Source organism: Pseudomonas sp. zbq_18, from assembly GCF_043102245.1.
Classification (GTDB): domain Bacteria; phylum Pseudomonadota; class Gammaproteobacteria; order Pseudomonadales; family Pseudomonadaceae; genus Aquipseudomonas.
This window is the reverse complement of record NZ_JBICIT010000022.1, coordinates 114,278-167,974: the sequence shown is the minus strand read 5'-3', so window position 1 is coordinate 167,974 and position 53,697 is coordinate 114,278. Positions and strand designations below refer to the sequence as shown.

The window sequence follows — 53,697 nt, the reverse complement described above, 5'->3', positions numbered from 1 at the left end:
ATGTGTCGTTGCAGTATAGCCAGCCCATTGCCGTTACTCGGCAACAGCCTATGAACGGCTTCCGTCCCGGCTGGCTGCCCAGCCTGGTGGTTGTCCTGTTGCTGCCGCTACTGGTCAGCCTGGGCTTCTGGCAGTTGTCGCGGGCCGAGGAGAAACGCGAGCTGCTGGCCGAGTTCGAGGCCCGGCGTCAGGCCGAGCCCATCACCGTGACCGAGCTGGAGCGACGAAGCGATCTGGCTCATCTGCGCATTCGCCTGCACGGCCAGTTCGACGAACGCCATAGTCTGCTGCTGGACAACCGCATGCGCGATGGCCAGGTCGGGGTCGAGTTGCTGCAACCCTTCTACGACCAGGGCAGCGGCCTGTGGCTGCTGGTCAATCGCGGCTGGCTGCCCTGGCCGGATCGACGTACACCCCCGCAGTTCACCACGCCTGAGCAACCGCTGGCGCTGCAGGCGCGGGTCTATGTGCCGCTGGGTAGCGCCTTCCAGCTGCAGGCCGATCCGCACAGCGGCGACTGGCCGCGGCTGATCACCGCCGTGGAGCCGGAACGCCTGTGGCGCCAGCTGGGTCGCGGTGGCCTGGCCTACGAGGTACGCCTGGAGCCTGGCCCGGCGGCTTATCAGGCGCAGTGGCCGCTGGTGGCCATGGGCCCGGAAAAACACAGCGGCTATGCCGTGCAGTGGTTCGCCCTGGCGGCGGCCCTGTTCTGTCTTTACCTCTATCTCGGCTGGCACAACGCCCGCTCGCGAGTCGTTCCTGCAGGAGAGCAGCCATGAACACCACCCTGACTCCAGAACTGCCCACCCAGGCTGTTGTAAAGCGGCGTCGCGGTCGCCTGCAGTTGATCATGCTGCTGTTGCTGGCCATCGGCCCGATGGTGCTTGCCACTTTCATGTACCAGTGGCGTTTCTGGGTGCCGGATGGGCGCAATTACCACGGCACGCTTGTCGGCGATGGCACCCAGCTGGCGGATATCGGCGTGCGGGGCGCCGACGAGGGACGCTGGCAGTTGCTGGTCACCGCGCCCGGCGACTGCGCCGAGGAATGCCGCCAGTTGGTGTATGCCGCCCGGCAGATTCATATCGGCCTCAATCGCGATGTCTCGCGTGCCGCTCATGGTCTGGCGGTGGCTCGGCCTCTGAGCGACGCCTATGAACAGCAATTGCAGCGCGAATATCCGCAGCTCGGGCGTTACAGCCTGGATGACATGGCCTACCGGCAGCAGGTGCCTTCGAGCGAGGGGGCTCAGCTGTGGATCGTCGACCCGCACGGCAACCTGGTGTTGCGTTACGACGCCAAGACCAAGGGCAAGGACATCCTCACCGACCTGCGCCTGTTGCTAAAGCTCTCGCAGATCGGTTGAGAGCCTGTCCATGGTCAACCTGGCCCTGGCTCGCAAGACGGCCCTGCTTTCGGCATAAGAAGAACAAGAGAGGCCCCGGATGAATGAACGCAAGTCTCTGCCCGGCTACCGCCTGGCCCTTTTCGCCATGGCCCTGACGGTTGTCGTGGTGCTGTTAGGCGCCTATACCCGGTTAACCCACGCGGGCCTCGGTTGCCCTGACTGGCCGGGCTGCTACGGTTTCATCGGCGTACCAATGAGCGAGCACAAGCAGGCTATCGCCGAGGCGCGTTTCCCCGAGGCACCTGTGGAAGTGGAGAAAGGCTGGAACGAGATGGTCCACCGCTACTTCGCCGGCAGTCTCGGTCTGGTCATCCTCGGCCTGGCCGTGCACGCCCTGCGCCGCCGCGGGCAAGACGGGCAGCCGCTGAAACTACCGCTGCTGCTGCTTGGCGTGGTGATCGCCCAGGCCGCCTTCGGCATGTGGACGGTGACCCTGCAGCTCTGGCCGCAGGTGGTCACAGCGCACCTGCTCGGCGGCTTCGCCACCCTGTCGTTGTCATTCCTCCTGTGCCTGCGCCTGTCCGCTGCGCTGCCGGCACTGCCAGTGGTACCTCGGCGTTTGCGGGCACTCGCCGGCCTGGCCCTGCTCTTGGTCGTGTGTCAGATCGCCCTGGGCGGTTGGGTCAGCTCCAACTACGCGGCAGTGGCTTGCGTCGATCTGCCGACCTGCCATGGCGAGTGGTGGCCGGCGATGGACTTCGCCAACGGCTTCCATCTGACCCAACACATCGGCCCCAACTACCTCGGCGGCCAGCTGGACAGCGATGCGCGTACCGCCATTCACATGACTCACCGGCTCGGCGCCGTGGGGCTCAGCCTGGTGCTGCTGCTGCTGGCCTGGCGCCTGCGAGTCGCCGGCCTCGGTCGTCTGGCCGGCTTGCTGCTGCTGGCGCTGGCCGTGCAGGTCAGCCTGGGCGTGAGCAACGTGCTGCTGCATCTGCCGCTGGCGGTGGCGGTGGCGCATAACGCCGGTGGCGCCGCGCTGTTGCTGGTGCTGGTACTGATCAACTATCGCCTGCGCAGTACAGGTCAGGTCCGGGTGCCGCAATCGCAGGCATCCGTGCGTGCTCTGGCAGCGGCGGGTAAATAAAAAGAGGAGAGACATCATGGCTACTCTGTCGCGTGTCCATTCCGAGAGCGCCAGCTGGCGCGACTACCTCGAACTGACCAAGCCTCGAGTCGTGCTGCTGATGCTGATCACCTCGCTGGTCGGCATGTTCCTCGCCACCCGCGCCGGTGTGCCCTGGACTGTGTTGCTGTTCGGCAACCTCGGCATCGGCCTGTGCGCCGGCGCGGCGGCGGCGGTTAACCATGTGGTGGACCGGCGCATCGACTCGATCATGGCCCGTACTCACAAGCGCCCGGTCACTGCCGGACGGGTCTCGGTGCCCGCCGCGCTGAGCTTTGCCCTGGCGCTGGCCGTGGCCGGCATGGCCTTGCTGCTGGCCTTCACCAACGAGCTGGCGGCCTGGCTGACCCTCGCCTCGCTGCTCGGTTACGCGGTGCTCTATACCGGCTTTCTCAAGCGCGCCACGCCGCAGAACATCGTCATCGGCGGCCTGGCGGGCGCTGCGCCACCGCTGCTCGGCTGGGTGGCGGTGACCGGCCATGTCAGCGCCGAGCCGCTGCTGCTGGTGCTGATCATCTTCGCCTGGACGCCGCCGCACTTCTGGGCCCTGGCCATTCACCGCAAGGCCGAATATGCCAAGGCCGACATCCCCATGCTGCCGGTCACTCATGGCGAGCACTACACCAAGGTACACATCCTGCTGTACACCGCGGTGATGCTGGCGGTGACCCTGTTGCCCTATGCCATCCACATGAGTGGGCCGCTCTATCTGGCGGCCGCACTGGTGCTGGGCGGGCGCTTCATGTTCTGGGCCTGGGTGCTGTACCGTGACAGCCGGCCGCACGCGGCGATCAATACCTTCAAGTACAGTATCTGGTACCTGTTTCTGCTGTTCATCGCCCTGCTGGCCGATCATTACCTGCTGCTCAACCTGTAGCGCTAGCCCTGTCCAAGAGAGATTGCATGACCCGTACCCAGAAGACCGTTATCGTTCTCGCCGCCTTCGTCGCCCTGGTGCTGGGCCTGACCGTCAACAAGGTGCTCAACAGCAAGGGCGACGGCACCGACAAGGTGGCCATGCTCGATGCCGGCATCGTCCTGCTGCCGCAGAGTCGTACCCTGCCGGCGCTGTCGCTGACCAACCAGGACGGCCAGACGGTGGCGGTGGATAACCTCAAGGACAAGTGGAGCCTGCTGTTCTTCGGCTACACCTTCTGCCCTGACATCTGCCCGGCCACCCTGGCTCAGCTGCGCCAGCTGCAGGGCATGCTGCCGGCAGAGACCCGGGACCGGTTGCGCGTGGTGCTGGTGACGGTCGACCCTCATCGCGACACCCCTGAGCAGCTGAAGAAATACCTGGGCTTCTTCGATGCCGGCTTCCAGGGCCTGACCGGCGCCCAGGACGACATCCAGAAACTGGCCAATGGCGTCAGCATCCCCTTCATCCCGGCCGACACCAGCCAGGAGAACTACACCGTCGACCACAGCGGCAATCTGGTGATCATCGGCCCGGACGGCACCCAGCGCGGTTTCATCCGCGCGCCGCTGAACAACGACAAGCTGGCTTCCCAGTTGCCGAGCCTGTTCAAGCTCGACTGAGCGGCTATTTGGCGAACAGTTGACCGATATCCTTGAACGCCTTGAACTCCAGGGCGTTGCCGCAGGGGTCGAGCAGGAACATGGTGGCCTGCTCGCCGACCTGACCCTGGAAACGCACATAGGGTTCGATCACGAAAGCCGTTTCGCGCTGGCGCAGGCGTTCGGCCAGCGCCTCCCACTCACCCCAGCCCAGCACCACGCCGAAATGCGGCACCGGCACGTCGTGGCCGTCCACCGGGTTACTGTGCGCGGCATCCTGGTGGGCCATTTTCGGCGCCTCGTGGATCACCAGCTGGTGGCCGAAGAAGTCGAAATCCACCCAGCGCTCGCTGCTGCGGCCTTCGGCGCAGCCGAACACCTCGCCGTAGAAATGACGGGCAGCGGGCAGATCGTAGACGGGTATGGCGAGGTGAAAGGGAGCCGGCATCAGGGAATCCTCACGGGTTTTTCAGCATGTTGGCCGCAATGATTTCCATGCAAAAGCGAATATTCTTGCGGTCGAGCTCAAAGGATTTCGATCAATGCTGCGTGAACTGAAAACCTTCGTTGCCGTGGCTCGGCATGGCACCTTCGCCGCCGCCGGCCAGCGGATCGGCCTCACCCAGTCGGCGGTCAGCGCGCAGATGCGCGTGCTGGAACAGGCCCTTGGGCAGCGCCTGTTCGACCGCAGCGGGCGCAGTGCCGTGCTGAATGCCGCCGGCCGTCACGCCCTGCCGCTGGCCGAGCAGATGCTGGCGCTGTATGCCGAGATGGCCAGTCCGGCGGGCGAGCTGCGCGGTGAACTGCGCGTCGGCGCCATTGCCAGCGTACAGACCGGGTTGCTGCCCCAGGTGCTGCCGCGCTTTCGCCAGCAGGCGCCGGCTGTGGAACTGAAGCTGGTGCCTGGCGTCTCGCTGGATCTGCTCAGCCAGGTCGACGCCGGCGAGTTGGATCTGGCCCTGCTGATCAAGCCACCCTTCGAGTTGCCCAAGGAGTTGCAGCAGCTGCCGCTGGCGCGCGAGCCCTTTGTGCTGATCGCGCCGGAGTCGATGAGCGGAGGCGAGCCGCTGCAATTGCTCGCCACGCAGCCCTTCGTGCGCTACGACCGCAGCTCGTTCGGTGGTCGCCAGGTCGAACGCTTCCTCCGCGCGCAGCGGGTGCAGGTCGATGAAGCACTGGAGCTGGACGAGCTGGAAGCGATCGTGCGCATGGTCGAGGCGGGTCTGGGTGTATCGCTGATTCCCCTGGCCGGGCTGTGGCGCGAGCACGGCGCGCGGGTGCGGGTCATCGAACTGGGCGAGCTGACCTTCCACCGCGAGCTGATCGCCCTGGTGCGCCGTGCTCAGCGCCAGCCTGCGTTGGATTGTCTGCTGGAGTGCCTGGGAGCAGAACCCTGTAGCGCTATTGGGACGGCAGCTTCTTATCGATGACGATGGGCTTTTCTAGGAGCGGCTGGGCGGCACTCCGCTTTGGCCGCGAATAACGGGCGCTGGATCTGCTTATCGCGGCTAAAGCCGCTCCCACGGATACAAAAAAGCCGGCATATAGGCCGGCTTCTTCAAGGCGCGGTTGTGGCGATCAGAACGCCGGCACCACGGCGCCCTTGTACTGCTCGACGATGAACTGCTTCACCGCGGTGCTGTTCAGTGCTTGGGCCAGCTTCAGCAGGTCGGCGTTGTCCTTCTTCGCGCTGGTGGTGACCAGGATGTTCACGTACGGCGAGTCGTCGCCCTCGATCACCAGAGCGTCCTTGGTCGGGTTCAGGCCGGCTTCCAGGGCGTAGTTGGTGTTGATCAGGGCCAGATCGACCTGATTCAGCACGCGCGGCAGGGTGGCGGCTTCCAGCTCGCGCACCTTGATGTTCTTCGGGTTCTCGACGATGTCCTTGACGGTGGCGGTAATGCTGGTGGCGTCCTTCAGCTTGATCAGGCCGATTTTCTGCAGCAGCAGCAGGGCGCGGCCACCGTTGGTGGCATCGTTGGGGATCACCACCTGGGCGCCATCGGTCAGCTCGGTCAGGCTCTTGATCTTGCTGGAGTAGGCGCCGAAGGGCTCGACGTGGACGCCGGCGATGCTCACCAGGTCGGTGCCGCGCGAGGCGTTGAATTCGTTCAGGTAGGGCTGGTGCTGGAAGAAGTTGGCGTCCAGGCGGTCTTCGGCGACCTGCACGTTGGGCTGCACGTAGTCGGTGAAGACCTTGATCTTCAGCTCGACGCCTTCTTTGGCCAGGGCCGGTTTGACGAATTCGAGCAATTCCGCGTGCGGCACGGCGGTGGCGGCGACGCTGATTTCGCCGGCCTGGGCGGCAGCGGCGGTGAGGGCGGCCGAGGCGGCCAGGGCAGTCAGCAGTTTTTTCATGTTCAGCTCCTTGTGGGATAGGGCGCAGGGTCCGACGGGTAGCCGGTCGCCCGCTTTTCTAGTTACTTGCGAGAAAAATGTACGACCAGCTTGTCGCCGACCATCTGCAGCACCTGCACCAGGATCAGCAGCAGGATCACGGTGACGGCCATCACGTCCGGCTGGTAGCGCTGGTAGCCGTAGCGTACGGCCAGGTCACCGAGGCCTCCGCCGCCGATCAGGCCGCTCATGGCGGTGTAGGAAACCAGGGTAATGGCAGTCACGGTGGCGGCGGCAATCAAGCCCGGCAGGGCCTCCGGCAGCAGCGCGCGGAAGATGATCTGCATTGTGCTGGCGCCCATGGCCTGGGTCGCCTCGATGATGCCGCGATCGACTTCGCGCAGGGCGGTTTCCACCAGGCGGGCGAAGAACGGCGTGGCGCCCACGACCAACGGCGGGATGGCGCCGGCCACGCCCAGCGAGGTGCCGGTGATCAGCACGGTCAGCGGGATCATCAGGATCAAGAGGATCACGAACGGCACCGAGCGCAGCACATTGACCAGCAGCGACAGCACGGCATACAGCGCCTTCTGTTCGAACATCTGGCGCGGCCCGGTGAGGAACAGCAGCACGCCCAGCGGCAGGCCGAGCAGCACGGTGAACAGGGTAGCGCCACCGAGCATGTTGAGGGTGTCGAGGCTGGCGTAGCCGATTTCCTGCCAGTCGACGTTGGGCAGCAGTTGTTCGAGCATCAGCGCAGTACCTCCAGGTGCACGTCGGCGCCCTGGAAGCGCGCCAGCGCGGCGTCGATGTCGCCGCCGGTCAGGGCCAGGGTCAGCTGGCCGTAGGGGGTGTCCTTGATGCGGTCGATGCGTCCGGCGAGGATGCTGTAGTCGACCCCGGTTTCACGCGCGACGGTACCCAGCAGCGGTGCGTAGGTCGCCTCGCCCTGGAAGGTCAGGCGCAGAATACGGCCTTCGACGTGGGCGAAGTCGTCGCGCTGCTCGTTCTCGTCGATGTGCTCGTCTTCCTGGACGAAGCGCTTGCTGGTCGGGTGCTGCGGATGAAGGAACACCTGGGCCACCGCCCCTTGCTCGACGATCACCCCGCCGTCCATCACTGCCACCTGGTCGCAGACCCGGCGGATCACGTCCATCTCGTGGGTGATCAGCACGATGGTCAGGCCCAGCTCGCGGTTGATCTCGGCCAGCAGTTGCAGCACCTGGCCGGTGGTCTGCGGGTCGAGGGCGCTGGTGGCCTCGTCACAGAGCAGGATTTTCGGGTTGGTCGACAGTGCGCGGGCGATGCCGACGCGCTGCTTCTGCCCGCCGGACAGCTGCGCCGGGTACTTGTTGGCGTGCTCGCTCAGGCCGACACGGGCCAGCAGTTCGGCGACGCGCTGGGCGATTTGCCCACGGCTCAGCTCGCCGGCCAGCTCCAGCGGCATGGCCACGTTGGCGGCAACGGTCTTCGACGACAGCAGGTTGAAGTGCTGGAAGATCATGCCGACCTGGCGGCGGAAACGGCGCAGGCCGTCGGCGTCGAGGGCGGTTACATCTTCGCCGTCGACCACGATACGCCCGCCGCTGGGTTCTTCCAGGCGGTTGATCAGGCGCAGCAATGTGCTCTTGCCGGCGCCGGAGTGGCCGATCAGGCCGAACACCTGGCCGCGCTCGATGCGCAGGTCGGTTGAGCGCAGGGCGGGAATGTCCCGGCCGGCGACCCGGTAGGATTTGTTGACGTGGTGGAACTCGATCACTGCGCGAACCTTGTGGGTACGTGGGAGTTAGTGTCGCAACCCGGTCGGAGGCGACGACTCCATCTAGCCTAGGCGGTTGGCCGAAAGCCGCGCATTTTAACGGTTTTGTTTATGCGCTCTTAGTCTTTATTGGCCTGAATTTAATCCATAAAGCTATAAGCAAGGAGGGCGGGTGCAACCTTCGTTCTATCGAGGTTGCCCCGCCCCTTGTCTCACCGGCTCAACCATTGCTTTGCGGACTCAGCACCAGACGTGGTTCCTGGTCGGGCTTGAGGACCGGGGAGAACTGCGGAGAGAAACCAGGATCAAGCTTCTTGATTCGTGCCGACAGCAAGGCGGCGACAAAGGGGTAATCCTTGGCCTCGCGCACTTCCAGGCGTACTGCACAGTCGAACGCCACCACATCGGCAGCGACCTGATCGAGCAGATCGCGCAGGCTGTCGCGGTCATTGGCGTCGAGCATCGGCATGGGCACGCTGCTGCTGGCTGCCGACGGGTCGATCAGACGGGCGCGTGGCGCGGCTGCGACTGCCGGTTCGGCTACCGGAGCCGGTGCGGCGACGGGCTGTGCCTGCTGCTGGGCACGGGCCTGGCGCTCGGCGGCGGCTTTGGCTTCCGCCAGTTGCTGCTGGCGGGCACGCTCGGCTTCCTGGCGAGCCAGCGCCGCCTTGGCCTTCGCCTCGGCCTCGGCCGCAGCCAGGCGGCTCTCGGCGGTTGCGGCGTCGAGGCTGGACTGGTACTGCTCTTTCAACGCGGGAGACGCCGCGACCAGATGCTGCTCACCCTGAGTGAGGGTGGCGGCCGCCGCAGCGGTGTTACCGCTCGCTAACTGTTGCTGCCCCCGTTGCAGATAGATGTTGGCCAGCTCACGACGGTATTGGCCGATGCGCACATCGCTCGGGTCGATGTTCTGGCTGATGCTGTTCAGCTTGCTTTCGGCAGCCGGCAAGTCGCCCCGCAGGATATGTGCGGAAACGTCATTGAAATTCTTGACCTGCTCATCGACCGTCCAATATTCGGCCTGGGCTGCGTTTGCCAGCAGTCCGAGGGCGAGTCCGGCGAGATAGCGGCTTTTATTGTTGTTCATTTTGTGACTCGTCGGTTCTGTTGTGTTTTGGTTTGGGCAAAAAACGCCCAATCCTAACGAGCCCGACGAGGCAGGGCAAAGCCTATGAGGAAAATCGACGCGGCGGATACCACGATAGAAGGCCCGGCGGGGGTGTCCTGGTACCAGGACAGTGCCAGCCCCCCGCACACGGCGAGCATGCCGAGCAGGCTGGCGCCGATGGCCATCTGCTCTGGAGTGCGCGCGTGGCGCTGGGCGGCGGCGGCCGGGATGATCAACAGCGAGGTGATCAACAGCACGCCGACGATCTTCATGGCGACGGCAATGACCACGGCGATCAGCAGCATCAGCGCCAGGCGCAGGCCGGCCACGTGCAGGCCCTCGACGCGTGCCAGTTCCTCATGCACGGTGATCGCCAGCAGGCGCCGCCACAGCGGCAGCAGCAGGGCCAGGACCAGGGCGCTGCCGCCGAGAATCCAGGCCAGATCAGCACTGCTGACCGCCAGCAGGTCGCCGAACAGATAGGCCATCAGGTCGATGCGTACCTCGTCCATAAAGCTCAGCACCACCAGGCCGAGCGACAGGGTGGTCGGCGCGAGGATGCCGAGCAGGGTGTCCGAGGCCAGCGGCTGGCGCTGTTGCAGGGTCACCAGCAGCACGGCCAGCAGCAGGCAGCCGGCGGTCACCGCCAGGGTCGGACTGAGGTCGAGGAGAAAGCCCAGGGCCACGCCGAGTAGCGCGGCGTGGGACAGGGTGTCGCCAAAATAGGCCATGCGCCGCCACACCACGAAGGAGCCGAGAGGGCCGGCGACCAGCGCCAGGGCCAGGCCGGCGAGCAGGGCGTTGAGCAGAAAATCGGGCATCAATGTTTGCAACCAGGGCCATGAACGTGGGCCGGACCATGGATCGTGAGGCCGGCGCGTTGTTCGACCACTTCGCCATGCAGGTCGTGGCTGTGGTCGTGATGGTGGTGGTAGATGGCCAGGCTCTTGGCATCCTGGCCGAACAGCTCGACGAAGGCCGGGTCGTTGCTGACCTGCTCGGGGTGGCCTGAGCAGCACACGTGGCGGTTGAGGCAGACCACCTGGTCGGTGGCGCTCATCACCAGATGCAGGTCGTGAGACACCATCAGCACGCCACAGCCGTGGCGGTCGCGCAGCTGGGTGATCAGGCGGTACAGCTCGGCCTGGCCGGCGACATCGACGCCCTGTACCGGCTCGTCGAGCACCAGCAGTTCGGGCTCGCGCAGCAGGGCGCGGGCCAGCAGCACACGTTGCAGTTCGCCACCGGAAATGCTCTGCAGCGGGCTGTCGATCACCTGCTCCGCCCCGACTTCGCTCAACGCGGCCTGCGCTGCGGCGCGGTCGACGCCCGGCACCAGGCGCAGGAAGCGCAGCACCGAGAGCGGCAGGGTCGGGTCGACGTGCAGCTTTTGCGGCATGTAGCCAATGCGCAGGCGCGGCTTGCGCCGCACCGTGCCGCTGTCCGGCTTGAGCAGGCCGAGCACGGTGCGTACCAGGGTGGTCTTGCCGGCGCCGTTGGGACCGATCAGGGTCACGATCTCGCCGGCGCGCAGGGCCAGTTGCACCTGCTGCAACACCGGCTGGCCGGAGAAGGCCACACCGACATCCTGCAGTTGGATCAAGGTATCGCTCATGTCGCCTTCCGGCAGCCGGCGCAGAGGCCAATGACCTCGACGGTCTGGCTTTCAACGGCGAAGCCGACGTCCTTGGCGCTGCTGATGATGGCTTGGCTGATGGCTGGCTGTTCCAGTTCGATGGCGGCGTGACAGCTCTTGCAGATGAGGAACTGGCCCTGATGCGCATGTTCCGGGTGGGCGCAGCCAATAAAGGCGTTGAGTGATGCGATGCGATGCACCAGGCCGTTTTCCAGGAGGAAGTCCAGCGCGCGGTAGACCGTGGGCGGCGCGGCGCGGCGGCCGTCTTCTTCGCTCAGCACGCCCAGGATGTCGTAGGCGCCGAGCGGCTTATGGCTGGCCCAGACCAGCTCCAACACACGCTTGCGCAGCGCGGTCAGGCGCGTGCCCTGCCTGGCGCAGATCTGTTCGGCCTCGGTCAGCGCATCAGCGACACAACGCGAATGATCGTGAGGCAGACAGGCGAGGGGCGTGTTATTGGTCAGCGGCTTGAACATGACGAGGACGTCCGGATGCAGAGACGTTATTCTATTACCCTTTTGCCCAGCGAGTCTTGCCGTCGTGTTCCGTTTCGCCGCCGTTGTCGTTTTTTCCCTGCTCAGTCTGGCCGCTCAGGCCGAGGTGCGGGTTCTCACCAGCATCAAGCCGCTTCAGCTGATCGCCGCCGCGGTGCAGGATGGCCTCGGCCAGCCTGCGGTACTGCTGCCGCCCGGCGCCTCGCCGCACCATTTCGCCCTGCGCCCGTCCGACGTGCGCCAGGTTGAGAGCGCCGACTTGCTGTACTGGATCGGCCCGGACATGGAGGGCTTCCTGCCGCGGGTGCTCGACGGCCGCGACAAACCGACAGTTGCCGTGCAGGCGCTGCCGGGCCTGACTCTGCGCCACTTCGGCGAGGGCGCTGAGCATGCCCACGAACATGACCACGACGCGCATGACCATGACCATCGCCCCGGCAGCCTGGACGCGCATCTCTGGTTGCTGCCGGCCAACGCACGAGTGATCGCCACCCGCATGGCGGATGATCTGGTTGCCGCCGATCCAGCCAATGCAGCGCGCTATCAGGCCAACCTGGCGGCATTCGAGCAGCGTCTCGCGCGCCTCGACACCGAACTGAAGGCGCGCCTGGCGCCTTTGGCAAGCAAGCCGTTTTTCGTCTTCCATCAGGCCTTCGATTATTTCGAGAGTGCCTATGGCCTGCAGCATGCCGGCGTGTTCAGTGCCGCCAGCGAGGTGCAGCCCGGTGCGCGGCAGGTGGCCGCGATGCGCGAGCAGTTGCAGGCTGCCGGCCCTGCCTGCGTATTCAGTGAGCCGCCGCTGCGCCCGCGTCTGGCTGAAACCCTCTCAGCCGGCTTGCCGGTCAGGCTGGCCGAGCTGGACGCCCTGGGCACCAAGGCGTTGAGCTACGAGCAACTGCTGCGCGATCTCGCCGGTGGCCTGGCCGGCTGTCTGGAAAGTCTCTAGGCGGGTGTTGCCAGGTCTTTCTGCCCGTCGATAGCCGCTACAGCGCGAACGGCAGTGGCAGGCTGACCTGCTGACGCTGCGCCAGGCGCAGCTGGAATTCACCGGGGTCTTTGACCAGCACGTCGCGGCCCTGGAAGCGCCGGGCAGCGATCAGTCTGGAGAGCCAGAAGCGCAGGCAGGCAATGCGCAGCATGGCCGGCCACAGTTCGGCTTCGGCACGGCTAAAGGGGCGTAGCGCGGCATAGGCGCCGAGCAGCGCCTGGGCGCGCGGCACATCGAGGCGCTGGTCGGCCAGCGAGCACCAGTCATTGAGGGTGATCGCCAGGTCGTAGAGCATCGGCCCGGAGCAGGCGTTGTAGAAGTCGATGACTCCGGTCAGGTGGTTGCCGTCGAACAGGGCGTTGTCGAGGAACAGGTCGGCGTGCAGGTTGGCGCGGGGCAGAGCGAGGATGCGCGCTTTCAGCTCGTCGACTTCCTGCAGGCTGTCGCGCAGCAGTGGCAGCTGTTCATCGTGCAGTTCCAGGGCCAGCACCGGGCCTTCTTCCAGCATCCAGTCGAGACCGCGGTCGCTGCGCCGCTCCAGCGGCTCGTCGCGGGTAGCCAGGTGCAGGCGCGCCAGCCAGGCGCCGATTTCCGCGCAGTGGTGGGTGTTGGGCTGGCTGACGTGCTTGCCGGCCAGGCGCGGTTGCAACAGCGCCGGCTTCTCGGCCAGTTCGCGCAGCACTTCGCCGTCACGGGTGGCGACGCCATAGGGCACCGGCAGGCCGGCCTGGTGCAGGCGTTCGAGCAGGGCGACGAAGAACGGCAGGTCGCCACGCGGGCCGCGCTCGACCAGGGTGAGGACGAACTCGCCGCCTTCCAGGCTGATGAAGAAGTTGCTGTTCTCGCTGCCGGCGGCGATGCCCTGGAAGCCCTTCAGACGGCCGAGCCCGTAGGGCTCCAGGAAGACTTCCAGTTCATGGCGTTCGAGCGGGGTGAATACGGACATCGTGGTTTACCAGCTGAAGATTTCCCAGGCCGGGATGAGCATGTCCGGCTGGTCGGAGCGGATGAAGTTGCCTTCGCTGCCATCGGCGCGCACCAGGAAGTAAGGCTTGCCGTTTTTCGGCGTGACCTTGATGGCGTAGAGGAAGCCGTTCTGGCGGTATTCGGTGATGGTCTTGTCGCCATCCTGGCGGATGGTGACGTCCGGATCGCCGGTGACCTCGTCTTCGGCTAGGGCGAGCATCGGGCTGGCGGCCAGCAGGGCGGCCAGGGTCAGGCGGGTGAGCATGCGCATGGTAACCTTGTCCCTTTCTTCAGGTTGATGCAGCCATTCTAGCGCTCGCACCCGGCAAAAGGTTGATCCCAAGCATGTCCAATGCCCCTCTCGTTCTGGTCGACGGTTCCTCCTACCTGTACCGCGCCTTTCATGCCCTGCCGCCGCTGGCCAACTCCAAAGGCCTGCAGACCGGCGCGGTGAAAGGCGTGCTGAACATGCTCAAGAGCCTGCGCAAGCAGTATCCGGATAGCCCCTTTGCCGTGGTATTCGACGCCAAGGGCGGCACCTTCCGCGATGCCATGTTCGCCGAATACAAGGCCAATCGCCCGCCGATGCCCGAGGAGCTGCGCGGCCAGGTCGAGCCGCTGCACGCCGCCGTGCGCGCCCTCGGCTACCCGCTGCTGTGCGTGGAAGGCGTGGAGGCCGACGACGTGATCGGCACCCTGGCCCGGCAGACTGCCGCGTTGGGCCGCGACGTGGTGATTTCCACCGGCGACAAGGACATGGCCCAGTTGGTCTGCCCGCACGTCACCCTGGTCAACACCATGACCGGCAGCGTTTATGACATCGAGGGCGTGCGCGAGAAGTTCGGTGTCGGCCCGGAGTTGATCATCGACTACCTGGCGCTGATGGGTGACAAGGTCGACAACATCCCCGGCGTGCCGGGCGTCGGCGAGAAGACTGCACTGGGCCTGCTGGTGGGTGTCGGCGGTGGTCTCGACGTGCTCTACGCCAACCTGGACAAGGTCCCCGAACTGCCGATTCGCGGCGCCAAGACCCTGCCGGCCAAGCTGGCCGAGCACAAGGACATGGCCTTCCTTTCCTATCAGCTGGCAACCATCAAGACCGATGTCGAGCTGGACGTCGGCGTCGACGACCTGCACCCCGGCGAGGCTGACCGTGCGGCGCTGGTCGAGTTGTACAGCGAGCTGGAATTCAAGGGCTGGCTGGACGAGCTGCAACGCGAGAAACCCAGGGCGCGCCCGGCCACGGTGCCGGCGCCCACGGGTGGGCTGTTCGATCAGGCAGAGGCCGCCGCGGAAGTCGCGGCCGACGCGCCACTGGCCGAAACGCACTACGAAACCGTGTTGGAGCAGGCGCAGTTTGATGCCTGGCTGGGCAAGTTGCAGGCCGCCGAACTGATCGCCTTCGACACCGAAACCACCAGCCTCGATCCGCAGCGGGCCGAGGTAGTGGGTGTGTCCTTCGCCGTGACCGCTGGCGAGGCGGCCTATGTGCCGCTGGCGCACAGCTACATGGGCGTGCCGGCGCAGCTGGATCGCGACGCAGTGCTCAAGGCGCTCAAGCCGATCCTCGAAGACCCGGCCAAGGCCAAGGTTGGTCAGCACGGCAAGTACGACATGAATGTGCTGGCGCATGCCTCGACGCCCATCGCGGTGCAGGGCCTGGCCTTCGACACCATGCTCGAATCCTATGTGCTGGACTCCACGGCGACCCGCCATGACATGGACAGCCTGGCGATGAAGTACCTTGACCACAGCACCATCCGCTTCGAGGACATCGCCGGCAAGGGCGCCAAGCAGCTGACCTTCGATCAGATTGCCCTCGAGCAGGCCGGCCCTTATGCGGCGGAAGACGCCGATGTGACCCTGCGTTTGCACCAGGCTTTGTGGGCCAAGCTCGAAGCCACGCCTTCGCTGGTCAAGGTGCTCAAGGAGATTGAAATGCCGCTGGTGCCGGTGCTGGCGCGTATCGAGCGCAACGGCGCGCTGGTTGACGCCAAGCTGCTCGGCCAGCACAGCATCGAACTGGGTGAGCGCCTGGTGGCGCTGGAGCGGCAGGCTTTCGAGCTGGCTGGCCAGGAGTTCAATCTCGGCTCGCCCAAACAACTCGGCGCCATCCTCTACGACAAACTCGGCCTGCCGGTGCTGAGCAAGACCGCCACCGGCCAGCCGTCCACCGCCGAAGCGGTGCTGGCCGAACTGGCCGAGCAGGATCACGCCCTGCCCAAGCTGCTGATGGAGTACCGTTCCCTGAGCAAGCTGAAGAGCACCTATACCGACCGGCTGCCGGAGCAGATCAACCCGCGCACCGGGCGCATCCACACCAGCTACCACCAGGCGGTGGCGGCTACCGGGCGCTTGTCGTCGACCGACCCGAACCTGCAGAACATCCCGATCCGCACTGCCGAAGGAAGGCGCATCCGTCAGGCCTTCGTCGCACCCAAGGGCTACAAGCTGCTGGCGGCCGACTACTCGCAGATCGAGCTGCGCATCATGGCGCACCTGGCCAAGGACGAAGGCCTGCTGGACGCCTTCCGCCATGACCGTGACGTGCACAAGGCGACCGCTGCCGAGGTATTCGGTGTGGCGCTGGAGGATGTCACCGGTGACCAGCGCCGCAGCGCCAAGGCCATCAACTTCGGCCTGATCTACGGCATGAGCGCCTTCGGCCTGGCCAAGCAGATTGGTTGCGACCGCAAGCAGGCGCAGGCCTATATCGACACCTACTTTGCCCGCTATCCCGGCGTGCTGGCCTACATGGAGCGCACCCGCGAACAGGCCAGCCAGCAGGGCTACGTCGAGACCTTGTTTGGGCGTCGCCTGTACCTGCCGGACATTCATGCGAAGAACCCGTCCCTGCGCAAGGGGGCCGAGCGCACCGCAATCAACGCGCCGATGCAGGGCACCGCAGCGGACATCATGAAACGCGCGATGATTGCCGTGGATCAGTGGCTACCGCAGTCCGGGCTGGACGTGAAAGTCATCCTGCAGGTGCACGACGAACTGGTGCTGGAGGTGCGCGAGGATCAGGTCGAGGCGCTCAAGGCCGGCCTGCTGCCGCTGATGAGTGGCGCTGCCGAGCTGGATGTGCCGCTGCTGGTCGAGGCCGGGGTGGGCGATAACTGGGACGAGGCGCACTAAGGCCCAGTAAATTCGGGGGTTATGCTGGGGGCGTCAGTAAGTTCTGTTTTTTATCGCAATGCGATTTAAAAAAAACTGAACTCTCCGCCAAGGGTGCCGGTCAGAGTTGATGAATGGCACGACGCCCTTCAATGCTCCTAGCTGTGTTTTAGTGTTGGCAGAACTCTGAACCCCGCCCTAGCGGTTCAGAATTGAACCCCGGTCTTCTCCCTCCCCATACGAAGCCCGGGGTTTTTTTTGTCTGGCGAAAACCCTCTGGGCTGTCGCCAGCGCCGTCGAAAATGCCTCCTGGCAATTTTCTGCTTGCGACTCAGGCTTCTTCGCCTTCCTCTGCCTCGCCTTCGACCAGGCCCAGCCATTGCGCCAGTACCAACTGAGCTTCTTCCACGCCCATTCGTTTCGGCGCCGAGAAGAGCTGGATGCTGGCCGTTTCGTCGCCCCATTGCTTGCGGATTTCCTGGCGTACCTTGAGCAAGGCGTTCTTCGCCGCTCCGAAGGCCAGTTTGTCGGCCTTGGTCAGCAGGATATGCAGCGGCATGCCGCTGGCCTTGGCCCAGTCCAGCATCATGCAGTCGAACTCGGTCAGCGGATGGCGGATGTCCATCATCAGCACCAGGCCACAGAGGCTTTCGCGGCTGCCCAGGTAGGCCTCCAGGTGTTTTTGCCAATGCTGTTTGAGTGGGATCGGCACCTTGGCGTAGCCGTAGCCGGGCAGGTCGACCAGGCGGCGCTCGTCGTCCAGGCGGAAGAAGTTGAGCAACTGGGTGCGCCCCGGGGTCTTCGAGGTGCGCGCCAGGCTGGCGTGGGTCAGGGTGTTCAGCGCGCTGGACTTGCCGGCGTTGGAGCGGCCGGCGAAAGCCACTTCCAGGCCTTGGTCTTCGGGGCACTGTTCGACCTTGGCGGCGCTAATCATGAAGCTGGCCTGCTGGCACAGCCCGAGGATGGGGTTTTTGATTGACATGGGGAATCCGCTTTGGGACAGGGGCTGGAGGCGTTGCGCGCCAGGTGCGGCAAGGGGCCGCGGCATGCTGTCGCTTCCGTTTCAGCGTCGTCAGTATATAATGCCGCAGATTTTGTGTGCGCTTTGTCCTTCTTCTGGGAACGAGTCACAACCACTGCGCGACCAGACGCAGGCCGTTCCCATCCCTGATGAGGTTGGCTATGAAGAGAATGCTGGTCACCAGCGCAATGCTGCTGTGCTTGTCGAGTGCCGTTCAGGCGGCGCAGGATCCGGAAGCGGTGTATGCCAAGGCCTGTGCGGCCTGTCACGACGGTCAATTGCCGATGGCGCCCAAACGTGGCGACAAGGCAGCCTGGGAGCCCAGGCTGGCCAAAGGTATGGATGCACTGGTACAGAGTGTCACCAACGGTTTGAATGCCATGCCACCTCGTGGCTTGTGCATGGACTGCAGTGCCGAGGACTACCAGGCTGTCATCAAGGTGATGAGCGAGTAGTCCCGTAAAAACTCTTAATACACTTAGCCGTTATTGGATTAGCTGATGAACAAAGTACTCGTGAGCCTGCTGTTGACCCTGGGTGTCTCCGCTGCAGCGCATGCCGCCGGCCCGCTCGTCGGTGATGCCGAGGCCGGTCAGGCCAAGACTGCGGTGTGTGGCGCCTGCCACGGTGCGGATGGCAACAGTGCCGCGCCAAACTTCCCGAAGCTGGCTGGTCAGGGCGAGCGTTACTTGCTCAAGCAGCTGCATGACATCAAGGGCGGCAAGCGTACCGTGCTGGAAATGACCGGTATTCTGGATCCGCTCAGCGATCAGGACATGGCCGACATCGCCGCCTACTACGCCAGCCAGAAGATGAGCGTCGGTGCCGCCGATCCGAAGCTGGTCGCGGCCGGCGAGGCTCTGTTCCGTGGTGGCAAGATCGAGGAAGGCATGCCGGCCTGTACCGGCTGCCACTCTCCTGAAGGTGCCGGTAACGCGCCTGCCGGTTACCCGCACCTGGGTGGTCAGCATGCGCAGTACGTGGCCAAGCAGCTGACCGATTTCCGCGAGGGCAACCGCACCAACGATGGCGACAGCATGATCATGCGCGCCATCGCCGCGAAGCTGAGCAACAAGGATATCCAGGCTGTTTCCAGCTACATTCAGGGCCTGCACTGAGTCTTACTGCGCTGAACTAAAAGGGTGGCCATGGCCACCCTTTTTCTTTGGCGCTGCCGCTACAATGCCGGAACCTGCCAGCGCGGCGTCGGTCGAATCGGCGTCCGCCCTGAGCGGTTCCCAATGCCAAGGAGTTTTGCATGCGTAACCTGATTCTCGGCGCTGCCTTTGCCTCTCTCAGTCTGTTTGGTGCTTTCGCCCAGGCCGAAAGTATTGAGGCCGGCCGCCAATACGAAGAGCTCAGCAACCCGGTGCCGGTGTCGCAGCCAGGCAAGATCGAAGTGGTAGAGCTGTTCTGGTATGGCTGCCCGCATTGCTATCAGTTTGAGCCGACGCTCAATCCGTGGGTCGACAAGTTGCCGGAGGACGTGAACTTCGTGCGTGTTCCCGCCATGTTTGGCGGAGTTTGGGATATTCATGGTCAGCTGTTCATCACGCTCGAATCCATGGGGGTTGAGCAGCAGGTGCATGATGCGGTGTTCAAGGCCATTCATCAGGAAAAGCGCAAGCTGGCGACTCCCGAGGAAATGGCGGAGTTCCTCGCCGGCCAGGGCTTGGACAAGGACAAGTTCCTCAGCACCTACAATTCCTTTGCGGTGAAAGGTCAGGTGGCCAAGGCCAAGAAGCTGGCTGTGGCCTACCAGATCAAGGGTGTGCCGGTGCTCATCGTCAACGGTAAATACCGTTTCGATATCGGTAGCTCGGGTGGCCCTGAACAGGCGCTGGATGTGGCTGATTTCCTGATCGACAAAGAACGCAGCGCCAACTGAGTTCATCGCCATGTTGCGCCGCTGGAGCACCAGGCGTGTCGCCGGCCTGCGTCAAACGCAGGTCAACGGCCACTGCCAGGACTCCGGTGTGCGCCAGGATGCTGGGCTGCTGCGTTTACTCAGCTTCAATATCCAGGTTGGTATCAGCACCGCACGCTATCACCATTACCTGACTCGTAGCTGGCAGCACCTTCTGCCGCACAGGGGGCGCAGCGGTAACCTGCAGCGCATCGGCGCGTTGCTTGGCGACTACGATCTGGTGGCCCTGCAGGAGGTCGATGGCGGCAGCCTGCGCTCCGGCTACGTCAACCAGGTCGAGCATCTTGCCGAGCTCGGTGATTTCCCCTACTGGTACCAGCAGCTCAACCGTAATCTCGGTCGCTTCGCCCAGCACAGCAACGGTGTACTCAGCCGCTTGCGCCCAAGCCATCTGGAAGACCATCCGCTCCCCGGCCCTGCCGGTCGTGGTGCGGTGCTGCTGCGGTTTGGCGAGGGCGCTGACGCTCTGCTGGTGATCAACATGCACCTGGCACTGGGCGCGCGGGTGCGTACCCGGCAGCTGGCCTATGTGCGCGAGCTGATCGAGGGGCACCGCCATGTGGTGCTGATGGGGGATATGAATACCCACGCCGTCGACCTGTTGCAGCATTCGCCACTGCGCGACCTCGGCCTGCTCGCCCCGCAGGTTGAGGCGACTTTTCCCAGCTGGCGCCCGCAGCGCTGTCTGGATCATATTCTGCTCAGCCCCGAGCTGGCCCTGGAGCGGGTCGAGGTGCTCAGTCAGCCGATCTCCGATCATCTGCCGGTCGCGGTGGACATTCGTCTGCCGAGTGCTCTGACTCTGCCTATGCTGTAGTGGCTTTGCCACTGGATCGCCACCATGACCGATGAAGCCCAGCGCTGGAAAGCCAAATACCTCAAGAGCCTGGAACAGCAGGAGCAACAGGAGAAGCTGTGGAACCAGCGTCTCGACCTGTTGCGCCGCGGCCTGGTGCGCAGCTCACTGGCGGCCGAAGGCAGCGACAAGGCAGTGGATCAGTGCATGCAGGAGCTGCGCGAGCTGATTCGCGGAGACAAGATGGATGCCGGTCTGGCTGCCCTGATCCCACGCCTGGAGCGTGCCGTGCTGGACTCGGAAACACGTCGCCAGCAACGCGTGGAGCAGAGCGTTGCCGGGTTTACCAGCCTGACCCAGCAACTGCTGGCCATGGAGCCACCACGCGAAGTGCGTCGGGCACTCAAGCAGTTCGCCAAGCGTATCGACGAGCGCGCCAGCCAGTCCCGTGAAGTGCCGGCGTTGCTGGCCGAACTCGGCAGTCTGCAGGAGAAGACCCTGGCGGTGCTCGCTGGTGAAGTGGTGGCGCAACCAGGCCTGTTGCAGCGTCTGTTCGGCAGCCGCGAGCGGACAGAGGAACACCAGGAAAGCCAGCCCGTTCAGCATCAGGCCCCGGCTGTGGCTGTTGTGGATCAGGCTGAGGACGCGTCTGCTCCAGAGACTCCGACTGCCTCGACCACGCAGGAGCCGGCCAGCGAGTCTCTGATCCGCGCAACCACGGCGGCTGCGCAGGCGTCCTTCGTGCAGGTCGCCGCCGTGGCGCCGCTGGCCAAGGCGCCGACACTGGACAGCCTGCCACTGGATGCGCGCATGCTGACCGGCGAGGGCGACCCTGACTTTGCCCTGCCGGACCGGCCAGAGCCCGGCTACAGTGCGGTGGCGCCGCATGTGGCCGAGAGTCTGACGCGGCTGCTCGACGAGCTTGATCTGCCGGCACATCACCAGCCCCAGGGCGATGCCCTGCGTGAGCGGCTGAACGGTGGTCTCAATTGGTATGAGCTGGTGCCCGTGCTGGATGATCTAGCGGTCTTGGTGCTGGCGGTGACCGACAGCGGTCAGCGCGAGTTCGCCGGTTATCTCAAGCTGCTCAATGAGCGCCTGGCGGCATTTATCCACACCCTGAGCGAGGCCCACGAGGGTTATAGCGAGTCGGTGGAAAGTGCCCGCAGCTTCAACCAGGAGCTGCGTGAACAGGTCAGCGACCTGCAGGCCAGCGTACAGGATGCGGTCGATCTGCCCAGTCTCAAGCAGGCGCTCGAGCGGCGTCTGGAAGGTCTGCTCAGCACGGTCACTGAGCACCAGCGCGCCCGAGAGGGTCGTGAGGAGGAAGTGGCCAAACGGTTGCAGGCCCTGGCACAGCGTGTGACCGAGATGGAGCAGGAGGCCCAAGGCTTTCGTGAGCATCTGGAAGAACAAAGGCAGAAAGCCCTTACCGACCCGCTGACCGGTCTGCCCAACCGCGCGGGCTGGAGTGAGCGGCTGGAGCTGGAGCTGGCGCGCTGGCGTCGCTATGGCGGTGATCTGTTGTTGGCGGTGCTGGATATCGACCACTTCAAGCGGATCAACGATGACTATGGTCACCTCGCCGGAGACAAAGTGCTGAAGATCATCGCCGGCGAGCTGAACAAACGGCTGCGCAAGACCGACTTCCTCGCGCGCTATGGTGGCGAGGAGTTCGTCCTGCTGGTGCCGAGCACGCCGCTGGAAGGCGGAGAGCAGCTGCTGGAGACGCTGCGCACAGCCATCGAGGCCTGCCCCTTCCATTTTCGCGGCGAGCCCATGTCCATCACCCTGTCTGCCGGGCTGACTGCCTTTGCCTCCGGCGAGTCCAGCGAGGCGGCTTTCGCCAGGGCTGACCAGGCGCTTTATCGCGCCAAGCGCGAAGGACGCAACCGCATCGTGTTGGGCTAAGCGGCCTCAGGCGGCGCTGGGCAGATAGGGTTTCCAGTGCTCCGGTACCTGCTCCAGGCGCGGGTAGCCCATGGCATCGAGTTGCAGGTGCGACAGCAGGAAAGGCGTGTGCCGCAGGTGCGCGGGTACACCCTGCAGCTCAGGTAGCCAGAGGCTGACGTAAGCACCATCCGGGTCGTATTGGCGGGCCTGGCGCAGGGCATTGAACAGCTCGCGGCCGCGCGGGGCGCTGGCAACGCCGGCGAGGTAGGCCCAGTTCCCCCAGTTACTCGCCGGGTCATAGTCCAGCAGGTGCTCTTCGAACCAGGCGGCGCCATGCCGCCAGTCCTGCTGCAGGTCGCCAACCAGGTAGCTGGCGACCACCTGGCGGCCGCGGTTGGAGATGAAGCCGGTGGTGGCCAGCTCACGCATGTTGGCATCCACCAGCGGCATGCCGGTGCGGCCCTGGCACCAGCGCTCGAAACGCGCATCAAGTTGGTCTGGCGTCCGTGCCGTGGCTTTGAGAGCGTCGCGGCGAAACAGCGCGGCGCCGTGGCGTAGCAGCGTCCAGCGGAAGAAGTCACGCCATAGCAGCTGCCGCCACAGGCTGCGGGTCGAGCCATTGCTGCCGTACTGGGCCTCGTGACGGCGCAGTTCGGCCATCACCCGGCGTGGCGACAGGCTGCCATTGGCCAGCCAGGGTGAGAATTTGGACGAATATTCGCTGCCGATCAGGTCGTTACGTGTGTCCTGATAATGGCGCACATTCTGGGTCTGCCACAGGTAATCGCGCAGGCGCGCCTGCCCGGCCGGTTCGCCGCCGGAGAACGGGAAGGCACTGCCGGCCATGCTTAGCGGCTCGCCCAGGCCGAGTTGGGAGAGGCTGGGCAGGGCGGCGAAATAGGCGTTGGCATTGTCCGGCAGGGCCGCCAGGCGTGCGGGTGCCGGGCGCGGCTGGAAGATCGGCAGGCGCTGCTCGACCAGTGCGCAGAACTGGCTGAACACGCTGGGCAGCTTGTCGGGTGCGCAGGGCAGCTCGCTGGCCTGGAGCAGGTGGTTGGCCGGCAGTGCGCGCAATTTGTCGGCCCCCAGCGTGGCGCGCAGGCTGGCGAGCTGGGCACGCTCCTCGGGGGCGATTTCATCCAGAGTTAGCACTTCGTCCAGATCGAGCTGTTCGACCAGGCGTGGAATCAGCTGTTCGGCGCGACCCTGCAGTACCAGTAGGCCGGAGCCGCGTTGGCGCAATTCGCCGTCGAGGGCTGCCAGGCTTTCCATCAAAAAGCGCGCGCGGTGCACGCCCAGGCGACTGCTGCCCAGCGGGCCCGGTTGCAGTTGTGCCGGGTCGAAGACATAGAGCGGCACGATACGGTCAGCATCCAGGGCGGCCTGTACGGCAGGGTGGTCGTCGAGGCGCAGATCCTGTTTGAACCAGAGCAGCACGCGGCGCATGGCGTCATCCTCGTTGAGCATGTCATCACGATACGCTGCTGTGACCGCAGCGCATGGCCGTTTGTCCCCGGTGGCCGGCCCCGTGTCAGGTAGGGCTGCCCTTGTGTGATCTGTGTCACATGTTTCTTCGGTGTTGCGGCGGACAGACGACAGCGCCGGCGCCGGATAAACTGTGCGCACCTTCCAAGGAGCCCCGCATGGACATCTTCAGCATCGCCGTTCTGGTTTTTCTGGTCACCGACCCGTTCGGCAACATCGCCATCTACCTCGCCGCTCTGAAGAACGTCGCCCCCGAGCGGCGCATGCGCGTGGCGCTGCGCGAGTTGCTGCTGGCGCTGGCGCTGCTGATGATCTTTCTGACCTTCGGCGAGAAGATTCTCAGTGGCCTGGGCCTGTCGCGCGAAGCCACGGCGATTGCCGGCGGCATCATCCTGTTCGTAATTGCCATGCGCCTGATCTTCCCCAAGCCCGAGGGCGTGCTGGGCGACCTGCCGGATGGCGAGCCGCTGCTGGTGCCGCTGGCCACCCCGGCGGTGGCCGGACCCTCGGCTCTGGCCGTGCTGATGACCTTGCGCAGCACCTTCGAAGGGCCGATCTGGGAGCTGTACCTGGCTGTCGGTCTGGCCTGGCTGGCCACCGCCAGTATCCTGTTGCAGGCTTCCTGGCTACAGAAGTTCCTCGGCCCGCGTGGCCTCACCGCCGTGGAGCGGCTGACCGGCATGCTGCTGATCATGCTCAGCGTCGACATGCTGCTGGATAACCTGCAGAGCATCCTGCATATCACCCCTTGAGCCTGTGTACAGATCAATGAGACTTGCCACCCTCACCCTTTGTGCCCTGTTCCTTGCCGGCTGTACCGGCAGCGGTCTGCGCATCGACGACCGCTACCAGGCTCAGGGCCAGAGCAGCCGCGTGCAGTACATCGTGGTGCACTACACCTCTGCCGACCTGCAGCGTTCGCTGCAACTGCTGACCCAGGGCGAGGTCAGTGCCCATTACCTGATCGGCGACTCGCCGGCCACCGTCTACCGCCTGGTGGATGAAAACCGTCGTGCCTGGCACGCCGGCGTCAGCGAGTGGCAGGGGCGTACCTGGCTCAACGCCAGTACCCTCGGCATCGAACTGGTCAACCAGGGCTATTTCGACGGCCCCAGCGGGCGCTACTGGCAGCCCTACAGCGAAGCGCAGATCGAGGCGCTGATCGTGTTGCTCAAGGATCTGGTCAAGCGCCACGATCTGCCGCTCGACAGCATCATCGGCCACAGCGATATCGCCCCGCAGCGCAAGGTCGATCCCGGCCCGCTGTTCCCCTGGAAGCGCCTGGCCGAGGCCGGGCTGATCCGCTGGCCGGAGGCCGCCGCGGTGGCCCGTGAACAGCAGCGCCTGGCCACGGCTCTGCCGGATGCCGCCTGGTTCCAGGCGCAACTGGCGCAGCTCGGCTACCCGACGCCACAGACCGGCGAATGGGACAAGGCCACGCGCCGGGTGCTGGCCGCCTTCCAGATGAAATATCGGCCGGCCCGTTACGACGGCGAGGCGGATGCCGAGAGCGCGGCGATACTCGTGGTGCTCAATAGCGCTTCCTGAGGGCGCGCTGAGCGATACCTGAGGGCGCACTGCTGCTGCCGCGCAGGTGGCGCGGCTTTCGTTCTACAGCGCCCAGGATCCTTTACTCGCCAAGGCGCTTTGTGGCGCGGCAGTTTTGCCCGAGGGTGAGCGGCAATCTCAGGCGGGCGGGGTGGTGCCGATCAGGCGCGAGTCGAACAGGGCTGCGGTGCGATGCACGGTGGCGGCCTGGTACTCGGGGTCGTTGAGCATGCTCAGGAAGGCCTCCGGCGAGGGGTAGCGCACCAGCACCATGTCGTCCCAGGCTTCGCCGGCCGGGGCGATCAGCGCCACCTGTACGGGCGCCAGGATCTCCACCCGGCCACCGACGCCCTGCACCTTGGCGATGGCCGTGCGACTGTAGCGCTTGTAAGCCTCGCGACCGGTGCAGGCAGCGTGTTCGCTGCCGGCCGGATAGCTGGCGGTGGCGTTGTAGCGCAGCAGGTTGAGCATCATGATCGGCTGGCCGGCGGGCATCCGGGCGGCGAACTCGGCGAGTTGTGCGGGGCTGGGATTGAGGCTGGGCATGGCGGTCTCCATGAGGTCAAGCGGCCAGACTGTTGAGCCAGGCCGCGTTGGTCAATCCTCATCCACCAGCCTGATGGCCTGCCATCAGGGCTTGAAGGCGCTGGCGTCCTTTGCCCACACATCCAGCGCGGGTTTCAGGTCGGCCAGGCTCAGCTGGCTGTCGCGGTTTTCCAGGTCGAGGCCGTGGCCTTTGCGCACCACGCGTATCATCGGCTGGCTGGTGCGCCCATCCAGCGCTTCCAGTTCGACGTAGATATCGGTGTTGCGGTCGCGCGTGCCGACGGCGGTGCTGGTGGCCGCGATGACCAGGGCGATGGGAATGACTTCATAGGGCTTGAGGCCTTCGGTCTCCGCCGTTACTGCAGTAATGGCGCTGCGCAGTACCAGGGTATCCGTGTTGGGCGTTTCGACCACGGTCATGCGCTGGGCCAGTTCGCGCTTCATGGCGCTGTGCAGATAGGTAGCGACCTGGTTCAGGGCTTCCTGGCTGACCTGCTCGCTCGGTGTGGGCGCCGGGTAGAACACCGGCTTTTCGACATACACCGAGTTGTAGCGGTCGCCCTGGTAGTCGGGTGATACCCAGCGCAACACAGGTGCGCCGCTGGCGGAGGTGGTGGGCTGTAATTGCGAGTATTCACCCAGGAAGCCGGAATATTGCTCAGGCTGGGTAATGTCACTGGCACAGCCGGTCAGGGCCAGACCGGCAGACATGGTTAAACCAAACAGGAATGAATGCCGCATACTGAAATTTCCTTTGGTAATAGGAAATCTCATCCTAGTTGGCTTATCGCGATCTGCCACATGTATTTTTTCTGACAGTCGCGCGCCGGATAACAAGTGCTGGAACTGCGCCGCCGCCTTGTTTCAGGCACCTGTGCGGTTGTGGTCTAGGCGTTGGCGAGCAGGCCCAGGCAGTCTGCCAGCTGGTTCAGGTCATAGGGTTTTACGATGCTCTCGGTGCGAGCGTCTGGGTGGCTCTGGCGCGCTTCATCGACGATGGCCTGCTCGTTATAGCCGCTGGCGAACAGCACCGGCAGGGTCGGTCGCAATTCGCGGGTGGCCTGCACCAGCTCCCGGCCACTGAGGCCGGGCAGGCCGACGTCGGTCATCAGCAGGTCGACGGGCTCGCCTTGCTGCAACAGCCGCAAGGCACTCGGCGCATCGCTCATGGCCTGCACGCGATAACCGAACTCTTCCAGTATCTCGACCGTGAGCATGCGGACGATGTCGTCGTCTTCGACCAGCAGAACGCATTTGCGGATAGGGGGCTCGTCGGTGGACATCGTGCTCTCAACGTTGAGGTTATGACAGTAAAGCGCGGCTAAGTTTGGCAAACTTTGATTGCATCATGCGGTCAGTTTGCCACGCGCACCCGCCACATTAGCAGTGAGCCAGTCACGAATGGACGTACAAGAATCGAGCAAGGCTGTAATGGACGAGGACGGTTTCCGTCGGATTCTCAACCGCAACGTCAGCATTCCCCTGGGGTTGGGGCTGATCAGTGCGCTGTTCTTTGCCGTGGTGATTGGTTATCTGCTGAATGTGATCAAGTGGGTCGAGCACTCCGATCAGGCGCTCAACCGCGCCAGCGAGATCTATAAATTGAGCCTGGACATGGAAACCGGCATGCGCGGCTTCCTGCTCAGCGGCAACGAAGACTTTCTGGAGCCCTACGACCTGGCGCGTGGCAAGTTCCGCGCGCTGATCGAGGAGCTGGGCACCCAGGTTGCCGATAACCCGGCCCAGGTGCAGCGCACGCAGCGCATACTGGCACTGCAGGAACAGTGGGACGAGTACGCTCAGCAGGTCATTGCGGCGCGCCGAGCGGGTGAAAACTACCTGGAGGCCGTGGCGCGCGGGCAGGGCAAGAACCTGACTGACGGTATCCGCAGCGAGCTGGATGCCTTTATCTCCAGCGAGCGTGACCTGCGGCAGGAGCGCAACCGCGATGCCAACGACATCGCCACCTGGGGTACGGGCGCCTACCTGCTGGTCAGCATCCTGTTCAGCGGCCTGCTGGCGCTGTTTGGTCGCCGCGAGCTGCTCAACCTGTCGACGCTCTACTCGCAGGCCATGGCCAAGCAGGCCCTCTATGCCGACGAGCAACGCCAGCGTGCCTGGTTGCAGGGGGGGCAGACCCAGCTGGCGGAGTGTCTGCTTGGACAGAACCGGGTGCAGGAACTGGCTGACCGCTCACTGGCGTTTATCGCCGACTACCTCGGCTGCGTGGTGGCCGCGTTGTATCTGCGCCAGTCCCAGAGTGGTGATCTGCAGCGCATTGCCGGGTATGGCTTCAGCGCTGCCGATGAGGCGCGGGGGCGTGAGTTCTACAGCCGTGAGGGCCTGGTAGGTCAGGCGGCCCAGAGTCGTCGTCTGGTGCAGCTGGAGCAATTGCCGGCGGACTACCTCAAGGTTGCCTCCGGGCTGGGCGAAGGGCTGCCGGTCAGTGTGATGCTGGTGCCGCTGCAGGCGGATGATCGTGTCAATGGCGTACTGGAACTGGCCTTCATGCGCCCGCTGCAGGCCCGCGATCGCGAGTTCCTCGAAGCCATTGCCGGCAGCCTCGGCATTTCTCTGGAGACTGCCGTGTACCGCCAGCGTCTGCAGGAAGTGCTGGGCGAGACCCAGCAGCTCAACGAGGAGCTGCAGACCCAGCAGGAAGAGCTGCGCGCCGCCAACGAGGAACTGGAGCAGCAGGCGCGGGTGCTCAAGGAGTCGCAGGCACATCTGGAAACCCAGCAGGCCGAGCTGGAGCAGACCAACGAGAAGCTGGCCGAGCAGGCGCAGACGCTGGCTGACCAACGTGACGAACTGGACCAGCGCAATACGTCCCTCGGGCGCATCCAGGTCCAACTGGAGGAACGTGCGCAAGAGCTGCAGCGCGCCAGCAGCTACAAGTCGGAATTCCTTGCCAACATGAGCCATGAGCTGCGCACGCCGCTCAACAGCTCGCTGATCCTGGCCAAGCTGCTGGCCGAAAACCCGCAGGGCAACCTGGATGCCGAGCAGGTGAAGTTCGCTGAATCGATCTATTCGGCCGGCAACGACCTGCTTAACCTGATCAACGACATTCTCGACATTGCCAAGGTCGAAGCCGGCAAGCTGGAGGTGCGCCCCGAGCGCACGCCGCTGAGCAGCCTGCTCGAAGGCCTGCGTGACGTATTTGTGCCGCTGGCCGGCGAGCGTGGTCTGGAGTTTGTCGTCGAGCAGCCTGCCGGGCTGCCGGAGCAGCTGTTCACGGACCGTCAGCGTCTGGAGCAGATACTGCGCAACCTGCTGTCCAACGCCTTCAAGTTTACCGAGCGCGGCAGCGTCAGCCTCAGCGTCGCGCGCCACGACGAGCAGACCCTGGCCTTCACGGTTCGCGATACCGGCATTGGTATCGCCGAGGATCAGCAGGCCGTGATCTTCGAGGCGTTCCGTCAGGCCGACGGCACCAGCAATCGCCGCTACGGCGGTACTGGCCTTGGCCTGTCCATTTCCCGTGACCTGGCCGGGCTGCTCGGCGGTAGCCTCTCGGTGAGCAGCCAGCAGGGCCAGGGCAGCGTTTTCACATTGCTGTTGCCTGAACAGTTCACCGAGGCGCCGACTGCCCGGCCGCTGCCCGTTGCCGCTGCGGCACCCTTGCCGGCAGCGGCGCCGGCTGTACCCGCGCCACGTCCGCTGGCGGCCTTTGCCGATGACCGCGAGCAGCTCGGTGAGCGGGGTGGCCGTTGCGTGCTGGTCGTCGAGGACGAATCGCGTTTCGCCCGCATCCTGTTCGACCTGGCTCACGAGCTGGGCTACGCCTGCCTGGTCGCCGCCAGCGCCGACGAGGGGCTGGAGCTGGCCCGGCAGTTCCGTCCCGACGCCATCCTGCTCGATATGCGCCTGCCGGACGGTTCCGGGCTGGGTGTGTTGCAGCGCCTGAAGGATGAGGCCGTGACCCGGCATATCCCGGTGCATGTGGTGTCCGTGGACGATCACAGCGAAGCGGCCCTGCACCTGGGCGCGGTGGGTTATGCCCTCAAGCCGACCAGTCGCGAGCAGCTCAAGGAGGTATTCGGCAGGCTTGAAGCCAAGCTCAACCAGCAGGTCAAGCGCGTGCTGCTGGTCGAGGATGACCCGCTGCAGCGCGACAGCATCGCCCGTCTGATCGGCGACGACGATGTCGAGATCACCGCCGTCGAGCTGGCCAGCGATGCGCTGGAGAAGCTGCGCACCACCGTGTTCGACTGCATGATCATCGACCTCAAGCTGCCCGACATGCAGGGCAATGAGCTGTTGCGGCGCATGGCCAGGGAGGACATCTGCTCCTTCCCGCCGGTGATCGTCTACACCGGGCGCAACCTGAGTCGCGACGAGGAAGCCGAGCTGCTCAAGTACTCGCGCTCGATCATCATCAAGGGTGCACGCTCGCCGGAGCGCCTGCTCGACGAGGTCACCCTGTTCCTGCACAAGGTCGAGGCGGAGCTGTCCGGCGAGCGTCAGCGCATGCTCAAGACCGCGCGCAGCCGCGACAAGCTGTTCGAGGGGCGCCGCCTGCTGCTGGTGGACGATGACGTGCGCAATATCTTCGCCCTGTCCAGCGCCCTGGAGCAGAAGGGCGCTGTGGTCGAGGTCGCGCGCAACGGTATCGAGGCGCTGGCCAAGCTGCGCGAGGTGGACGACATCGACCTGGTGTTGATGGATGTGATGATGCCGGAGATGGACGGCTACGAGGCGACGCGGCTGATCCGCCAGGAGGCGCGCTGGCAGAACCTGCCGATCATTGCGGTGACCGCCAAGGCGATGAAGGACGATCAGGAGCGCTGCCTGCGGGCGGGCGCCAACGACTACCTGGCCAAGCCCATCGAACTGGATCGGCTGTTCTCGCTGATCCGCGTGTGGATGCCCAAGCTGGAGCGTCTGTGAATGCCTGACCAGATCGAGCTGCGCCTGCTGATCGAGGCCATCTACCTGCGCTACAACTACGACTTCCGCAATTACTCCGGCGCTTCGCTCAAGCGCCGGGTGCGCCAGGCCCAGCAGCAGCTCGATTGCGCGACCATCTCCGCGCTGCAGGAGCGCATCCTGCACGACCCGCAGGCGTTCATGCAGCTGCTGCAGTTCCTCACCATTCCGGTCAGCGAAATGTTTCGTGACCCCGGCTACTTCCTCGCCCTGCGCGAGCAGGTGGTGCCGCTGCTGCACACCTACCCGTCGCTGAAGATCTGGGTGGCCGGTTGCAGCACCGGCGAGGAGGTCTACTCGCTGGCCATCCTGCTGCATGAGGAGGGCTTGCTGGAACGCAGCATGATCTACGCCACCGACATCAACCCGCACTCGCTGGAGAAGGCCGAGCAGGGCATCTTCGCGCTCAGCAACCTGCGTACCTACACCGAGAACTACCAGAAGTCCGGTGGCCAGCGGGCCTTCTCCGACTACTACTCGGCGGCCTACGACCGCGTGCTGTTTGACAAGATGCTGCGGCGCAACGTGGTTTTTGCCGACCATAGCCTGGCCACCGACAGCGTGTTCGCCGAAACCCAGCTGGTGTCCTGTCGCAATGTGCTGATCTATTTCAATCGCGAGCTGCAGGATCGCGCGCTCGGCCTGTTCCACGACTCCCTCTGCCACCGCGGCTTTCTCGGTCTGGGCAGCAAGGAGAGCCTGGATTTCTCCGCCTATGCCCAGCAGTTCGAGCCGCTGGTGCGCCAGGAACGGATTTTTCGCAAACGATGAACGGGTCACGGCGAATCATCGTGCGCGGGCAGGCACGCCCGGCCCCCGAAGCGCTGCTGATCGGGGCATCGGCGGGCGGGGTGGAGGCCCTGTTGCGTTTGCTGGTGGACCTGCCCGGTGACTATGGCTTGCCCATCGTGTGCCTGCTGCATGTGCCGGACAGCCGTGACAGCCTGTTGGCCGAGCTGCTGGCCCGGCGCCTGGCCCTGCCGGCCAAGGAGGCCGAGGACAAGGAGCGGCTGCGAGCCGGCGTGGTCTATGTCGCGCCCGCCGGCTATCACCTGTCGATCGAGCGTGACCACAGCTTTTCCCTGAGCCGGGAAGAGCCGCGGCATTTTTCCCGGCCCTCCATCGATATCCTCTTCGAGTCTGCCGCCGACGCCTATGGCGCAGGTCTGGCGGCTGCCCTGCTCACGGGGGCCAACGAAGACGGCGCCACGGGTCTGCTGGCCGTGCAGCGCGCCGGTGGCCTGACCCTGGTGCAGAGTCCCGCCGAGGCGCAGGTGCCTACCATGCCCGAGGCGGCCCTGGCGCTGCTGCAACCGGATTTTCTCCTGCCCCTGGCTGCCATGCACAGTCTGCTGGCCGAACTGGATGCCCCATCATGCTAAGGAAGATTGAAGCCAAGCTGCTGATCGTCGACGACCGGCCGGAGAACCTGCTGGCCCTGGAGAAGCTGATTCAGGATCAGGAACGCACCGTGTACCAGGCCCGTAGTGGCGATGAGGCGTTGTCGCTGTTGCTCGAACACGAGTTCGCCCTGGCCATTCTGGATGTGCAGATGCCGGGCATGAACGGCTTCGAGCTGGCCGAGCTGATGCGCGGCACGGAAAAGACCAAGCAGATCCCGATCATCTTCGTCAGCGCTGCTGGGCGCGAGCTCAACTACGCCTTCAAGGGCTACGAGAGCGGTGCGGTGGACTTCCTGCACAAGCCACTGTCGCCCCACGAAGTGCGCAGCAAGGTGTCGGTATTCGTCGAGCTGTATCGCCAGCGCAAGGCGCTCAACCGCCAGCTCGATGCGCTGGAGGCGGCGCGCCGTGAACAGGAAGCACTGCTCGACGAGCTGCGTGAAACCCAGGCCGAACTACAGCGAGCGGTACAGATGCGTGACGTGTTCATGTCCGTGGTCTCCCACGAGCTGCGCACGCCGCTCAATGGCCTGACCCTGGAAGTGCAGCTGCGCAAGTTGCGTCTGCAGCAGAACAACAGCGATGCCTTCAGCCCGGACAAGCTGCGCGAGATGACCGAGCGCGACGAGCGGCAGATCCGCAACATGACGCGGCTGATCGACGACATGCTGGATGTCTCGCGTATCCGCACCGGCAAGCTGTCGATCCGTCCCCAGCCCAGCGACCTGGGCGTGCTGGCCGGGCGCGTGGTGGAGAACCTGAGCCCTCAGTTCGCCCATGCCGACAGCCGGGTGGCGCTGAGTGTCGAGGGGCCGGCGCCGGTGCTGATGGACGAGTTTCGCATCGAGCAGGTACTGGCCAACCTGCTGACCAATGCCCTGCGCTATGGCGCGGGCAAGCCGGTGGAGGTCAGCGTTTACTGCCAGGCGCAGGAGGCGCGTGTCGACGTGCGCGATCAGGGGATGGGCATTTCTGCGGCGGATCAGCGGCGCGTGTTCGAGCAGTTCGAGCGGGTCGCTGACAACGGCGCACCCCAGGGGTTGGGGTTGGGCCTGTTCATCAGCGAGCAGATCGTCCAGGCCCACGGCGGGCGCATCGAGCTGAGCAGCCAGCTGGGCGAGGGCTCGTGTTTCAGCGTGATTCTGCCGTGCGATTGCTGATCGTGCATTTTGCAATCATGAAAAATGCACGGTCTTGCAAAATGCATGACCGTTGTCGTGCTTGATGGTTATAAGTTGTTGATTTATATGGATTAAATTGCCTGTTTCAGGTTGGCATGCTCGCTGCAAAAGTCAGGTTGTAAGCCCGACTGACTGCTGATGGAGAAGCGCCATGTACACCGCCCGCCTGAGCCTGTTTTGTGCTGCTGCATTGCTGGTCAGCGGTGCTTACGCCAATGACATTGCCGATACGGCCAAGGTTGGCGGCATGACCGCCGAGCTCACCGTACCCACCCACCCGACGGTCGAGGCGCGCAACTCCATTGCCGTGCAGCCCTTTGCCGAACTGCGTCGCCAGGCTGCCCGTGCCGCACGTCAGGATGGTCGCTGGCAGCGTATCGCCGATGAAGACACCGACACGGCCGTGCGCCAGCCGCAGTCCATCGACCACACACCGCGTTGGGTGTTCTGAGCCAGGAGCCTGCCATGTCCACCAGTGCCGTTTGCATGCTGATTACTACCCTGCTTAGCCTGGCCGTGCTGTGGCTGTATCCGCCATTGGCACCGTTGATCAAATGGGTGGCGGGTATTGCCGCTGTGGCCTTTGTCCTGGCTCTGGCAGCGGGGCGCCGCTACAAGTTCGACCCGATTTTGCGCTGAGCGCAGATCACGTCAAAGCCGCCTGCGGGCGGCTTTTTGCGTTGTGTGTTCGGAGTGTTGAGGCAAGGATGGGGCGCGGGCTACAGGGATAGCAGGTAGGTTGGGTTGAGCGAAGCCCAACTTGTCGCACCGTTGGGCTTCGGCGCTAGCACCTCAACCTACGCGGCCCGACCCAACCTACGTGGCGTAACCCAGTCTGCGCGCCGCAGGTTATCGAGCCCCAGCGCTCTGCTTGCGCCTCATACCGGCAGGCTGAGGTAGAAGTTAGCGCCCTGGCCCGGTCGTGAGTGCACACCGAGCAGGCCGCTGTGCAATTGCACGATCTCCCGCGACAGTGCCAGGCCCAGGCCGACACCACCCTTGCGCGAGCCGACCTGGACAAAGGGCTCGAAGATGCGGGTCTGCTGGCTGAAGGGGATGCCCTGGCCCTGGTCTTGCACGCTGATGATCACGCGCTCACCCTGGCGTTTTGCCTGCAGTTGCACCGCGTCACCCGGTTCGCTGTGGCGCAGGGCGTTGCTGATCAGGTTATCCAGTACCCTGGCGATCTGCCCCGCATCGAGGCTCAGGTGCGGCAGTGGCTGCTCGCTGGCGGCGCTCAGCATCACCTGGCGCTCTGCGGCTTCCAGGGCAAAACGCTCACGGGCCTGTTCAAGCAGCTCGGCCAGGTCGCAAGGCTCGCGCCGCAGGACCTGCAGACCATTCTGGTAGCGCGAGAAATTGAGCAGATCGTCGATCAGCTGCACCAGGCGGCGGATTTCCTCGTCGACCGTGCGCATCAGATCCTGCTCGCGGCCCTCTTCGGGCAGGACGAGCCGCTCACGCAGCAGACTGAACGCCATGTGGATGCCGGTAACCGGCGTGCGCAGCTCATGCGAGGCGCGCAGTACGAACTCCCCGCGCACGCGCTCGAAGGCGCGTTGGGCAGTGACATCACGCAGCACCATGACGGCCCCGAGGATGCCGCGCTCTTCATCCTGCACCGGGGTCAGGCTGTAGCTGAGCAGGCGCTGTTCGCCGTCGCTGTCGATCACCAGGTCTTCGCCCTGCCGTGGGGTTTCACCCGCCAGTGCCTGGCTCAGCTGTTCGGCCAGCGGCGCATGTTCCAGCAGTTGTGGCAGTGCCTGCCCGCTGGGCACTTCGCTCCAGCCAAACTGCCGTTGTGCCACGGGGTTGCCATGTTCCAGGCGGCCATCACAGCCGATGATCAGCAGGCCGTGATCGATGCTGTCGAGCACCGCCTGCAGGCGCCGCTGGCTGGCGATCAGCTCTGCGACCCGGCTGGCGCGGAACTGCCTCAGCGCCTCGGCCATCTGGGCGAAACGTTGCGTCAGCGAAGCCAGTTCGGCTTCGCGGGTCTGCGGCAGGGCGATTTGGAAGTCACCCTGACCAATCTGGTCGGCGGCGGCGGCCAGCGCTTCGAGCGGTCGGCCGAAGCGCTGGGCTACGCCATGCGCCGTCAGAAAACCGGTTACCAGCAGCGCCAGGCTGATCAGGCCGAGCAGGCCGGCCACCAGCCAGGCCCGCTCGCGGGCCTGCTGCTGTTCCTGCTCCACGCTCTGCACATAGCGGGTCTGCACGGCATTGATACGGTCACGCAAGGCCTGCAGGGCCAGGGCGAAGGTGTCGTCATTGAGCAGGTCGCGGCGTATCTGCAGCGGGCTGTCGAGGAAATGGTCGAAGTGGCTGTAGGCACGCTCGATCTCGGTTACCGCCTGCAGATCGCTGTCATCGATGGCGCCCGCCGCCGCCCGTTGCAGCCACTGACGGAAGCGCTGGTCGGACGCCTCCAGCTCCTGGCGATCCAGGCGGTCACGCAGCAGCAGGATGACCTGGCTGCCCATCTCCTGGCGCATGCCGAGGCTGGCATCGATGATCTCCAGGTTGCGGGTCATGGCCTGGTTCTGCTCGCGGGTCAGCAGCAGGGTGCTGGCCATGCCCAGCAGCAGGCCGAGCAGGGCCAGGGTCATGAGTGCGCTGCTGCTGATGAACAGCCGGCTGCGCAGTTTCATAGGCCGTACTGCTTGCGTTTGCGGTACAGGGTGGAGACGTCGATGCCCAGGGTGCTGGCGGCCTGTTCCAGGGTCGGGCTGGTGGCCAGCATGGCGGCGATATGGGCCTTCTCCAGCTCCTCCAGGCTCAAGGCGGCCCCGACCCTGGCGGCGTTGTCCGTGGTGCTGGGCGTGAGGCCGAGGTGCGTTGGTTCGATTTCTGTGCCGGGGCAGATGATGCTGGCACGCTCGATCACGTTGCGCAGTTCGCGCACGTTGCCGGGCCAGTGATAGTCCTGCAGGGTGGCCAGGGCTTCATTGCTGAAGGCGCGCGCCGGGCGGCCGTACTCGCTGACAAAGTGCGCGAGAAAACGCTCGGCCAGGGTCATGACATCCTCCCGGCGTTCACGCAGGGGGGGCAGCTTGAGGGTAATGACGTTGAGGCGGTACAGCAGGTCTTCGCGAAAACGCCCCTCGCGCACCATGTCATCGAGATCGAGGTTGGTGGCGGCGAGAATGCGTACATCGGCCTGGCGCGTCACCGGGTCGCCAACCCGCTCGTATTCCTTGTCCTGAATGAAGCGCAGCAGTTTGGGCTGCAGCGGCAGCGGGAAGTCGCCTATTTCGTCGAGGAACAGGGTGCCGCCGTCGGCCTGGCTGACCCGGCCCAGGGTGCTTTCGCTGGCGCCGGTGAAGGCACCGCGGCTGTGGCCGAACAGTTCGCTTTCCATCAGCTCGGTCGTCAGTGACGGGCAGTTGATGGTGGCGAAGGGTTTGCGCGCGCGTCGACTCCAGCCGTGGATGGCCCGGGCCAGTTCGCCCTTGCCGGTACCGGATTCGCCGAGGATGAGGATGTTGGCATCAGTGGCCGCTACCTGGCGGGCCGTCTCCAGTACGGCCATGAAGGCCGGACTGTGCGAATCGAGGCCGTCCTGGGTGCGTTTCATCTGGCCTTCCAGGGCCTCCAGGCGCGCGGCCAGCTGGCGCACTTCCAGTTGTTTGGCGGCCGCCAGGCGCAGCTGCTCAGGGCTGCACGGCTTGACCAGATAATCGGCGGCGCCGGCCTGAATGGCGTCTACTGCGCTGTCCACCGCCGAGTGGGCGGTGACGATCACCACGCGCATCCAGGGTGCCTGCACGCGCAGGCGTTGCAGCACTTCCAGGCCATCGTCCTCGCCCAGGCGCAGGTCGAGGAAGCACAGGTCGAACACCTGACGCTGCAGCAGTGTTTCGGCCTGGGCCGCACTGCTGGCGGTGGCGACCTGATAGCCGCTGTCTTCCAGGCAATAGCGGAAGGTGCGCAGGATGGCGGCTTCATCGTCCACCAGCAGGATGCGTCCACTGTTGTTCGGGCTATTGGGCATCGTTGGCTCTCCGTTATTGCTGTGCAGCTTAGTCAGCGCAATGTCGTGCAAGTTGCACGGTGATTTTCAGGCGACCTTGCACAATGCAAGCGGTGGGCGTCTATGTGCATCTGCTAACTATATGATTTATATGGATAAAAAATATTATCCAGGGCTGGCACAGGGCTTGCGATATCTCATCCAGCGGTCGCCAAGGCGGCTGCAACGGACACGTATCTGGAGGAACCGCCATGTATCAGATGAAGAAACTCGCCCTGGCCACCCTGACCGCCGGTGTGCTCGGTCTCTCACCTCTGGCCGCCCAGGCCGCCGAGGGTGATCTCGGTCGCCAGCTCAGTGAGGCGCGCCAGGAAGGCTCGATCTGGACGGCGATCGCACTCAACCGCCATCTCAGCCCGTTCAGCATCGATGTGGATGTGGAGAACGGCGTGGCCGTGCTGACCGGCAAGGTGGAGAGCGACATCGATCGCGACCTGGCTGGCCAGCTGGCGCTCGGCACCGAGGGCGTGAAGAAGGTGGACAACCGTCTGCTGGTGGACCCCGACACCCAGCCGCGCCAGCAGCAAAGCAGCCTGGCTCAGCAATTCGATGACGCCACCCTGACCGCCATGGTCAAGTCCAAGCTGCTGTGGAACAGCAATACCGAGGGCCTGGACATCGATGTCGACACCCAGAACGGCGTGGTCACCCTCAAGGGTAACGCTCGCTCGGCCGAGGCCAAGGAACTGGCCGGCCATCTGGCGCAAAACACCGAGGGTGTGGAGCGGGTCAACAACCACCTCAGCGTGAGTGAGGCCGACAGCACTGCCGCCCAGGCCCAGCAGGCGGCCGAAGACACCACGCGCGCCATCAGCGATGCCTGGATCACCAGCAAGGTGAAGTCCAGCTACCTGTATGACCGCCAGCTCGATGGCCTGGATATCTCGGTAGAGACCAAGGCCGGCATGGTCGAGCTCGGTGGCAGCGTGCTCAGCGCGGCCGAGAAGGAACTGGCCATCGAGACTGCCCGCAATATCCGCGGTGTGCGTGGCGTGGATGCCGACGCCCTGCGCATCGACGGCTGACTCCCCGGCGCCGGCACTTCGCCGGCGCCCCAACCGGCGTGTGACGCCGCAACAAGGAGAAAACCATGACCCAGCAAACAGCTCAGCTCAACGAACTGATCGAGATCACCCGAGACGGCCAGCGTTTCTATGAGCACGCCAGCCGCGAGGTCAAGGACCAGCACCTCAAGAGCCTGTTCGGCGAGATGTCGCGGGCCAAGGTCGAGGTGATTCAGGCGCTGTCCGCCCGTGTCGCCGCCAACCACGAGCAGCCCGCCACTGGCGGCACCCTGCTTGGCAAGCTGCGCCAGGTCTATGCCGATACCAAGGCCACCCTGGTCAGCGACGAGGCGGCCACTTACGTGGCGCAGCTGGAGGAGGCCGAGGACCGCATCCTGCACGCCTTCGAGGACGCCCTGCAAAGCGCCGATGCGCAGCTCAAGCCGCTGCTGGTGAGCGAGATGCCCAAGGTGCGCGCCTGCCACGACCGCATGCGCGGTGTGAAGCGCGCGATCTGAGCCCACGGCGGGTCGCCACATGGGCGGCCCGCACGCCAGGAGAAACCGTCATGAACGCCCTGCATCTGTTGACGCCCGCAGCCCTGTTGCTGGTGCTTGGTCTGGTCACCGGCCTGAGCTGGCCGACCTCATCCGGCCTGCGCCAGCAAGAGGCGATCCAGCCGCAGCAATTCCCGCCGCTGGCTGTGCGGGCCGATCCGCTGCAGGCCCGGCGCAGCGCGCACTGGGTGTTTTGAGGAGGTCCCTGTCATGTATGCCCTGCTTGTTCTGGGCGTGATCGCCTTGCTGGCCCTGGCCAGTCTGATCAGTGCCCTGCTGGTTGGTCAGGCCCTGCTGCAGAGCCGCCTGATCGAAACCGAGGACATGTCGGCGCAACCCGCGTCCGTCAGCCTCAATCGTCATCCGCAGCCGTTGACTGCGTAGGAGAGTCGCCATGCTTAGCTGGTCCATTACCTTCCTGATCGTTGCCATCATTGCCGCCGTTTTCGGCTTTGGTGGTATCGCTGGCACTGCCGCCGGCATCGCCAAGATCCTGTTTCTGGTGTTCCTGGTGATGTTCGTCCTGTCGTTCATCCTGGGCCGCCGCCCTCGCAGCTGAGGAGGTGCCCATGACATCCCGCCACACTCTGTTGGCCGCCGCCCTGCTGACCCTGGCCTGCACCGCGCAGGCCACCAGCAGCGGCGCTGAGATGCGCGTGGAACAGATCCTGCGCAGTGACCCGCAATACCAGGACACCTGGCAGGCGGTGCTCGAAGATGAGGAGCGCCTGCCCGACTGGGTCATCAACCTGGACGGTCAGGGCCAGCCCATGCAGACCCTGGAAAGCGATGGCGAGCAGTACCTGGTCGGTCGTCTGTGCGATGGCTACGACTGCTTTCACCAACGTCTGTTCGTTGCATTTAGCTGGGACAAGCAGCAGGCCTACGCCCTCTGGGTGCAGCTGCCGCAAGCCCTGCCGGCCGATGCGGCACCTGCTCAGCACGACCGTCAGCGCTGGCTCGGTGAGCCGGATGAAGACATGCGTCAGCTGTTGCTGGAGCAGCTGGCCGCTGAGCCGGACTGGTACTGAACCGGGTGCTTCTGCCCCGGTTGCGTTCTGACACAGACGGACGGTCATGCCATAGGCGCGTGAGCCGTGGCTTTCCGGTATAATGCGCCGCCTTCGGGGCCCCAGAGGCCTGATCCAATCATGACAAGCCACGCCCAATGCGTGGCTTGTTGGTTTTTGTCGCGCCGCCAGGCGCCCGAACAAGAGGCACAACGATGAGCGCACTGGTTGGCGTGATCATGGGTTCCAAGTCCGACTGGAGCACCCTGAGCCATACCGCGGAGATGCTGGAGAAGCTCGGCATCCCCTACGAGGTGAAGGTGGTTTCTGCCCACCGCACGCCGGATCTGCTGTTCCAGTACGCCGAACAGGCCGAGGAGCGCGGCATCCAGGTCATCATCGCCGGTGCCGGTGGCGCCGCCCACCTGCCGGGCATGTGCGCGGCCAAGACGCATCTGCCGGTACTCGGCGTGCCGGTACAGTCCGCCGTGCTCTCCGGTGTCGACTCGCTGCTGTCGATTGTGCAGATGCCGGCCGGCATTCCGGTCGCCACCCTGGCCATCGGCAAGGCCGGTGCGGCCAATGCCGCGCTGCTGGCCGCCAGCATCCTGGGTCACCAGCATCCGCAGTTCCATGCCAAGCTCAAGCAGTTCCGCGACGAGCAGACGCAGACCGTGCTGGACAATCCGGACCCCCGCGAAGCCTGAGCAAGAGACTTCCCGCAATGAAGATCGGTGTAATCGGTGGCGGCCAGCTGGGCCGCATGATGGCCCTGGCGGGCACCCCGCTGGGTATGGACTTCGCCTTCCTCGACCCGGCGCCGGATGCCTGTGCCCAGGCGCTCGGCGAGCACATCCGCGCCGATTACGGCGACCAGGATCACCTGCGCCAGCTGGCCGACGAAGTCGACCTGGTGACCTTCGAGTTCGAGAGCGTGCCGGCTGAAACCGTGGCCTTCCTCTCCCAGTTCGTGCCGGTCTATCCGAGCGCCGAGGCGCTGCGCATTGCCCGTGACCGCTGGTTCGAGAAGTCGATGTTCAAGGACCTCGGCATCCCGACCCCGGCGTTCGCCGACATCCAGTCGCAAGCCGATCTGGACGCCGCCGTCGCCGCCATCGGCCTGCCGGCGGTGATGAAGACCCGCACCCTGGGCTACGACGGCAAGGGTCAGAAGGTGCTGCGCAAACCCGAGGACGTGGTCGGCGCCTTCGCCGAGCTGGGCTGCGTGCCGTGCATCCTCGAAGGCTTCGTGCCCTTCACCGGCGAAGTCTCGCTGGTGGCCGTGCGCGCCCGCGACGGCGAGACGCGCTTCTACCCGCTGGTGCACAACCGCCACGACAGCGGCGTGCTGGCCCTGTCCATCGCCAGTACCGACCATCCGCTGCAGGCGCTGGCCGAAGACTATGTCGGTCGCGTGCTGCAGAAGCTCGACTATGTCGGCGTGCTGGCCTTCGAGTTCTTCGAAGTCGACGGCGGCCTCAAGGCCAACGAAATCGCCCCGCGCGTGCACAACTCCGGGCACTGGACCATCGAAGGCGCCGAGTGCAGCCAGTTCGAAAACCACCTGCGCGCCGTCGCCGGTCTGCCGCTGGGCTCGACCGCCAAGGTGGGTGAGAGCGCCATGCTCAACTTCCTTGGCAGCGTGCCCGAGGTGAGCAAGGTGGCAGCCATCGCCGATTGCCACTTGCACCACTATGGCAAGGCCTTCAAGGCCGGGCGCAAGGTCGGTCACGCCACGATTCGCTGCCAGGACATGGCGACCCTGAAGGCGCGCATCGCCGAGGTCGAGGCGCTGATCAAGGGCTGAACCGCTGGGCTATGCTCTGGTCACAACGAGGCGTGCTGAGGCACGCCTTGTTCGTTTCTGACCCTGCAAAAGGAGCTTCCCAATGGGCATCATCGGCACCATCTTCATCGGTTTGATCGTTGGATTGATCGCGCGTTTCCTTAAGCCGGGCGACGACAGCATGGGCTGGGTGATGACCATCCTGCTGGGCATTGGTGGCTCCATCGCCGCGACCTACGGTGGTCAGGCGCTGGGCATCTACCAGGCCGGCCAGGCGGCCGGTTTCATCGGGGCGGTGATCGGCGCGGTGATCCTCCTGGTGATCTACGGCGCCATCAAGAAAAGCTGAAGTAGGAACCGCGCCACGGCGACGTTAGTCTTAGTGGCTTTCCCGTTACGAGAGCCCGCCATGCGTCGCCTGTTGCTGTGCCTGATGTTGTTGCCCCTGCTGAGCCACGCCGAACTGGCTGAAACCGACTGGCTGGAGTTGATGCCACTGGAGGATCAGCAGGCACTGGAGGCCATGCCGGAGATCAGCCATGACTCCCCCGAGCTGGCCGGTACCTTCGACAGCAAGGGTGGGCTCAAGCAGCAGGATCAGGATCTGCCGGCAGTGATGTATTCGGCCAAGACCGTGGCGGCGCTGGACGGCAAGGCCATCCGCCTGGGCGGCTACCCGGTACCGCTGGAAAGTGATGCCCAGGGGCGCAGCACGCTGTTCTTCCTGGTGCCTTACCCAGGCGCCTGCATCCACGTCCCGCCACCGCCGCCGAACCAGATCGTGCTGGTGCGCTACCCCCAGGGCATCGCCCTGGAGGACATCTATGCACCGCTGTGGGTGAGCGGCACCCTGCATATCGAAGCCGTGGACAACGACCTGGCCCAGGCGGCCTATGCCCTTGATGCTGATAGTGTGCGTCTGGTGCTGGAAAACGATCTCTAGGATGGGACTATGCTTGCTGGCAGTCGACCTGGACGGGTGATGCCGGGTCCATTGGCGCACGAGGAAAGCCATGCGTTCAGGTGTGCAGTCGAACTATGGTTGGTTTTGTCTACAGCTTTTTCGCTTTGCTCTGCTGTCGGTCAGCACCTGGGCGTCGGCGGTCGCATGCGAGCTCAAGGTTGCCGTGGAGCGCCAGGCTTACATGCCGTACTACAGCATCGAGTCCGGCCAATATGTCGGCTACGCCCGGGAGTTACTGGACGCCTTTGCACAGAGTATTGACTGTCACTTCGTCTACCAAGCGTTGCCAGTGAAGCGTGCTGATGACAGCTTTCTTGGCGGTCAGCTGGATTTCCGCTTTCCCGATAACCCGGAGTGGAACACCGAACTGAAGAGCTCCTTTCCTGTGTACTACAGCGATCCGGTCATTGATTTCATTGATGGCATGTTGGTGCTGCCGCAGCATCTGGGGCGAGGGGTGGGTGGGGTTCACGAACTGGGCACCCTGCTGGGATTCACCCCTGCCCACTATGAGCAGGACATCAAGAACGGAACCATTGTCCTGCGCCAGCTGCAGAACACGGAGGCGCTGCTGCAGATGGGCCTGAAGGGACGGGTGGATGCGATCTACATGAACCCCGTTGTGGCACGTGCGGCCCTGAAACAGAAGCCCGATGCTTTGCGCTTCGACCCGGAGCTGCCGCACCTGGCCGGCTACTACTACCTTTCGAGCCTCAAGCATCCCGAGCTGCTCGAACGCTTCAACGTCTTTCTGCGCGACAGTGATGAGTTGCAGCAGAGCCTGCGCAAGAAGTATGGCTTGTAGGGACGCCCCGGCCTGCAACATGCTGGGGCGTCCACGCCTTCACTTGCCGTAGACCTGCTCCGGCAGCCAGGTGATCAGCTCCGGCCAGATGTAGGCGATCACCAGCAGCAGCACCTGGATGGCAATGAACGGCACTACCCCCTTGTAGATGGTGCTGGTGGCGATGCTCGCCGGTGTCACGCCGCGCAGGTAGAACAGGGCGAAGCCGAAGGGCGGGGTGAGGAAGGAGGTCTGCAGGTTCAGCGCGATCATCACGCCCAGCCAGATCGGATCGAGGCCCATGGCCAGCAGAACCGGGCCGACGATCGGTACCACCACGAAGGTGATCTCGATGAAGTCGAGGATGAAACCGAGCAGGAAGATCACCACCATCACCAGGAAGAACGCACCCAGTACGCCGCCCGGCAGCTGGGAGAACACGTCCTCGATCAGCACTTCGCCGCCGAAGCCGCGGAACACCAGGGAGAACAGCGAGGCGCCGATCAGGATCAGGAACACCATGGCGCTGATTTCGGTGGTGCCGTAGGCCACATCCTTGAGCTGGCTGAAATTCAGCTTGTTCTTGCTCAGGGCCAGCAGCATGGCGCCGACCGCGCCCAGGGCTGCAGCCTCGGTGGGGGTGGCGTAGCCGGCGAGGATCGAGCCGAGTACGGCGCCGATCAGCAGCAGTGGCGGAATCAGCGCGGCGAACAGTTTGCCCCATTCGATCGGGCCCAGCTCTTCCTGCGGCAGGGCCGGCAACTTCTTCGGCTGGGTGATGGCGATGAAGATCAGGTAGAGGATGTACAGGCCGACCAGCAGCAGACCAGGGATCAGCGCGCCGACGAACAGGTCACCCACCGACACGGTCTTCGGCGAGAAGATGCCCATCTTCAGCTGCGCCTGCGAATAGGCGCTGGACATCACGTCACCGAGCAGGACCAGCACGATCGACGGCGGGATGATCTGCCCCAGGGTGCCGGTGGCGGCCAGGGTGCCGGTGGCGATGGCCGGGTCGTAGCCACGGCGCAGCATGGTCGGCAGGGCTAGCAGGCCCATGGTCACCACGGTGGCACCGACGATGCCGGTGCTGGCGGCGAGCAGGGCGCCGACCACGCACACGGAGATCGCCAGGCCGCCGCGCAGGGTGCCGAACAGGCGCGACATGGATTCCAGCAGGTCTTCGGCAACCCGTGACTTCTCCAGCATCACGCCCATGAACACGAACAGCGGCACGGCCAGCATGGTCTGGTTGTTCATGATGCCGAACAGGCGGTTGGGCAGGGCGTGCAGGTAGCCGCCGTCGAAGGTGCCGGTGGCGATGCCGATACCGGCGAACAGCAGCGAGACACCACCCAGGGTGAAGGCCACCGGGAAGCCGCCCATCAGGGCCAGGCAGATGCTGACGAACAGCAGAATCGCCATCAACTCAGCCATGCTTCACCTCCGGCGCGGGAATCTTGCCGGCCAGGACATGGGCGTACTTGATCAGTTCTGCCACGCTTTGCAGCACCAGACTGAAGACCAGTACCAGGATGATGGTCTTCTGCAGGTACACCAGCGGCAGGCCGCCGCTTTCGCCGGATTTCTCCAGGGTCGACCAGGACGCGCTGACATAGTCCCAGCTGTTCCAGCCGAGGAACAGGCAGAAGGGTAGGAGGAACAGGATGTTGCCGAGGATCTCCACCAGGGCCTGCTTACGACCGGAAAACTTCTGGTAGAAGATGTCCACGCGCACATGGCCGCCGCGCTGCAGGGTCCAGGCCGCAGCGCCCATGAACACCATGGCGTGCGCGTACATCACGGCTTCCTGCAGGGCGGTGGCGCCAATGCCGAAGCCGTAGCGCAGAACCACGACCACGGCAGTGCCGATGACGAGGAACAGGGTCAGCCAGGCGCAGGCCCGGCCCAGCCAGGCATTCGCCGCGCTGAGCGCGTTGGCGAAGCCGAGAAGCGGGGGAGTGGAGGCGGACATCGTGGGTCCTTCTTGTAATGTGTTGGCAAGGCAGCGACCGCTTGTGGCGGCGCGAGAGGCTGCGCTCTTGGGCGCAGGCCCGCGATTCTCGCAGGCTGTGGATAGCCCAGCAATCCACCTACAACTTTAGTCGAAGCGGCTAGGCTTGAACGTCGGCAGGCCCTAATGTGATGGGGCTCAGTCTGACCCGGGTGATGCTCTGGTCTGACCAATTGAACCTTGCGCTGTCCATGGGCGGGGTTCCTACAACAATAAGGAGTCTTGCATGAAACGTCGTGACATCATCGCCGCCGCCGGTGTCGGCCTGGCTGCCACCGCGCTGGCCGGCTGCAGCAAGCAGCCCGAGGCGAACTGCGAACCGCAGAAGGGTGGCAGTGGCGGTGGAGAGACCTTCACCTGGAAAATGGTCACTTCCTGGCCGAAGAACTTCCCTGGCGTGGGCGTGGGCGCCGAGCGTTTCGCCAAGCTGGTCAACGAAATGAGCGGTGGTCGTCTGACCGTCAAGGTCTATGCCGCCGGCGAGCTGGTGCCGGCTCTGGAAGTCTTCGACGCGGTGTCCCGCGGCACCGCCGAGATGGGGCACGGCGCGCCCTACTACTGGAAGGGCAAGGTGCCGGCCGCGCAGTTCTTCTGCGCCCTGCCGTTCGGCCCGAATGCTGCCGAGATGAATGCCTGGCTGTTCAAGGGCGGCGGCATGCAGCTGTGGGAGGAGGTGTACAAGCCGTTCGGCGTGCTGCCGATCCTGTGCGGCTCCACCGGTGTGCAGACCGCCGGCTGGTTCAACAAGGAAATCAACTCCCCGGCCGACTTCGAAGGCCTGAAGATGCGTACCCCGGGCCTGGGTGGCGAAGTGCTGACCAAGATGGGCGGCACCGTGGTCAACCTGCCGGCCGGCGAGATCTTCACCGCCCTGCAGACCGGCGCCATCGACGCCACCGAGTGGATCGGGCCGTACAACGACCTGGCCCTGGGCCTGCATAAAGCCGCCAAGTACTACTACACCCCGGGCTGGCAGGAGCCGAACGTCACCTTCGAGCTGGACGTCAACCTGAAGGCCTGGGAAACCCTGCCGGCCGACCTGCAGGCCATTGTTCGCGCCGCCGCCCGTGACGTGAACGGCGACATGCTCGACGATTACAACGCGCGCAACATGGAAGCGCTGGAAACCCTCAAGCAAGAGGGCGTGGAAGTGCGCCGCCTGCCGGACGAGGTGTTGGCCAAGCTCAAGGGAGTTGCCGCCGAAGTGGTCACCGCGGCCGCTGCTGCCGACCCGGCCGCAAGCAAGGTGTACGAAGCGCAGACTGCTTATTTCAAGCGCCTGCAGGAGTACGCCAAGGTGTCCGAAGAGGATATCTACAAGATTCGCGGCTAATTACCAGCGCGGTTAAACGAAGGCCGGTGAAGTGATTCACCGGCCTTTCTGTTTCAGTCTTCCCACGCGCGCCCGGCCAGCTCCAGCAGGGTGCTGGCCTGTTCCGGGCCGTCGCTGCCGGCGGGGTAGGGGCGCGGGTCCTGGTAGTTGTTCTGCCAGCCCTTGATGATCGGATCGACCCAGGCCCAGGCTGCCTCGACTTCGTCGCGGCGCATGAACAGCGTCGAGTCGCCTTCGATCACGTCCAGCAGCAGGCGCTCGTAGGCATCCCAGCGGCGCTTCTGCGGGAACACCTGGGCCAGGTTGAGATCCAGCTCCATCGGCGTCAGACGCATGCCCTTGCCCGGGCTCTTGCCCATCAGCTGCAGGGTGATGCGCTCTTCCGGCTGCAGGCTGATGACCAGGCGGTTGGCCTGGCTGCTGTCGAACAGGCGATGCGGCACCGGCTTGAACTGGATGACGATTTCCGAACGCTTCTTGGCCATGCGTTTGCCGGTGCGCAGGTAGAAGGGCACGCCGGCCCAGCGCCAGTTGTCGATCTCCGCCTGGATGGCGACGAAGGTCTCGGTATCGCTGTCGTTGTCGACATGTTTCTCGAAGTAATACGCCGGCACCTCCTGCCCGCCGATCTTGCCGGCGACGTATTGGCCGCGCACGGTCTTGTCGTGCACGTCGAGGCCGGCGATGGGCTTGAGCGCTTCGAGGATCTTCACCTTCTCGTTGCGCACCGATTCGGCATCGAAGCGTACCGGCGCCTCCATGCTGACCAGGCAGAGCAACTGCAGCAGGTGGTTCTGCACCATGTCGCGCATGGCGCCGGCCTGGTCGTAGTAGGCACCGCGATTTTCCACGCCGAGCGTCTCGTTGACGCTGATCTGCACGTGGTCGATGTGCCCGGCGCGCCAGATCGGCTCGAACAGGGCATTGGCGAAGCGCAGGGCCATCAGGTTCTGCACCGTCTCCTTGCCCAGGTAGTGGTCGATGCGAAACACCTGGGCCTCGCTGAACACTGCGCCGATGGTCGCGTTGATCTCCTGGGCCGACTCCAGCGAATGACCGATGGGTTTTTCCAGCACGATGCGCGTATCGCTGCCGGCCAGCCCGGCGATGGCCAGGTGTTCGGCGATGGCTTCGAACAGATTGGGTGCGGTGGCCAGGTAGTAGATGCGTCCGCGGTTGCAGCCGCGGGCCGCGAGAAACTTGCCGAGGCGACCGAACTCGGCGCTCTGCGACAGATCCAGGGACAGGTAGTCGAGGCGTGCGGCGAAGCTGGACCAGGTGTCGTTGTCGAAGTCGCTGCGCGCGACCTGGGCGCGTACCCGGCGCTCGGCCAGGGCCTGATAGGCGCTACGCTCCAGCGGGTTGCGCGCCACGGCGATGATGCGCATCTCGCTGCCCAGGCGACCGTCGCGGTGCAGGTGATAGAGGGCTGGTAGCAGCTTGTGCAGGGCCAGATCACCGGTACCGCCGAAGACCAGCATGTCGCAGGGGCTATTCAACGAGAAGACTCCGGCCGGGTTTGCCTGTGCGGGGTGGCTGTTCATGTAGTATAACTACACGGTCACTACAACCGATCATAACAGGCCGGGAGAGGGCGCTGCGAGTCAGGCTGTTGCCGGCTGCTGATGTTTCTCACCTGCCACCTATTCAGAGTCCTGCCTGTGAATCTTCTGCAGCATATTGCCCAGTCGCGAAACCTGCTTCGCAAGTCCGAACTGAAAGTGGCCGAACACGTCCTGCAGGATCCTTCGGCGGTGATGCACAGCTCCATGGCCGACCTGGCTCAGGAGGTCGGCATCAGCGAGCCGACCATCGTGCGCTTCTGTCGCGCCATCGGTTGCAGCGGCTTCCAGGATCTCAAACTGAAGCTGGCGCAGAGCCTGGCGGCCGGCGCCAGCTTCGGCCAATTCTCGATCAGCGAGAATGACTCGGTGAGCGACTTCAGCCTGAAGATCTTCGACACCACCCTGCACACCCTGATGGAAGTGCGTGAGCGCCTCGACCCGCAGGCGCTGGAGAAGGCCATCAACGCCATCGCCAACGCGCGGCGCATCGAGTTCTATGGTTTCGGCGCCTCCGGCGCGGTGGCTGCCGACGCCCAGCACAAGTTCTTCCGCCTGCTGCTGACTGCTGCGGCCTATTCCGACCCGCACATGCAGGCGATGAGCGCGGTGACGCTCAAGCCGACCGACGTGGCCATCTGCATCTCCCAGTCGGGGCGCTCCAAGGATCTGCTGATCACTGCCAACCTGGTGCGCGAGTCCGGCGCCACGCTGATCACCCTGTGTCCGGGGCAGACGCCGTTGGCCGACCTGGCCGACGTCAACCTGGCCATCGATGTGCAGGAAGACACCGAGATCTATACCCCGCTGACCTCGCGCATCGCCCATCTGGTGGTGATCGACGTGCTGGCCATGGGCGTGGCCATGGCCCGTGGCCCGGACCTGGTCAACCACCTCAAGAGCGTCAAGCGCAGCCTGCGCAGTCTGCGCCTGTCGCCCAAGTCGGTGCGCAGCGCGGAAGACTGAGGGGTGTCACCGGGCGGTCATGGAAAATTCACCGTGCCGCCGCGCTAGCGTCACGCCGCGCCGGCACGCTGGGCTCTCGTCACCGGACCAGGAGCCTCGCGATGAATCTGCATCACGCCGAACCCGTTCTCGACAGCAAGACCCGCCGCAAGCTGGAAGACCAGCGCCGCATGGCCTTTCGCCGGGCCATCGAAGACTACGCCGAGCAGCGTCGCCTGCAGCATGACCTCGACGACTTCCCTGACCTGATTCCCGCCGGCTACCCGTTCGCCAAGCGCGTCGGCGAACCGCGCGCGGCCTAAGCGCCGGTTGCTTCGCTGAAGCGCTGTTCCAGCGCGGTAATCTGCACCCGTTCGCTGCGAATGAAGTCGCGGAACGCCTGCGCCACCGGCGACAGGCGTTTGCCGCGTGCGTGTACCACGCACCAGCTGCGCTGTAGTGGCAACTCATCTACCGGCAGTTCGCGCAACAGGCCCTGGCCCAGTTCCAGGCGCACGGCATGGCGCGGAAGCAGAGCAATGCCGAGGCCGGCGATGACCGCTTCAACCTGGGCCTCGCAGGAGCCAACCTCCAGGGTCTGGGGGAAATGCGCGCGCTTCTGGTGGCAGTATTCCTCGGTCGCGCGGCGGGTACCGGAGCCGGGTTCGCGCAGGAGCAAGGGGAAGCCGCTGAGGTCGGTCAGGCGCAGTTTCTCCACCGAGCACAGCGCATGATTCGGCGGTGCAACGGCGATGATCGAATTGGTCAGGAAGGGGAAGAAGTCCAGAGCCTGATCGCCCGGCGGTTGCGACATGATCAGCAGGTCGTCACGGCTCACCGACAGGCGGCGTACCGCCTGGGCATGGTTGACCACCACCAGCTGCAGGCTGACCTCCGGATGCTGTTCACGGAAGGCGGCGAACAGGTGCGGCACCAGGTACTTGGCGCTGGACTCCACGGCCAGGCTGAGCTGGCCTTGCAGCGAGCCCTGCAGGTCGGAGAGCTGCATGTCCAGAGCCTCCAGGCGGCCGAACACGTCTTCGCTGGCGCGCAGCAGGGCTTCGGCGGCGGGGGTCAGGTGCAGCTTCTTGGCCACGTAATCGAACAGAGGCTGGCCGACCAGCTCTTCCAGCTGACGGATCTGCAGGCTGACGGCCGGTTGGGTCAGCGCCATTTCTTCCGCGGCGCGGCTGTAGGAGCGGCTTTCGCACACGGCACGAAAAATTTGCAGCTGGCGAAAGGTCATTCGCATCAATGACTTACGCATTTATTACAGCTCTCTTGCGGTTCCTTTTCAAATGACTATAAGTCTTTGCTAATGGATAACCCAACAAATATTCATTTTGGTTAATTCACTATCGGCGCTAGCTTTTAGACAAGACCGCTGCGGCCCTGGCGGTCATCCATAGACCGCATCCAAGCGGCCCTTTGCTCACGTGATCGAGGAGCCTGGCTCGTGATCAAGAAAATACTCATCGCCAACCGCGGCGAAATTGCCGTGCGCATCGTGCGTGCCTGTGCCGAGATGGGCATCCGCTCGGTGGCCATCTACTCCGAGGCGGATCGCCACGCCCTACACGTCAAGCGTGCCGACGAGGCGCACAGCATCGGTGACGACCCGCTGGCCGGCTACCTGAACCCGCGCAAGCTGGTGAACCTGGCGGTGGAAACCGGCTGCGATGCCCTGCATCCGGGCTACGGCTTTCTCTCCGAAAACGCCGAACTGGCGGAAATCTGCGCCGAGCGCGGGGTCAAGTTCATCGGCCCCTCGGCCGAAGTGATCCGCCGCATGGGCGACAAGACCGAGGCGCGGCGCAGCATGATCGCCGCCGGCGTGCCGGTCACCCCGGGCACCGAAGGCAATGTTGCCGATATCGCCGAGGCGCTGCGCGAGGGTGACCGCATCGGCTACCCGGTGATGCTCAAGGCCACTTCCGGCGGTGGTGGGCGCGGTATTCGCCGCTGCAACAGCCGCGAGGAGCTGGAGCAGAACTTCCCGCGGGTGATCTCCGAGGCGACCAAGGCCTTCGGCAGCGCCGAGGTGTTCCTGGAGAAGTGCATCGTCAATCCCAAGCACATCGAGGCGCAGATCCTCGCCGACAGCTTCGGCAATACCGTGCACCTGTTCGAGCGTGACTGCTCGATCCAGCGGCGCAACCAGAAGCTGATCGAAATCGCCCCCAGCCCGCAGCTGACCCCCGAGCAGCGTGCCTACATCGGCGACCTCGCCGTGCGCGCGGCCAAGGCGGTCGGCTACGAGAACGCCGGCACCGTGGAGTTCCTGCTCGCAGGCGGCGAGGTGTACTTCATGGAGATGAACACCCGGGTGCAGGTGGAGCACACCATCACCGAGGAAATCACCGGCATCGACATCGTCCGCGAGCAGATCCGCATCGCTTCCGGTCTGGAGCTGTCGGTCAAGCAGGAAGATATCATCCACCGCGGCTATGCCCTGCAGTTCCGCATCAACGCCGAGGACCCGAAGAACAACTTCCTGCCGTCCTTCGGCAAGATCACCCGCTACTACGCCCCCGGTGGCCCCGGCGTGCGTACCGACACGGCGATCTACACCGGCTACACCATTCCGCCCTACTACGACTCGATGTGCCTGAAGCTGATCGTCTGGGCGCTGACCTGGGAAGAGGCGATGGACCGCGGCCTGCGCGCCCTCGACGACATGCGCGTGCAGGGCGTGCGCACCACCGCGCCCTACTACCAGGAAATCCTGCGCAACCCCGAGTTCCGCAGCGCCGAGTTCAACACCAGCTTCGTCGAGAGCCACCCGGAGCTGACCCAGTACTCGATCAAACGCAACCCGTCGCACCTAGCCATCGCCATCGCCACCGCCATTGCGGCGCACGCAGGGCTTTAACGAATCGTAGCCCGGATGCAATCCGGGAACTGCGGCCCCGGATTGCATCCGGGCTACAGGAGAGCAGAGAAGATGACTAAAAAGATCAGCGTTACCGATACCATCCTGCGCGATGCCCACCAGTCGATCATCGCCACGCGCATGCGCACCGAAGACATGCTGCCGATCTGCGACAAGCTCGACAAAGTCGGCTACTGGTCGCTGGAAGTCTGGGGCGGCGCCACCTTCGACGCCTGCGTGCGTTTCCTCAAGGAAGACCCCTGGGAGCGTCTGCGCAAGCTCAAGGCCGCGCTGCCCAACACCCGCCTGCAGATGCTCCTGCGCGGGCAGAACCTGCTCGGCTACCGCCACTACAGCGACGACGTGGTACGCGCCTTCGTGGCCAAGGCGGCGGTCAACGGCATCGACGTGTTTCGCATCTTCGACGCGATGAACGACGTGCGTAACCTGCGCGTGGCCATCGAGGCGGTGAAGGCCGCCGGCAAGCACGCCCAGGGCACCATCGCCTACACCACCAGCCCGGTGCACACCATCGACGCCTTCGTCGAGCAGGCCAAGCAGATGGCCGCGATGGGCGTCGACTCGATCGCTATCAAGGACATGGCCGGGCTGCTCACCCCCTACGCCACCGGCGATCTGGTCAAGGCGCTGAAGGTAGCCCTGCCGCTGGAGGTGGTGGTGCATTCCCACGACACCGCCGGTGTGGCCAGCATGTGCCAGCTCAAGGCCGTGGAAAACGGTGCCGACCGCATCGACACGGCCATCTCCAGCTTCGCCTGGGGCACCAGCCACCCGGGCACCGAGTCGATGGTCGCCGCGCTGCGCGGCACGCCCTACGACACCGGCCTGGACCTGGAGCTGATCCAGGAAATCGGCATGTACTTCCACGCCGTGCGCAAGAAGTACCACCAGTTCGAGAGCGAATTCACCGGCGTCGACACCCGCGTGCAGGTCAACCAGGTGCCGGGCGGGATGATTTCCAACCTGGCCAACCAGCTCAAGGAGCAGGGCGCGCTCAACCGCATGAACGAAGTGCTGGCGGAAATCCCGCGGGTGCGCGAAGACCTCGGCTTCCCGCCGCTGGTGACGCCGACCTCGCAGATCGTCGGCACCCAGGCGTTCTTCAACGTGCTGGCCGGCGAGCGCTACAAGACCATCACCAACGAGGTGAAACTGTATCTGCAGGGCCGTTACGGCAAGGCGCCGGGCAAGGTCAACGAAGAACTGCGCAAGCAGGCCATCGGCAGCGAGGACGTGATTGACGTGCGTCCGGCCGACCTGCTCAAGCCCGAGCTGGATCGCCTGCGCAGCGAAATCGGTGCGCTGGCCAAGTCCGAGGAGGACGTGCTGACCTTCGCCATGTTCCCCGACATCGGGCGCAAGTTCCTCGAGGAACGCGAGGCCGGTACGTTGACCCCGGAAGCGCTGCTGCCGATTCCCGAGGCGGGCGGCGCCGCGCCGGTGGGTGGCGAGGGTGTGCCGACCGAGTTCGTGGTCGACGTGCATGGCGAGAGTTACCGCGTGGACATCACCGGCGTGGGCGTGAAGGGCGATGGCAAGCGCCACTTCTACCTGTCCATCGACGGCATGCCGGAAGAGGTGGTGTTCGAGCCGCTCAACGATTTCGTCGCCGGCAGCAGT

At 64.7% G+C, this 53,697-nt stretch carries 58 protein-coding genes (1 of these 58 running past the window's edge); 37 read left to right on the top strand and 21 right to left on the bottom strand.

The genetic code is table 11. The annotated features are described in order from the left end of the window. Window positions 1–50 precede the first annotated feature (50 nt). The 5 genes from ACF8C6_RS17370 to ACF8C6_RS17350 all read left to right on the top strand — a co-directional run bounded on the left by ACF8C6_RS17370 (window position 51) and on the right by ACF8C6_RS17350 (window position 4,076). Complete coding sequence (locus ACF8C6_RS17370) at window positions 51–779, top strand: SURF1 family protein (RefSeq protein ID WP_392500423.1); 729 nt, start codon at window positions 51–53, stop codon at window positions 777–779. After that, window positions 776–1,366: a hypothetical protein gene (locus tag ACF8C6_RS17365; RefSeq protein ID WP_392500422.1), complete on the top strand. Its 591-nt coding sequence runs from the start codon at window positions 776–778 to the stop codon at window positions 1,364–1,366. The genes ACF8C6_RS17370 and ACF8C6_RS17365 overlap by 4 nt, the downstream gene beginning before the upstream one ends. Window positions 1,367–1,445: 79 nt before the next feature. Next, complete coding sequence (locus tag ACF8C6_RS17360) at window positions 1,446–2,498, top strand: heme A synthase (protein ID WP_392500421.1); 1,053 nt, start codon at window positions 1,446–1,448, stop codon at window positions 2,496–2,498. A 16-nt stretch (window positions 2,499–2,514) separates the two neighbouring features. Continuing rightward, entirely contained in the window at window positions 2,515–3,414 is a 900-nt protein-coding gene (gene cyoE, locus ACF8C6_RS17355) for a heme o synthase (protein WP_277687919.1), read from the top strand. A gap of 26 nt (window positions 3,415–3,440) precedes the next feature. Next, complete coding sequence (locus tag ACF8C6_RS17350; RefSeq protein WP_392500420.1) at window positions 3,441–4,076, top strand: SCO family protein; 636 nt, start codon at window positions 3,441–3,443, stop codon at window positions 4,074–4,076. A gap of 4 nt (window positions 4,077–4,080) precedes the next feature. Here ACF8C6_RS17350 and ACF8C6_RS17345 read toward each other — a convergent pair whose 3' ends face one another. Continuing rightward, window positions 4,081–4,503: a VOC family protein gene (locus tag ACF8C6_RS17345; protein WP_392500419.1), complete on the bottom strand. Its 423-nt coding sequence runs from the start codon at window positions 4,501–4,503 to the stop codon at window positions 4,081–4,083. A 94-nt stretch (window positions 4,504–4,597) separates the two neighbouring features. Here ACF8C6_RS17345 and ACF8C6_RS17340 point away from each other — a divergent pair, with 94 nt between their 5' ends. After that, window positions 4,598–5,485 (top strand): LysR substrate-binding domain-containing protein, encoded by an 888-nt coding sequence (locus tag ACF8C6_RS17340; RefSeq protein WP_392500418.1) that lies wholly within the window; start codon window positions 4,598–4,600, stop codon window positions 5,483–5,485. 148 nt (window positions 5,486–5,633) lie between these two features. Here the strand turns inward: ACF8C6_RS17340 and ACF8C6_RS17335 are convergent, their stop codons facing one another. The 7 genes from ACF8C6_RS17335 to ACF8C6_RS17305 form a co-directional block, all read right to left on the bottom strand. Continuing rightward, a complete protein-coding gene (locus ACF8C6_RS17335) occupies window positions 5,634–6,413 on the bottom strand; it encodes a MetQ/NlpA family ABC transporter substrate-binding protein (RefSeq protein WP_392500417.1) in 780 nt (259 codons plus the stop codon). 62 nt (window positions 6,414–6,475) lie between these two features. Next, a complete protein-coding gene (locus tag ACF8C6_RS17330; protein ID WP_392500416.1) occupies window positions 6,476–7,144 on the bottom strand; it encodes a methionine ABC transporter permease in 669 nt (222 codons plus the stop codon). After that, window positions 7,144–8,151: a methionine ABC transporter ATP-binding protein gene (locus tag ACF8C6_RS17325; RefSeq protein WP_392500415.1), complete on the bottom strand. Its 1,008-nt coding sequence runs from the start codon at window positions 8,149–8,151 to the stop codon at window positions 7,144–7,146. Before ACF8C6_RS17325 ends, ACF8C6_RS17330 begins: the two co-directional genes overlap by 1 nt. A gap of 220 nt (window positions 8,152–8,371) precedes the next feature. Beyond that, window positions 8,372–9,238, bottom strand: a complete 867-nt coding sequence (locus ACF8C6_RS17320; protein ID WP_392500414.1) for a hypothetical protein — start codon at window positions 9,236–9,238, stop codon at window positions 8,372–8,374. 53 nt (window positions 9,239–9,291) lie between these two features. Then, on the bottom strand, window positions 9,292–10,080 hold the full coding sequence (gene znuB, locus ACF8C6_RS17315) for a zinc ABC transporter permease subunit ZnuB (protein WP_392500413.1): 789 nt from the start codon (window positions 10,078–10,080) through the stop codon (window positions 9,292–9,294). Beyond that, entirely contained in the window at window positions 10,080–10,874 is a 795-nt protein-coding gene (gene znuC, locus ACF8C6_RS17310; RefSeq protein WP_392500412.1) for a zinc ABC transporter ATP-binding protein ZnuC, read from the bottom strand. The genes znuB and znuC overlap by 1 nt, the downstream gene beginning before the upstream one ends. Beyond that, a complete protein-coding gene (locus ACF8C6_RS17305) occupies window positions 10,871–11,371 on the bottom strand; it encodes a Fur family transcriptional regulator (protein ID WP_392500411.1) in 501 nt (166 codons plus the stop codon). Before ACF8C6_RS17305 ends, znuC begins: the two co-directional genes overlap by 4 nt. Window positions 11,372–11,435: 64 nt before the next feature. Here ACF8C6_RS17305 and ACF8C6_RS17300 point away from each other — a divergent pair, with 64 nt between their 5' ends. Then, complete coding sequence (locus ACF8C6_RS17300; protein ID WP_392500410.1) at window positions 11,436–12,335, top strand: zinc ABC transporter substrate-binding protein; 900 nt, start codon at window positions 11,436–11,438, stop codon at window positions 12,333–12,335. A gap of 37 nt (window positions 12,336–12,372) precedes the next feature. Here the strand turns inward: ACF8C6_RS17300 and ACF8C6_RS17295 are convergent, their stop codons facing one another. Together ACF8C6_RS17295 and ACF8C6_RS17290 are read right to left on the bottom strand one after the other, a co-directional pair. Beyond that, window positions 12,373–13,323: a homoserine kinase gene (locus ACF8C6_RS17295; protein WP_392500409.1), complete on the bottom strand. Its 951-nt coding sequence runs from the start codon at window positions 13,321–13,323 to the stop codon at window positions 12,373–12,375. A 6-nt stretch (window positions 13,324–13,329) separates the two neighbouring features. Further along, window positions 13,330–13,614 carry a DUF2782 domain-containing protein gene (locus tag ACF8C6_RS17290; protein ID WP_277687932.1) on the bottom strand — a complete coding sequence of 95 codons (285 nt, stop codon included), beginning with the start codon at window positions 13,612–13,614 and terminating at the stop codon, window positions 13,330–13,332. 74 nt (window positions 13,615–13,688) lie between these two features. Here ACF8C6_RS17290 and polA point away from each other — a divergent pair, with 74 nt between their 5' ends. Then, window positions 13,689–16,481 carry a DNA polymerase I gene (gene polA, locus ACF8C6_RS17285; RefSeq protein ID WP_392500408.1) on the top strand — a complete coding sequence of 931 codons (2,793 nt, stop codon included), beginning with the start codon at window positions 13,689–13,691 and terminating at the stop codon, window positions 16,479–16,481. A 310-nt stretch (window positions 16,482–16,791) separates the two neighbouring features. On the opposite strand, the gene yihA is transcribed toward polA, so the two are convergent. Continuing rightward, window positions 16,792–17,442 (bottom strand): ribosome biogenesis GTP-binding protein YihA/YsxC, encoded by a 651-nt coding sequence (gene yihA, locus ACF8C6_RS17280; protein WP_392500407.1) that lies wholly within the window; start codon window positions 17,440–17,442, stop codon window positions 16,792–16,794. Between the two features lie 209 nt (window positions 17,443–17,651). On the opposite strand from yihA, the gene ACF8C6_RS17275 reads away from it, so the two are divergent. From ACF8C6_RS17275 to ACF8C6_RS17255, 5 genes are all read left to right on the top strand, one after another. Next, complete coding sequence (locus ACF8C6_RS17275) at window positions 17,652–17,936, top strand: c-type cytochrome (protein ID WP_392500610.1); 285 nt, start codon at window positions 17,652–17,654, stop codon at window positions 17,934–17,936. A gap of 45 nt (window positions 17,937–17,981) precedes the next feature. Next, window positions 17,982–18,599, top strand: coding sequence for a c-type cytochrome (locus tag ACF8C6_RS17270; RefSeq protein ID WP_392500406.1), 618 nt, complete (start codon window positions 17,982–17,984; stop codon window positions 18,597–18,599). Between the two features lie 140 nt (window positions 18,600–18,739). Next, on the top strand, window positions 18,740–19,369 hold the full coding sequence (locus tag ACF8C6_RS17265) for a thiol:disulfide interchange protein DsbA/DsbL (RefSeq protein WP_392500405.1): 630 nt from the start codon (window positions 18,740–18,742) through the stop codon (window positions 19,367–19,369). A gap of 10 nt (window positions 19,370–19,379) precedes the next feature. Beyond that, window positions 19,380–20,225, top strand: coding sequence for an endonuclease/exonuclease/phosphatase family protein (locus tag ACF8C6_RS17260; protein WP_392500404.1), 846 nt, complete (start codon window positions 19,380–19,382; stop codon window positions 20,223–20,225). Between the two features lie 24 nt (window positions 20,226–20,249). After that, a complete protein-coding gene (locus ACF8C6_RS17255; protein WP_392500403.1) occupies window positions 20,250–22,115 on the top strand; it encodes a diguanylate cyclase in 1,866 nt (621 codons plus the stop codon). Window positions 22,116–22,121: 6 nt separating this feature from the next. On the opposite strand, the gene ACF8C6_RS17250 is transcribed toward ACF8C6_RS17255, so the two are convergent. Then, window positions 22,122–23,564 carry a DASH family cryptochrome gene (locus ACF8C6_RS17250; protein ID WP_392500402.1) on the bottom strand — a complete coding sequence of 481 codons (1,443 nt, stop codon included), beginning with the start codon at window positions 23,562–23,564 and terminating at the stop codon, window positions 22,122–22,124. A gap of 176 nt (window positions 23,565–23,740) precedes the next feature. Here ACF8C6_RS17250 and ACF8C6_RS17245 point away from each other — a divergent pair, with 176 nt between their 5' ends. Together ACF8C6_RS17245 and ACF8C6_RS17240 are read left to right on the top strand one after the other, a co-directional pair. Continuing rightward, window positions 23,741–24,334 carry a MarC family protein gene (locus tag ACF8C6_RS17245; RefSeq protein ID WP_277687941.1) on the top strand — a complete coding sequence of 198 codons (594 nt, stop codon included), beginning with the start codon at window positions 23,741–23,743 and terminating at the stop codon, window positions 24,332–24,334. Between the two features lie 16 nt (window positions 24,335–24,350). Continuing rightward, complete coding sequence (locus ACF8C6_RS17240; protein WP_392500401.1) at window positions 24,351–25,130, top strand: N-acetylmuramoyl-L-alanine amidase; 780 nt, start codon at window positions 24,351–24,353, stop codon at window positions 25,128–25,130. Window positions 25,131–25,268: 138 nt separating this feature from the next. Here the strand turns inward: ACF8C6_RS17240 and ACF8C6_RS17235 are convergent, their stop codons facing one another. The 3 genes from ACF8C6_RS17235 to ACF8C6_RS17225 all read right to left on the bottom strand — a co-directional run bounded on the left by ACF8C6_RS17235 (window position 25,269) and on the right by ACF8C6_RS17225 (window position 26,959). Further along, window positions 25,269–25,676, bottom strand: coding sequence for a DUF1330 domain-containing protein (locus ACF8C6_RS17235; protein ID WP_392500400.1), 408 nt, complete (start codon window positions 25,674–25,676; stop codon window positions 25,269–25,271). An 84-nt stretch (window positions 25,677–25,760) separates the two neighbouring features. Next, window positions 25,761–26,387, bottom strand: a complete 627-nt coding sequence (locus ACF8C6_RS17230) for a DUF3313 domain-containing protein (RefSeq protein ID WP_392500399.1) — start codon at window positions 26,385–26,387, stop codon at window positions 25,761–25,763. Window positions 26,388–26,563: 176 nt separating this feature from the next. After that, entirely contained in the window at window positions 26,564–26,959 is a 396-nt protein-coding gene (locus ACF8C6_RS17225) for a response regulator (protein WP_392500398.1), read from the bottom strand. 118 nt (window positions 26,960–27,077) lie between these two features. Here ACF8C6_RS17225 and ACF8C6_RS17220 point away from each other — a divergent pair, with 118 nt between their 5' ends. From ACF8C6_RS17220 to ACF8C6_RS17195, 6 genes are all read left to right on the top strand, one after another. Beyond that, the gene (locus ACF8C6_RS17220) at window positions 27,078–30,569 is read left to right on the top strand and encodes a response regulator (protein ID WP_392500397.1); all 3,492 of its coding nucleotides are present in this window, start codon (window positions 27,078–27,080) and stop codon (window positions 30,567–30,569) included. Beyond that, on the top strand, window positions 30,570–31,379 hold the full coding sequence (locus tag ACF8C6_RS17215; RefSeq protein WP_277687947.1) for a protein-glutamate O-methyltransferase CheR: 810 nt from the start codon (window positions 30,570–30,572) through the stop codon (window positions 31,377–31,379). Continuing rightward, on the top strand, window positions 31,376–31,990 hold the full coding sequence (locus ACF8C6_RS17210) for a chemotaxis protein CheB (protein WP_392500396.1): 615 nt from the start codon (window positions 31,376–31,378) through the stop codon (window positions 31,988–31,990). The genes ACF8C6_RS17215 and ACF8C6_RS17210 overlap by 4 nt, the downstream gene beginning before the upstream one ends. After that, a complete protein-coding gene (locus ACF8C6_RS17205; protein WP_392500395.1) occupies window positions 31,984–33,171 on the top strand; it encodes an ATP-binding protein in 1,188 nt (395 codons plus the stop codon). Before ACF8C6_RS17210 ends, ACF8C6_RS17205 begins: the two co-directional genes overlap by 7 nt. A 172-nt stretch (window positions 33,172–33,343) precedes the next feature. Next, entirely contained in the window at window positions 33,344–33,643 is a 300-nt protein-coding gene (locus tag ACF8C6_RS17200; RefSeq protein ID WP_392500394.1) for a hypothetical protein, read from the top strand. Window positions 33,644–33,657: 14 nt separating this feature from the next. Then, window positions 33,658–33,831, top strand: a complete 174-nt coding sequence (locus ACF8C6_RS17195) for a PA3371 family protein (RefSeq protein WP_392500393.1) — start codon at window positions 33,658–33,660, stop codon at window positions 33,829–33,831. A 239-nt stretch (window positions 33,832–34,070) separates the two neighbouring features. On the opposite strand, the gene ACF8C6_RS17190 is transcribed toward ACF8C6_RS17195, so the two are convergent. Continuing rightward, window positions 34,071–35,843 (bottom strand): KinB sensor domain-containing domain, encoded by a 1,773-nt coding sequence (locus tag ACF8C6_RS17190; protein ID WP_392500392.1) that lies wholly within the window; start codon window positions 35,841–35,843, stop codon window positions 34,071–34,073. Beyond that, window positions 35,840–37,186, bottom strand: coding sequence for a sigma-54-dependent response regulator transcription factor AlgB (gene algB / locus ACF8C6_RS17185; RefSeq protein ID WP_392500391.1), 1,347 nt, complete (start codon window positions 37,184–37,186; stop codon window positions 35,840–35,842). The genes ACF8C6_RS17190 and algB overlap by 4 nt, the downstream gene beginning before the upstream one ends. A 230-nt stretch (window positions 37,187–37,416) precedes the next feature. Here algB and ACF8C6_RS17180 point away from each other — a divergent pair, with 230 nt between their 5' ends. From ACF8C6_RS17180 to ACF8C6_RS17130, 11 genes are all read left to right on the top strand, one after another. Next, window positions 37,417–38,250, top strand: coding sequence for a BON domain-containing protein (locus tag ACF8C6_RS17180; RefSeq protein WP_392500390.1), 834 nt, complete (start codon window positions 37,417–37,419; stop codon window positions 38,248–38,250). A 65-nt stretch (window positions 38,251–38,315) separates the two neighbouring features. Further along, window positions 38,316–38,747 (top strand): PA2169 family four-helix-bundle protein, encoded by a 432-nt coding sequence (locus ACF8C6_RS17175; protein WP_392500389.1) that lies wholly within the window; start codon window positions 38,316–38,318, stop codon window positions 38,745–38,747. A gap of 50 nt (window positions 38,748–38,797) precedes the next feature. Further along, window positions 38,798–38,983 carry a hypothetical protein gene (locus tag ACF8C6_RS17170; RefSeq protein ID WP_392500388.1) on the top strand — a complete coding sequence of 62 codons (186 nt, stop codon included), beginning with the start codon at window positions 38,798–38,800 and terminating at the stop codon, window positions 38,981–38,983. Between the two features lie 13 nt (window positions 38,984–38,996). Beyond that, the gene (locus ACF8C6_RS17165) at window positions 38,997–39,170 is read left to right on the top strand and encodes a hypothetical protein (RefSeq protein WP_277687957.1); all 174 of its coding nucleotides are present in this window, start codon (window positions 38,997–38,999) and stop codon (window positions 39,168–39,170) included. A gap of 10 nt (window positions 39,171–39,180) precedes the next feature. Next, complete coding sequence (locus ACF8C6_RS17160; protein ID WP_277687958.1) at window positions 39,181–39,345, top strand: DUF1328 domain-containing protein; 165 nt, start codon at window positions 39,181–39,183, stop codon at window positions 39,343–39,345. Between the two features lie 10 nt (window positions 39,346–39,355). After that, window positions 39,356–39,817 (top strand): inhibitor of vertebrate lysozyme family protein, encoded by a 462-nt coding sequence (locus ACF8C6_RS17155; RefSeq protein WP_392500387.1) that lies wholly within the window; start codon window positions 39,356–39,358, stop codon window positions 39,815–39,817. Between the two features lie 194 nt (window positions 39,818–40,011). Continuing rightward, window positions 40,012–40,503, top strand: a complete 492-nt coding sequence (gene purE, locus ACF8C6_RS17150) for a 5-(carboxyamino)imidazole ribonucleotide mutase (RefSeq protein ID WP_392500386.1) — start codon at window positions 40,012–40,014, stop codon at window positions 40,501–40,503. Window positions 40,504–40,520: 17 nt separating this feature from the next. Next, window positions 40,521–41,603, top strand: a complete 1,083-nt coding sequence (locus ACF8C6_RS17145; RefSeq protein WP_392500385.1) for a 5-(carboxyamino)imidazole ribonucleotide synthase — start codon at window positions 40,521–40,523, stop codon at window positions 41,601–41,603. A gap of 82 nt (window positions 41,604–41,685) precedes the next feature. After that, window positions 41,686–41,931 carry a GlsB/YeaQ/YmgE family stress response membrane protein gene (locus tag ACF8C6_RS17140; protein ID WP_392500384.1) on the top strand — a complete coding sequence of 82 codons (246 nt, stop codon included), beginning with the start codon at window positions 41,686–41,688 and terminating at the stop codon, window positions 41,929–41,931. 60 nt (window positions 41,932–41,991) lie between these two features. Continuing rightward, window positions 41,992–42,525, top strand: a complete 534-nt coding sequence (locus tag ACF8C6_RS17135) for a DUF3299 domain-containing protein (RefSeq protein ID WP_392500383.1) — start codon at window positions 41,992–41,994, stop codon at window positions 42,523–42,525. Window positions 42,526–42,595: 70 nt separating this feature from the next. Beyond that, entirely contained in the window at window positions 42,596–43,351 is a 756-nt protein-coding gene (locus ACF8C6_RS17130) for a substrate-binding periplasmic protein (protein WP_392500382.1), read from the top strand. A gap of 39 nt (window positions 43,352–43,390) precedes the next feature. On the opposite strand, the gene ACF8C6_RS17125 is transcribed toward ACF8C6_RS17130, so the two are convergent. Next, window positions 43,391–44,767 carry a TRAP transporter large permease subunit gene (locus ACF8C6_RS17125; protein ID WP_392500381.1) on the bottom strand — a complete coding sequence of 459 codons (1,377 nt, stop codon included), beginning with the start codon at window positions 44,765–44,767 and terminating at the stop codon, window positions 43,391–43,393. Beyond that, on the bottom strand, window positions 44,760–45,305 hold the full coding sequence (locus tag ACF8C6_RS17120; RefSeq protein ID WP_392500380.1) for a TRAP transporter small permease subunit: 546 nt from the start codon (window positions 45,303–45,305) through the stop codon (window positions 44,760–44,762). The genes ACF8C6_RS17125 and ACF8C6_RS17120 overlap by 8 nt, the downstream gene beginning before the upstream one ends. Window positions 45,306–45,570: 265 nt before the next feature. Here ACF8C6_RS17120 and ACF8C6_RS17115 point away from each other — a divergent pair, with 265 nt between their 5' ends. Then, a complete protein-coding gene (locus tag ACF8C6_RS17115; RefSeq protein WP_277687966.1) occupies window positions 45,571–46,677 on the top strand; it encodes a TRAP transporter substrate-binding protein in 1,107 nt (368 codons plus the stop codon). Between the two features lie 53 nt (window positions 46,678–46,730). Here ACF8C6_RS17115 and zwf read toward each other — a convergent pair whose 3' ends face one another. Next, window positions 46,731–48,221 carry a glucose-6-phosphate dehydrogenase gene (zwf, locus tag ACF8C6_RS17110; RefSeq protein WP_392500379.1) on the bottom strand — a complete coding sequence of 497 codons (1,491 nt, stop codon included), beginning with the start codon at window positions 48,219–48,221 and terminating at the stop codon, window positions 46,731–46,733. Window positions 48,222–48,338: 117 nt separating this feature from the next. Here zwf and hexR point away from each other — a divergent pair, with 117 nt between their 5' ends. Together hexR and ACF8C6_RS17100 are read left to right on the top strand one after the other, a co-directional pair. Continuing rightward, window positions 48,339–49,205, top strand: coding sequence for a transcriptional regulator HexR (gene hexR, locus ACF8C6_RS17105; protein ID WP_277687968.1), 867 nt, complete (start codon window positions 48,339–48,341; stop codon window positions 49,203–49,205). A gap of 101 nt (window positions 49,206–49,306) precedes the next feature. Next, window positions 49,307–49,507, top strand: coding sequence for a PA3496 family putative envelope integrity protein (locus ACF8C6_RS17100; protein WP_392500378.1), 201 nt, complete (start codon window positions 49,307–49,309; stop codon window positions 49,505–49,507). Here the strand turns inward: ACF8C6_RS17100 and ACF8C6_RS17095 are convergent. Then, complete coding sequence (locus ACF8C6_RS17095) at window positions 49,504–50,451, bottom strand: LysR family transcriptional regulator (RefSeq protein WP_392500377.1); 948 nt, start codon at window positions 50,449–50,451, stop codon at window positions 49,504–49,506. The genes ACF8C6_RS17100 and ACF8C6_RS17095 overlap by 4 nt on opposite strands. 189 nt (window positions 50,452–50,640) lie before the next feature. On the opposite strand from ACF8C6_RS17095, the gene ACF8C6_RS17090 reads away from it, so the two are divergent. Together ACF8C6_RS17090 and oadA are read left to right on the top strand one after the other, a co-directional pair. Continuing rightward, window positions 50,641–52,056 carry an acetyl-CoA carboxylase biotin carboxylase subunit gene (locus ACF8C6_RS17090; RefSeq protein WP_392500376.1) on the top strand — a complete coding sequence of 472 codons (1,416 nt, stop codon included), beginning with the start codon at window positions 50,641–50,643 and terminating at the stop codon, window positions 52,054–52,056. A gap of 72 nt (window positions 52,057–52,128) precedes the next feature. Further along, window positions 52,129–53,697, top strand: partial view of a sodium-extruding oxaloacetate decarboxylase subunit alpha gene (gene oadA, locus ACF8C6_RS17085; protein ID WP_392500375.1) — the 5' portion only. The gene runs 240 nt beyond the window's last position; only the first 1,569 of its 1,809 coding nucleotides appear in the window; its start codon is at window positions 52,129–52,131; its stop codon lies beyond the right edge, outside the window.

Bases quoted from the DNA above. Each gene is read 5' to 3' on its own strand.
- ACF8C6_RS17180 (WP_392500390.1), top strand. From the start codon at position 37,417: ATGTATCAGATGAAGAAACTCGCCCTGGCCACCCTGACCGCCGGTGTG.
- ACF8C6_RS17165 (WP_277687957.1), top strand. From the start codon at position 38,997: ATGTATGCCCTGCTTGTTCTGGGCGTGATCGCCTTGCTGGCCCTGGCC.
- ACF8C6_RS17140 (WP_392500384.1), top strand. From the start codon at position 41,686: ATGGGCATCATCGGCACCATCTTCATCGGTTTGATCGTTGGATTGATC.
- ACF8C6_RS17160 (WP_277687958.1), top strand. From the start codon at position 39,181: ATGCTTAGCTGGTCCATTACCTTCCTGATCGTTGCCATCATTGCCGCC.
- cyoE (WP_277687919.1), top strand. From the start codon at position 2,515: ATGGCTACTCTGTCGCGTGTCCATTCCGAGAGCGCCAGCTGGCGCGAC.
- znuC (WP_392500412.1), bottom strand. From the start codon at position 10,874: ATGAGCGATACCTTGATCCAACTGCAGGATGTCGGTGTGGCCTTCTCC.
- ACF8C6_RS17265 (WP_392500405.1), top strand. From the start codon at position 18,740: ATGCGTAACCTGATTCTCGGCGCTGCCTTTGCCTCTCTCAGTCTGTTT.
- purE (WP_392500386.1), top strand. From the start codon at position 40,012: ATGAGCGCACTGGTTGGCGTGATCATGGGTTCCAAGTCCGACTGGAGC.
- ACF8C6_RS17195 (WP_392500393.1), top strand. From the start codon at position 33,658: ATGTCCACCAGTGCCGTTTGCATGCTGATTACTACCCTGCTTAGCCTG.
- ACF8C6_RS17330 (WP_392500416.1), bottom strand. From the start codon at position 7,144: ATGCTCGAACAACTGCTGCCCAACGTCGACTGGCAGGAAATCGGCTAC.
- ACF8C6_RS17155 (WP_392500387.1), top strand. From the start codon at position 39,356: ATGACATCCCGCCACACTCTGTTGGCCGCCGCCCTGCTGACCCTGGCC.
- ACF8C6_RS17125 (WP_392500381.1), bottom strand. From the start codon at position 44,767: ATGGCTGAGTTGATGGCGATTCTGCTGTTCGTCAGCATCTGCCTGGCC.
- ACF8C6_RS17205 (WP_392500395.1), top strand. From the start codon at position 31,984: ATGCTAAGGAAGATTGAAGCCAAGCTGCTGATCGTCGACGACCGGCCG.
- ACF8C6_RS17210 (WP_392500396.1), top strand. From the start codon at position 31,376: ATGAACGGGTCACGGCGAATCATCGTGCGCGGGCAGGCACGCCCGGCC.
- ACF8C6_RS17215 (WP_277687947.1), top strand. From the start codon at position 30,570: ATGCCTGACCAGATCGAGCTGCGCCTGCTGATCGAGGCCATCTACCTG.
- ACF8C6_RS17225 (WP_392500398.1), bottom strand. From the start codon at position 26,959: ATGTCCACCGACGAGCCCCCTATCCGCAAATGCGTTCTGCTGGTCGAA.
- ACF8C6_RS17255 (WP_392500403.1), top strand. From the start codon at position 20,250: ATGACCGATGAAGCCCAGCGCTGGAAAGCCAAATACCTCAAGAGCCTG.
- ACF8C6_RS17350 (WP_392500420.1), top strand. From the start codon at position 3,441: ATGACCCGTACCCAGAAGACCGTTATCGTTCTCGCCGCCTTCGTCGCC.
- ACF8C6_RS17290 (WP_277687932.1), bottom strand. From the start codon at position 13,614: ATGCGCATGCTCACCCGCCTGACCCTGGCCGCCCTGCTGGCCGCCAGC.
- ACF8C6_RS17335 (WP_392500417.1), bottom strand. From the start codon at position 6,413: ATGAAAAAACTGCTGACTGCCCTGGCCGCCTCGGCCGCCCTCACCGCC.
- ACF8C6_RS17135 (WP_392500383.1), top strand. From the start codon at position 41,992: ATGCGTCGCCTGTTGCTGTGCCTGATGTTGTTGCCCCTGCTGAGCCAC.
- ACF8C6_RS17170 (WP_392500388.1), top strand. From the start codon at position 38,798: ATGAACGCCCTGCATCTGTTGACGCCCGCAGCCCTGTTGCTGGTGCTT.
- ACF8C6_RS17320 (WP_392500414.1), bottom strand. From the start codon at position 9,238: ATGAACAACAATAAAAGCCGCTATCTCGCCGGACTCGCCCTCGGACTG.
- ACF8C6_RS17240 (WP_392500401.1), top strand. From the start codon at position 24,351: ATGAGACTTGCCACCCTCACCCTTTGTGCCCTGTTCCTTGCCGGCTGT.
- polA (WP_392500408.1), top strand. From the start codon at position 13,689: ATGTCCAATGCCCCTCTCGTTCTGGTCGACGGTTCCTCCTACCTGTAC.
- ACF8C6_RS17360 (WP_392500421.1), top strand. From the start codon at position 1,446: ATGAATGAACGCAAGTCTCTGCCCGGCTACCGCCTGGCCCTTTTCGCC.
- ACF8C6_RS17100 (WP_392500378.1), top strand. From the start codon at position 49,307: ATGAATCTGCATCACGCCGAACCCGTTCTCGACAGCAAGACCCGCCGC.
- ACF8C6_RS17230 (WP_392500399.1), bottom strand. From the start codon at position 26,387: ATGTCTGCCGGTCTGGCCCTGACCGGCTGTGCCAGTGACATTACCCAG.
- ACF8C6_RS17235 (WP_392500400.1), bottom strand. From the start codon at position 25,676: ATGCCCAGCCTCAATCCCAGCCCCGCACAACTCGCCGAGTTCGCCGCC.
- ACF8C6_RS17200 (WP_392500394.1), top strand. From the start codon at position 33,344: ATGTACACCGCCCGCCTGAGCCTGTTTTGTGCTGCTGCATTGCTGGTC.
- ACF8C6_RS17345 (WP_392500419.1), bottom strand. From the start codon at position 4,503: ATGCCGGCTCCCTTTCACCTCGCCATACCCGTCTACGATCTGCCCGCT.
- ACF8C6_RS17245 (WP_277687941.1), top strand. From the start codon at position 23,741: ATGGACATCTTCAGCATCGCCGTTCTGGTTTTTCTGGTCACCGACCCG.
- ACF8C6_RS17275 (WP_392500610.1), top strand. From the start codon at position 17,652: ATGCTGGTCACCAGCGCAATGCTGCTGTGCTTGTCGAGTGCCGTTCAG.
- ACF8C6_RS17095 (WP_392500377.1), bottom strand. From the start codon at position 50,451: ATGCGTAAGTCATTGATGCGAATGACCTTTCGCCAGCTGCAAATTTTT.
- ACF8C6_RS17220 (WP_392500397.1), top strand. From the start codon at position 27,078: ATGGACGTACAAGAATCGAGCAAGGCTGTAATGGACGAGGACGGTTTC.
- ACF8C6_RS17340 (WP_392500418.1), top strand. From the start codon at position 4,598: ATGCTGCGTGAACTGAAAACCTTCGTTGCCGTGGCTCGGCATGGCACC.
- ACF8C6_RS17370 (WP_392500423.1), top strand. From the start codon at position 51: ATGAACGGCTTCCGTCCCGGCTGGCTGCCCAGCCTGGTGGTTGTCCTG.
- zwf (WP_392500379.1), bottom strand. From the start codon at position 48,221: ATGAACAGCCACCCCGCACAGGCAAACCCGGCCGGAGTCTTCTCGTTG.
- znuB (WP_392500413.1), bottom strand. From the start codon at position 10,080: ATGCCCGATTTTCTGCTCAACGCCCTGCTCGCCGGCCTGGCCCTGGCG.
- yihA (WP_392500407.1), bottom strand. From the start codon at position 17,442: ATGTCAATCAAAAACCCCATCCTCGGGCTGTGCCAGCAGGCCAGCTTC.
- ACF8C6_RS17250 (WP_392500402.1), bottom strand. From the start codon at position 23,564: ATGCTCAACGAGGATGACGCCATGCGCCGCGTGCTGCTCTGGTTCAAA.
- ACF8C6_RS17295 (WP_392500409.1), bottom strand. From the start codon at position 13,323: ATGTCCGTATTCACCCCGCTCGAACGCCATGAACTGGAAGTCTTCCTG.
- ACF8C6_RS17305 (WP_392500411.1), bottom strand. From the start codon at position 11,371: ATGTTCAAGCCGCTGACCAATAACACGCCCCTCGCCTGTCTGCCTCAC.
- ACF8C6_RS17175 (WP_392500389.1), top strand. From the start codon at position 38,316: ATGACCCAGCAAACAGCTCAGCTCAACGAACTGATCGAGATCACCCGA.
- algB (WP_392500391.1), bottom strand. From the start codon at position 37,186: ATGCCCAATAGCCCGAACAACAGTGGACGCATCCTGCTGGTGGACGAT.
- ACF8C6_RS17130 (WP_392500382.1), top strand. From the start codon at position 42,596: ATGCGTTCAGGTGTGCAGTCGAACTATGGTTGGTTTTGTCTACAGCTT.
- ACF8C6_RS17260 (WP_392500404.1), top strand. From the start codon at position 19,380: ATGTTGCGCCGCTGGAGCACCAGGCGTGTCGCCGGCCTGCGTCAAACG.
- ACF8C6_RS17115 (WP_277687966.1), top strand. From the start codon at position 45,571: ATGAAACGTCGTGACATCATCGCCGCCGCCGGTGTCGGCCTGGCTGCC.
- ACF8C6_RS17365 (WP_392500422.1), top strand. From the start codon at position 776: ATGAACACCACCCTGACTCCAGAACTGCCCACCCAGGCTGTTGTAAAG.
- ACF8C6_RS17145 (WP_392500385.1), top strand. From the start codon at position 40,521: ATGAAGATCGGTGTAATCGGTGGCGGCCAGCTGGGCCGCATGATGGCC.
- ACF8C6_RS17270 (WP_392500406.1), top strand. From the start codon at position 17,982: ATGAACAAAGTACTCGTGAGCCTGCTGTTGACCCTGGGTGTCTCCGCT.
- ACF8C6_RS17120 (WP_392500380.1), bottom strand. From the start codon at position 45,305: ATGTCCGCCTCCACTCCCCCGCTTCTCGGCTTCGCCAACGCGCTCAGC.
- ACF8C6_RS17190 (WP_392500392.1), bottom strand. From the start codon at position 35,843: ATGAAACTGCGCAGCCGGCTGTTCATCAGCAGCAGCGCACTCATGACC.